Genomic DNA, 57671 nt, shown 5'->3' with positions numbered 1-57671 from the left:
AACGGTTTTGTGAACGGTGAACGTGCAGGAATGTATAAAAAGGGAGCCTAGAGTGACTAGATTATCACACGCTAAGATAGTATTACTGCGACACGGACAATGTGAAGGCGGCAATATATTGCGTGGAAAAACGGATGTTAATTTGAGCGAACTCGGTGCAGCTACGATGCTAAATCGTATTAAGCAGATTGATTTTGTGCCTCATTTTCCGAAAGTAAGCTTGATAAGCTCACCTTTACAACGCTGCCAACATTTTACTCATGGGTTATTTACTGAGTTAAATACTGCTAACACTGCCTTAAGTGAAATGAATGATGAGGCTCATCAGTCAGTCAACACGCCATTACCTGCGGTGCAGTTGATGCCAGAGTTGGCCGAAATTGATTTTGGTGACTGGGATGGGGTGTCATTTGATTCTTTATACGAACAGTTTGGCGATAAGATTAATCAATACTGGGACAATCCTTGGCAACATACACCACCGAATGCAGAGCCGATGAGTGAATTTGAAACGCGTGTCGCATCTGGTTTTAACAAGGTGTGTCAGCAATTACGTCAAGTGGCGAACAGCCCTGAGCTTAAAGGTAACAGCCCTGAGCTTAAAGGTAACAGCCCTGAGCTTAACGTAAATCGTTCTGAGTTAGCAAAAAATACCCCTGAACCTTTGGCTATTATTGTCACTCATGGTGGTGTCATACGCACCATTATTGCTTTGGTGCTTGGTCTTGAACAATGCCAAGGCATATATAACACCTTATCCATTGATTACGCCGCGACGGTTTCTATTTCAGTTTTTTGGGCAGATGAAAGCAGCGAGCCTAAGTTTCAACTTCATTGGCCTGCATAGAGTCAATAATAGGGGGCACATCAGCGCGTTTTTGCTGAACAAGCCCTTAATTTAGCGTACAATCTTTACATACTTTTTTACGTGTTATCTTAATCTGTAAGAAAGCATAAAATAGGTCGCGATAGCGGATGGATTATTGTCGCTATCGTTTAAGAATAAATAAAGTTAATCTGTTTTGTCATACTAATGGATGAATAGGGAATCATGGTTCAACTTGACTCAAGGTCTGATTGATTAGCATGAACTGTACCCGCAACTGTAATGTTATTTTTTACGAATAACTAAGTCAGATACCTAGCTTTTTTATGATGGTTCACAGCCTTTTACGCACTGCATTTATTCACTATCCAGTGCCTTTAATCAACCTGAGCGGGTGACTCAGGCGGAGAATTCATGTTTTATACCACTGTAATACATGGCGCTGCATTAGATTGCATTGCGTTTATGTGTCAGAACCTAGCTAGATTAGGTCATTGCTTGTCAGGTAACGTCGCATTAGATGCTCAACGCGTCAGTGTGTGTGCTTTACGTATTAAGTCTGCTTTTCTGGCGACGGCTTCATGACTCAAAATCAGCAGCAACGAGATGGCTCAATGGGTGAGGCGCTTAAGGTGGCTCGACTTTATTGGTCAGTGCAACAACAGGCGATTCTTTCCAATGTCAGCTTTTCACTGCAACAAGGTGAAATGCTGGGACTGATTGGTCCAAATGGCGCAGGCAAGTCCAGTTTATTGCGCTGCTTGTATCGTTATATCTCACCAGATAGAGGCCAGATCACCTTGTTTGGTGAAGATATTAGCCGCATCAGCCAAAAGCATTTAGCGACAAAAGTTGCTGTCGTTCAACAAGAGACTCCGCATTATTTTGCAATGAGCTGTGAACAAATCGTGGCAATGGGATTAACGCCTCATAAAGGGCTATTTGAAACAGATACTCAAGCTGATAAACATAATGTGATGCAAGCGTTAGATAAAGTCGGTTTGGCGTTAAAAGCAAGCCAACAATATGAACAGCTTTCAGGAGGCGAAAAGCAGCGTGCACTTATTGCCAGAGCTATTGTACAAAAACCGCAGTTGTTAATCCTTGATGAGCCAACAAATCATTTAGATATTCGTTATCAGATCCAAATTTTAGAATTGGTGCGCCAGTTGGGGATCAGTGTTATAGCGTCAATTCACGATCTGAACTTAGCCAGCGCAGTGTGTGATAGGTTGTTATTGTTAAATCAGGGCGCGTGTATAGCTCAAGGGTTACCAGATCAAGTGTTAACCGAGCAGATTATCGGCGATGTGTTTGGTGTTTGCTGCCAAGTTAATCGCCATCCCCAACATGGTAAGCCATTGATTACCTATTTTTACGGTTATCAAGATGAGCATCCCCGTCATCAAACACGGCAACAAGATAACAAGGAGGGGATTTAATGTTTGCGACTTATTCCCTTCGCCATAAATGCTTATTGGCATTGACAGCATTGATGACCTTAATTACCCCAATTGCAGCAGCAAGTTTTGGTGCGGCAAATATTAGTTTCGGACAAGTTTTTTTACTTTTTACAGAACCCATGTTGGGCGCTTCTGCAAGCACTGATGGCGTAACGGCAATAACTGAACGTATTGTGTTTGAGTTGCGTATGCCTCGGATTATATTGGCGTTTATTGCTGGTGCCGGCTTAGCTTTGGCTGGCAGCGTGTTGCAAACTGTTACGCGAAACCCATTAGCTGATCCCTATTTATTTGGTATAAGTTCTGGTGCCTCTTTTGGCGCTGTGTTGGTGTTGAGTTTTTTCGGCACTCAAGGCTTAGTGCAGCAATGGCTTTCGCAGTCCGATAGCTTATGGGCTGGCGCGATTTACCGGTCAGGGTTATTTAGTCATGATGCGTGGTGGTCTTGGTCATCATTAAGTCTTCCTGTTGGGGCATTTATCGGTGCGCTTTTTTCAGTGCTATTAGTGCTGTCGTTATCGGGTTTTGGCAGAGCAAGTCAGGTGGAAAGAATGCTGCTCTCAGGGGTCGCTACCTCTTTTATGTTTGGCGCATTAACTAGCTTAGTGCTGTATTTCTCAAGCCCTCAAGCAGCGGCGTCTGTTTTGTTCTGGAGCCTTGGCAGTTTTGCCAAAGCCAGTTGGTCAGGTTTGATTATCCCAGCTGTTGTAGTGTGCTCCAGCGTGATAATTATTCTGGCGTTCAAGCGTCAAGTGATTGCGATACAAGCTGGGGATGAAACTGCCCACTCACTAGGGGTCAATGTCGCCAGATTAAGGCTATATATGTTGATTCTGTGCTCGCTGATTACAGCAACATTAGTCGCCAGTTGTGGTGGTATCGGCTTTGTAGGCTTGATGATCCCTCATACTGTAAGGTTACTCTTTCCTGGCCAGCAACCTATTTTTACAACAGTGTTTGTAGGGGGCTTATTTATGGTGTGGATTGATGTATTAGCTCGTTGTTTGTTGTCCAACCAAGAATTGCCTGTCGGTATAATTACTGCGGCAATTGGTAGTGTGTTTTTCTTATTTGTGTTACGTCACCGCCGCTAGGCGCATTTGGGAGTATGAAGTATGTTCGCAGTTGATCCCGTTAATCATCTTAATGATGAACAGATCCAACATAAAATAAACCAAAAAACCAAACCGCTAGGGGCATTAGGCTCACTTGAGTCGTTGGCAAAGCAAATAGCGCAAGTACAGTTAACTGAACCATTTAATAACCGCCAAAAGTTAGCCATTAATCAGCCAGCAATGTTGGTCTTTGCAGGTGATCACGGCATCGCAAATCACGGGGTGTCGATTGCGCCTAGTGCAGTGACTCAGCAAATGGTGAACAATTTTGCGAGTGGTGGTGCAGCGATTAATGTGTTTTGTCGCCAAATGGGATTGAATCTGGAAGTCATTGATTGCGGTATGTTAACCCCTAGCGACCACCCTAAAGTGACTGATCATAGGCTAGGAGCCGGTACTCAGGCTATTCATCAAAAACAAGCAATGGATTTACTCGCAGTAAAAGATGGTTTTAGTTTTGCCAATGAGCTAGTGCAGCGACATTTTGATTCTGGCTGCAATCTTATTGCATTAGGGGAAATGGGGATTGGTAATACATCTTCAGCAGCAGCCATAATGGCTGCGATGCTAAAATTAGATGTCAAAGAGTGTGTTGGACGTGGGACTGGTATTGATGATGAGTCCTTTGCACTTAAACGTGAGCTATTAACGGTTGCAATGAATCTTCACCGCGACAAAATTCATGATCCTGTAAATGTACTGGCTTGCTTAGGTGGCTTTGAAATTGTGCAAATGACTGGCGCAATTTTAGCGGCATCAGAAAAGAAAATGCTGGTGGTGATAGACGGCTTTATCGCAACGGCGGCAGCGTTAGTTGCGGTGGCATTACACCCAAGTGCTAGAGACTACCTTATTTTTGCCCATCAATCCGATGAGCAAGGCCACCAAAAAATGCTACAAGCGTTAGATGCTAAACCTTTATTGTCGCTGGGTTTACGTTTGGGTGAAGGCACTGGCGCTGCGTTGTCATTACCTCTGATTCAAGCGGCGGTCAATTTTTACAATGATATGGCCAGTTTTGACAAAGCTGGTGTCAGTAATGTGGTTTAAGTTATGGCTTTGCCTGTGCTCAGTTAATGAAGCAACACTAACTAAGTCAAGATTATACTTAACTAACAAAGGATGATGAATGTCGTTGCAATCAGGCTCTGTAAATCGTGCCAGTTGGTTGAAAAAACAGCTTAATCTATTGCTCATTGCGGTGAGTTTTTTTACCCGTATTCCTATACCTAATTGGGTTGAATTTGACAGTGAAAAGTTAAATAAAGCCAGTCGTTATTTTGGTGTGGTGGGGTTACTGGTTGGCGTAATGAGTGCGAGCGTGTTTTGGTTAAGCCAATTAGTGCTGCCTAACGGTGTTGCAGTGATCTTAGCAATTATCGCCAGCGTATTAATGACAGGAGGCTTTCATGAAGATGGCCTTGCTGATACGGCTGACGGCTTTGGTGGCGGCTGGAAAGTCGCTGATAAGCTACGCATTATGAAAGACTCTAGAATAGGGACTTATGGCACTTTAGCCATCGGGTTAACCTTATTGTTAAAATGGCAACTATTGGTTGAAATTGCCCTATACAGCCCACTTAAAGCAGCAATTGCACTGATTGTAGCGCATCCTTTAAGTCGAGTTGTTGCAGCAAGCATGATTTTTTCTGAGCAGTATGTCACCGAAGATGACGGCAGTAAGTCAAAGCCTTTGGCTCAATATCAGCACATTAATGATTTATTGATTTTATGTTTAAGCGGTTTTGTCGTGCTGGCTTGTTTAAACGGTGTGTTGGCGTTTGTTCTATTATTAGCGTTAGTGGCCACAAGACAATTACTGGTATGGGGATTTAATCGTCAAATTGGTGGTTACACTGGCGACACGTTAGGGGCTGCGCAGCAAGTTAGCGAAATTGTCTGCTACTGCATTATTTTAACCATAGGTTTATCAACATGATCCATCTAGTTTTAGGCGGAGCCCGTTCAGGGAAAAGTCGATACGGTGAGTCCATTGCAAAGCAGTATGCTGAGCAAGGTTTTCGTTGTGTTTACGTTGCCACTGCCACAGCCTTAGATGATGAAATGACGGCCAGAATAGCCAAACATCAGCAAGATAGAGTTGACTCCAATCTGCCATGGCAATTAATTGAAACACCAATGGCATTAGCCTCAACATTGCAAAACTACCACGCTGATGATTGCGTAATATTAGTCGATTGCCTCACCTTATATTTATCTAATCACTTAATTGCTAGTGAAGAAACGCACCGTAATGGTGTGGATGACTTATGGCAACAGCAAAAGCAAGCTTTGCTAGCTTGTTTACCGTCATTAAAAGGGCAGGTGATTTTTATTAGTAATGAAGTGGGTTCAGGCATTGTTCCGTTAGGGGAGTTAACTCGTCGTTTTGCTGATGAAGCTGGCTGGCTAAATCAAGCTATTGCTGCGCAAGCTGATAAGGTTAGCCTAGTGGTCGCGGGCATTCCCATATCAATAAAGTAATGCGTCAACGTTGAAATGACATCATGTCATCACTTACATAACCCAAATTTGAAGGATGATTGGCGTTAATGAGCAATCAAGAAAAGCCCGAAAGCCAGCAGCAACGCCATATGAACACTGCCTCCCAAGATGTGACTCAAGCTGATACTGATGATTCGGAGAAACTGCATCTGTTGAGTAAGCCCCATTCTTATCAAGCGGGTAAAGCGTTAACCTTAATGGTGCAAGGCACCACATCTGATGCAGGTAAGAGCACCTTAGTGGCAGGCTTATGTCGCTTATTTGCCAGAAAAGGCACGCAGGTTGCGCCATTTAAACCCCAAAATATGGCGTTAAATAGTGCTGTCACAGAAGACGGCGGCGAGATAGGTCGAGCTCAAGCATTGCAAGCGGTTGCATGTCAGCTTGAACCACATACTGACTTTAATCCTGTACTGTTAAAGCCAAGCTCTGATACGGGAGCGCAAATCATCATTCATGGTAAAGCACTGACTTCATTAGAGGCCAAAACGTTTTTTGGCCCAGAAAGTCGCCATTATAAAGCAACAGCGATGAATGCTGTTTTGCAATCATTTGAGCGATTAACGCATCAATATGACATGGTCATCGTTGAAGGTGCAGGTAGCCCAGCAGAGATTAATTTACGTGAGGGTGATATTGCTAATATGGGCTTTGCTGAAGCCGTTGATTGCCCTGTCATTATTATTGCAGATATCGACAAGGGCGGCGTTTTTGCACACCTTGTAGGCACTTTAGCGCTGTTAAGTTTATCTGAACAATCCAGAGTGAAAGGCTTTGTTATTAACCGATTTAGAGGCGACATTAGTTTGTTGCAGTCGGGAATTGACTGGCTTGAAAGTTATACTAATAAGCCAGTATTAGGGGTATTACCTTACTTACATGATTTACACCTTGATGCAGAAGATGCCTTGATTGATAGCCCTTTAAAAACGAGTGACGTTATCGAGCATCAGCAAAAAATCACTGTGCTTGTATTTGTGTTCCCAAGGATCAGTAATCACACTGATTTTGACCCACTTCGCTTACATCCACAGATTGATTTTCATTATATAAGTCAACAAACCCAAGCGAAATCGCTGCCGCCTGCGGCCGACTTAATTATCATGCCTGGCAGCAAAAATGTGCGCGCCGATTTAGCTTTCATGCGTGAGCAAGGCTGGGACAAGCTGGTTAATAAGCACTTACGGTATGGCGGTAAAGTCATTGGTATCTGTGGCGGTTATCAGATGTTAGGCCATCAAATTGATGACCCATTAGGCATTGAAGACGAAGCCGGCTCAAGCAAAGGTTTAGGCTTGTTAGCATTAAACACCACACTCACGAATGAAAAATTACTCACCAAAGTAAGCGGTTACTTACAGCTTGATGACGATAAGGTAGCGGTGTCAGGTTATGAAATTCATTGTGGTGAAAGTCACTTATTGACTGAGGCTAACCTGAATCAACCTATTGAAATTTTTTATGAACAAGCTGATACCAATGCTAATACCAGCGCTAAAAGCAGCGTTAATAGCGTTGCTTATAAGAATATCGGCAATCACGAAGGAGATGAACAAATAGGATTACCTTCGCTTCGTTTTGACGGACAAGTAAGCAATGATAATCAGATACTGGGATGCTATATGCACGGGCTATTTGACAGTCCCGATGCTTGCCAACTGATTTTACGCTGGGCAGGACTTTCATCTGCTGAGTCGTTGGATATTAATCAAATTCGAGAGCAACAATTAGAAAGATTAGCGGATGTGTTAGAAACACATCTTGATATGGATAAATTAACAGGAAGTCTTTAATGGAAAAGTCTGAAAATGTCACCAATAACAGCATTGAATCAACTGAGGTTAACCATGCTGATACTAAGGCGCAACGTCATAAAGCTCGCCAGCAAAAGCTCAAAGAAGGTGTCGATGCAAAAATTGCTGCCGCTCAAGATGAAAAGGGCATTTTATTAGTGCTTACGGGTAATGGCAAAGGCAAATCAACGTCTGGTTTTGGTGCTGTGACACGTTGTGTTGGTCATGGACAAAAGGCGGCCGTTGTGCAATTCATTAAAGGTGGATGGGAATGCGGAGAGCGTAATCTACTGGAAAAAGTTGGGGTTGAATTCTATGTCATGGGCACAGGATTTACTTGGGAAACCCAAGATCGTGAAAAAGACGTGGCTGCTGCGGAGTCTGCTTGGCAAGATGCCGAGAAGTTACTTAAAGATGAATCGATAAACCTAGTGTTATTAGATGAGCTTACTTATATGGTGACATATAAGTATATCGATTTAGCCCGTGTGATAGAGGCGCTGAATAATCGTCCACCAATGCAGCATGTGATTATTACTGGACGTGCCTGTCACCGCGATATTATCGAATTGGCAGATACCGTAAGCGAAGTACAACCGATTAAGCATGCTTTTAATGACGGTATCAAAGCGCAAATTGGTTTCGACTATTAATAAAAAAGCTGTTAATACATCATTGTGTTTATGGGCGGCTGTTCTACAGATTTGACTGTGCCGCCTAAATTAACGCTCAAACTTTCACGGGTAAGCTTAGTATGTTGCCAGCTGCTCTTAGCTAATCACATTACCAGCCTTTCTTAACCTGGCCTCTCTTAACTTAGCCAATCAATTAACATCAGTTCCAACTCTGCGCATATCAAGCAGACTCTTCAATGCCTCATTTACGCTTTATAAATATACTTATTCATTTTTAGCGGTATAACCTTGTGCGATTGATCTTCTCGCTCTTGTTTTTGGCAAGACGCTAAATTGAATGAATCAAGAACCTATTTGTTACTGGAAAGTAAAGGTAACTCCCTCGAGAAATTGTTTTACATTTCTAAATCAGCTTTTTTTGTGTTCTTTTTGTAACTAAATAACGTTGATTTTAATTTAACGTCGCATGTGATGAATATAAGTGTAACTAAATCGATAAAATAACAGTTTGTGTAAATTTGTATCTTATTTAATATTTGTTGTTTTTTTATCTCTGTTTTTTATTTCGAACTATATTTTTAATATTGCAATTTAAATATCCATCATTGTTTTTGGCTAAGTCTATGTTTGCTTGGTTTATTTTGTGGTGGTTTGTGATTGTTGTTTTTATGTGGCGCTGTTTTTATTAAAAACCTCCTTCTTATGTTTCTCTATTGTTTTGCAATACGGTTAATTTTGTTTGGGTTCTTGTATCACTTGATGGAAAGTTAAGTGCATATAATGTATAGGTTATTTATCTTTTGTTAAGTTTTGGTGGTGCTTATGTTTTGTGATGTAGGTCTCTATCCGTGCCTTGCTATACATATGTAACTTGCTTAATATTCGAATGTTGATTGTGACGACTTCTTATATAAGTTAATCAAACAAATGTAATGACAATGTAAATATTGGGGTTTTAAAATGACGTTTTAAAATTGAATGCTTTTTGTTCAATTTATTCCTGATTTTTACAAGTTAATATTAACTGGTTATTAACAAATCAAGTGTTAACAGTGTTAATTCACCTCTGTTTTTGCTTGGTTTACATTTCTTTGAATATCTTTTGTTCGGTTTTTATTAATAAGTTTTTTAAATATGAAAACGCTTCCAATATGTTCATCGTCAATAAGTCAACCTCACACAAATAATAAATAAGTCAGAATTCAGCCTTCAAATGAAGTCACTGAAGTTTACTAATGGAAATAAACGCGATGCTTAAAAAAACAACAGTTGCAATCGCATTAGCCTCTTTGTTTTGTATGACAACTGCCAGTGCAGTGACATTACAACAAGAGGACAATGGGGATTACCTTGACCTTTATGGTGAAGTGGGTGTTGGTGGCCATTTTGGTACTAATTCAGATTACAACCATGACGAGTTTTATGACACCAAAGGGTATGTTGATGACAGTTTTGCAACCTTGGGAGTAAAAGGACAGCGCTCAAACTACATATACCGATTGGAGTTGGATTATCAACGTCGCAATTGGCTAGGTGGTGACGGCGAATTTGAACTTGCTATCGACAAAATGTATGTCGGTTATATGTTTGATGATCATCATTGGGTTGAACTTGGTTTAACGGATACCGCTTTTGATGAATACGATCATTTTGGTGATTTTACATTTAATAAGTCTGTTGAAACTGGTGAAGCGGGCGATCAAGAAAACACGGTTAAGTACGAAGCTAAGTTCGATCATCTGCTTTACGGTGTTTCTTATTCTTATGAAGGAGAGCATAAGAATGGTTCACCTCAAGGTGACATTGTAAATGGCTACGTAGGTTGGATGTCAGGCGTTGTTTCTGTTGTTGCTGGTGTTGAAGCGCGTGGCGGTTCAGAAGGTGAATCTAAGTATGGCGAACAGCAGTTATTTGGACTTGGCATGCGTGTTCAAGTGACCTCTGATATTGCATTAGGCTTAAATGGTTTTATTGAAGATGAAGATCTTGCAACACGTAAAAGTGGCGATGTGTATCTCGCTTATGAAACGTTCCGCAATTATGGCCTCACATTAAGCGGTAAATACCAACTGAATGAATCTTGGGAAATTATAGCTTCAGCTAACCATGAAGAGTATGAGAGTTGGGATGTTGAAAGCCCGAACTATGACTTCACGGAATTACCCGCTGAATATGGCAAAGATCGTCGCTGGGCAAGCGTAGGTTTTAATTACCGTCCAGCAAGAGACATTGTGTTGTCTGTTGAAGGTCGTGTAGGCGAAGCGCCAGAAGCCGGCTATGCATACGTACGCATGTACTTCTAGTTTCATTTTCAGTTAAACAATTATCGAGTTTACTATGAAGAAAAGTTTCCTTTCACTGGCAATCGCCAGTGTCATCAGTGTAGGTGCCAACGCTGGCGTCAACGATCTACTGATCACCGAAATGGTGCAAAAAAATTATGGCGCTGAAGTTGGCTCTGTAGAAATTACGAATACTCACGCAACTGAATCTTTCACTTTTACCGATGAAACTGCCGCATTTATGTGGGGTAATGGTAAATACGAAAATCAAATGTTAACAGCTGAAGGTGAGCCGCTATTAACCGGTATTACAGTTGAAGCGGGTAAATCTGTTGTTGTACTTAATTCGGCTGCGAGTGACGAGTACAAACAAATCATTACTGATAATGGCGGAGCGTTCGTTATTGGTGAAGGTAATGGTAACTACAGTGATTTTTACTTAAGCGGTAATGACGGTTTTTATATTAAAAACGGTGATGTGATTATTGACCGAGTTGGCGCTGCGGATAATACAAGCGTATGGGCTGAAGACACAACTTTACGTCGCCGCCAAGACAGTGAAGGCAATGCGCCAGCACCGTCAAGTGACTTTGATGCATCGCAGTGGGAAGTGATTACGCCACTGGATATGAGCACAGTTGGTGCGCCAAACCTTGCTGAATCATATGTTCCATTCGTATGTGAAAACTTAACCCGCATCAGTGACATTCAAGGTACTGGTGGCGAGTCTCCACTAAAAGGTGAAGCGGTTGCAGTGCAAGGTGTGGTAACTGCTGTTGTTGACCTACCTAAGAAAGGTTTCTATCTACGCGATGAAGTTGCAGATGGTAATCCATTAACGTCTGACGGTATTTTTGTTGAAAGTGGCAGCGCTGATAGCCAACTTGTCGGCCGCACCGTTTGTTTAGGTAGTGATGTTGCTGAAAGCTATGGTCAAACTCAGTTAAGTGCCGAAAACTGGGAAATCACTAACAGTGACTTTACAGCGACTGTTGCTACAGATATCGAAATACTCGATTCTGATGGTGGTTCTTTTGAAACCACATTAGCACGTTACGAAGGCATGGTGGTTAATCTACCAGAAGACTTGAATCCTCAACAAGAGGGTAATCAAGACATGCGTGTTTCTCGTAGTTTCAGCTTTAACTACGACAGTTTCCGCAACAATATGACGTTGGCTTATATGCGTCCTAACATGCAGCCAAATCAGTTAAATGTTGCTGGTACACCTGAGTCAATTGCTGCTGCAGCGCAAAATAATGACTACCGCTTAGTGATTGAAAGCGCGACACAGGCAAGTAATGACAATATCCCTTATTACCCTAATTTTTCAGTTGCACCTGAAAATAATTACATTCGCATTGATGACAGTGTAGTGGGTATGGAAGGTGTGATTAGTTACAGCTACGGCGACTACACTTTAACAGTTACCAATGAGCTAACGAGCAATAACTTTGTTCACAATCTGCCAAGAACTGATAGCCCTGATATTGATGAAACAGTAGCCGATGATAAATTTGCTATTCGTATCGCAAGTCAAAACCTATTCAATTACTTTAATTCGCCATTTGGCGGTGATCAAAACCAATTCGGCCAAAGCCGTGGTGCTGATACCTACAATGAATTCATCCAACAGAAAACTAAGTTAGTTGAAGCCATTCGTGCTCTCGATGCTGACGTTGTTGGTTTGATGGAAATTGAAAACAATGGTTATGGACTAAAAAGTGCGATTGCAGATTTAGTCAATGAAGTTAACGTTTACTATAACGATGAGTATGCCGATAACTTTGATAAGCCTTACTCAACAGAGAACCGTTATGTGTTTGTTGGTTTCGACCACAACGGTAACCAAATGCTTGATGAGTTAGATGCTTTAGGTTCTGATGCAATTGCAACGGGTATTATTTATCGCCCAAGCAAGCTGAGTATTGAACGCACACGAGTTGTGACAATGCCACAACAAAAAGCGCCTACCATTGTAAATGACAATAACGAAGTCATTAAGGACAACAACGATGAGATCCTAGAAAGTGGTCAAAACTATCATCGTGATGCGCTAGTTGTCACCTTCATGGTAAACCAAACAGGTAAGCGTTTAACCTTAGCGGTTAATCACTTTAAATCTAAAGGGTCAACCTGTTGGGAAGACTGGCAAGGTGTTGAGTTTGGTGATGCCACTAAATGGACTGATGACGCGCCAGATCTTGATTACCAAGGTTCGTGTTCTGAGTTCCGTATTTCTGGTGCAGTACATTTAGCTGAAGAGTTAAAGTCTGTTGAAGGCGATAGCATCATCTTAGGTGATTTAAATGCTTATGCTAAAGAGGATCCGTTACTGGTTCTGACCGAAAACCCACGTAATAAAGCCTTGATGACAGCAAGCCATACTTTTGTTGGTACTAAGCCGCAATTTAATAGCGATGGGTCACCTGTGGCAATTACACAAAGCTACGGTTACATCGATATTATTTCTAAAGTCTTTGAAGAAAAAGGCAAAACACCTTGGAGTTATTCTTATAACGACGAAGTGGGCTCATTAGATCACATCTTAATTTCTCCATCGCTTGAAGATCGTGTGATTGATGCATCGGATTGGCACATTAATGCTGCTGAATCTAGCTTGTACGATTACAACAATGAATACAAAGGCGACTACGATAACGAGTACAACAAGTTTTATGCCGAAGATCACTTCCGCTCGTCGGATCATGATCCAGCGCTTGTGACACTAAGTTACTTACCGGGTGAAGCTGACTCAAGCACGCCTATCTATCTAACCAAGCTTAATAAGTTGATTAAAGTGCCATATCAGATCCCTGAAGCAGCAGGGGCTATGGCGGGTGATATCGCTAAGATTAAGCTCACACCAAAAGATGATGAAGCTAAATTAGACATGAGCCAATTGGTTGAACCGAATGTGGTATTAACTCAAGACGGCGAAACCTTGGTGAACTTCGAAGTGTTTGGTGCTCCATCTGCTCGTTTCACTGCCAAGGTGACATTGGAACGTGACGGAACAGTGGTTGATGGTTCTACGGTTTCATTAGATATCGAAGTCGCAAGTCGTGATGCATTAGTGGCTGATATCAAAGAAGAAAAACATGATGGTAGCGGCGGTAGCACCGGATTTATCAGTCTACTGAGTCTGTTGGGATTATCGGCATTACGTCGCCGTAATCGTAAATAAGTTCAACCCCAAAGTGAGGTGTTAGCGCTAGCTTCACCTCACTTTCTAATAAAAAGATACGACTATGAATAATAAAATTAACGCAGTCGCAAAAGCAGTTACCCTACTGTTAGCTGCAGCGTCAACAGCTGCCAATGCTGATCTGGTCATTACCGAGTATGTTGAAGGTGGTGGTAGTAATAAAGCTGTTGAAATTTCAAACTTAGGCACGAGTGCAGTAGATTTAGATGCTGCTCAATACGCGATTACACTTTACTCGAATGGTTCAACTGAAGCGGGTAACTCGTCAATTCTCACCGGTACATTAGCTGCTGGCAGTAGTATTGTTTACCACAATGGCAGTGCCGATGACGCTTTTAAAGTGGGTATTGAATCAACTGTAACCTACTTTAATGGTGACGATGCGTTATTGCTGACAAAAGACGGCGCCATTATTGACCGTTTTGGCAAGCTTGGCGAAGACCCAGGTTCTGAATGGACCGATGCAAACGATGCTAACTTTTCGACTAAAGATAAAACGTTAAGACGCAAAGCCAGTATCACTACAGGTGATACCAATGCCTCAGCTGATTTCCCGGGTACTGATAACCAGTGGCTAGTATTCGATAAAGACACCAGTGATGGCTTAGGTTGCCCAGGTGAAGGTGCTTGTACTGCTGAACCTGGTGTATTAATCATTACCGAATACGTAGAAGGTGGTGGCAATAATAAAGCTGTTGAATTATCTAACGTAGGTGGCAGTGCAATTGATTTAGATGCTGCTGTATATACGTTAAGTTTATATGGCAATGGCAGCACTGATGCGGGTAATACCGAAACTCTAACAGGTATGCTGGCTGCTGGTGAAAGCATTGTTTTCCATAACAGCAGTGCCGATGACGCATTCAAAGTGGGCACGGCTTCAACTGTTACTTATTTTAATGGTGATGATGCGCTGGTTCTTTATAAAGATGATGTGGTTATCGACCGTTTAGGTAAGTTAGGTGAAGATCCTGGTTCTGAATGGACGGATCCGAACGATGCAAACTTTTCGACAAAAGACAAAACGCTACGTCGCAAAGACAGTGTCACCGCTGGTGATACTGATGCAACAGCAGCATTTCCTGGTGATAACAATCAGTGGGTGACATTTGATAAGGACACTGCTAATGGCCTAGGTTGTGCTGGGGAAAGTGCATGTGGCGAAACGCCAGTTGAGCCAGACCCAGATACGCCTTGCTCAGGTTGTGAAGAGTTAACTCCTGTTGCAGACCCAACCACCTTTGACGGTAACGTTTATTATACTAACGTGCTGACGGGGAGTTTTGATGATGCTGAAGCAATGAAAAATGCCATTTCTGTTGCTATTACTGCAGGTCATCAACAGCTAACTTACAAGCAAGTTTGGACAGCACTGTCTTATTCTGATGAAGATCCTGCTAACAGCAGTAATGTTATTGAGCTTTACACAGGCCTATCTGTATCTAAGCAAAATAATGGCGGCAATACCAGTGACTGGAACCGTGAACACGTTTGGGCTAAAAGCCATGGCTTCCCAAGTGAGTCGCAATTAGGTTACACCGATGCGCACCATTTACGTCCAACGAATGTAAAGGTTAACTCAACTCGCAGTAACTATGACTTTAATGAGTGTAGCGATACTGGAACTGAGGTGGCTGACGCACCAGGCAATTACCTAGATACTGCGGCACGTTGTTTTGAGCCTCGCGATCAAGTTAAAGGTGATGTCGCACGTATGATCCTTTACATGGATACACGTTACCAAGGCAATGACAGTAACATGCCTGACTTAGTTGCAGTGGATCGCATCACTACGGCTGATGAAGTCAGTAATAACGACCCACTGCATGGCAAGCTATGTACACTTTATGCTTGGCATCAACAAGATCCAGTTGATGCTGCTGATACACAGCGTAATGATGCCGTGTATAAGTATCAAGGAAACCGTAACCCATACATTGATTACCCAGAGTGGGTTCAACAAGTTTATGGTGACCAATGTGGTGATCCAGCTAATCCGAGCTTAGATGTTGACGTAATTATCGATGCACCAGAGCAAGTGAACGAAGCTGAAACACTGGTTATTGATGCATCAGCTACGGTTGCTGAAGATGGTTCAGAGCTTAGCTTCAGTTGGGAGCAAACAGCTGGACCAGCGTTAACCTTTGATGGCACTAAGGCTATATTATCTGTAACCGCACCAGAGGTGACAGCAGATACAGCAATAGCATTTACTTTAACGGTCAGTGACGGTGTACTAGATAAAACTCAAGTGGTTAATGTGTCTGTTATCAATGTGCCATTAGCTTTTGATGTTAGCTTTAGTGGTAATACTGAACTAAATGAAGGTGAAAGCACGACGATTACTGCTGCTATAGCTGATGAGCCTGAAGGGTTAACATACACGTGGAAGCAAGTGTCAGGTGCCGCTGCTGAGTACAGTGCAGATGGTTTAGTATTAACGGTAAACTCCCCTGAAGTTTCTGTTGATCAATCGCTTGTATTTGAACTTGTGATTAGCGATGGTGAAGAGCAAGTGACATCTTCAGTTAGTGTAAATGTTAGCAACACTTTAGAAGATGGTTGGAGCAAACCAGAAGGCGCCGGTAGTTTGGGTGCTGGTTTACTGATGCTGCTACCGTTACTGTGGCGTCGTCGTCAATCATAAGCGTTTGTCTTGATTCATGGCGTAACCATTAATATGAGTTAGTCATAGTATTCAGTTTTATAAGATGAGTGACTAACTCACATAAAACCAGCTGAGCATAGAGTTGCACAGCTGGTTTTTTTATTGCTAAATTCAGTGTTGTTATTGATATGGATTGCAATAGTGCGATATCTACATAATAGTAATTTGTAGGCTTTTTTAATCTGTTTACTGGTGTGATATTAGGGATAAGTGATGAAAACAATGACATGTAAGCAATTAGGCGGCGCCTGTGACGAGCGTTTTCAAGCTGACAATTTTGAACAAATACAAACCTTGAGTCAGGCGCATGGAAAGTTGATGTTTCAGCAGCAAGAGCCTGCACATATTCAGGCAATGACGGCTATGTTTGATTTAATGCAAAACCCATCAGCATTACAGGCTTTTATGGAAGATAAACGGGCTTTATTCGAATCATTACCTAATGATTAATTAGTTGAATAAAGGCAACCACGAGGGGGGTGGGGAAACACGACTAAGTGCTAGTTATTAGTGCTAGTTACTCTTTTTAGTAATTAGCTTTAGTTATTAACTTTAGTCACTCGCTATGAGCCAGTAACTACTTAAGCAAACACCCAATCGTTCAAATCACAAAAATAGAAAGGATTCAGAGTGAATGTAGCGCTATTAAGTCATACCGATACCGCCAATGCGAGTAAGGCATTAAGGTATTTTATCGATGGACTTTCAAACGATTTAAAATCACTACCTGTGGTTTATATCGCTTCAGAACCTGATGCACAAAGGCAATTTTTTAATCCTATTGCCGATTGTTATCGTCAACTTGGGTTTAATACTGTTCAGTATGTGGAACTAGAGCAGGACTTTGATGCCCAAGCAACGTTAAAGGCTTTAAGAGCGGCTGGTTTGGTTCATTTATCGGGTGGCGATACGTTTCGATTTTTATATTGGCTAAAGCAACGAGGGCTTGATAAACAGCTTTATCATTTAGCTGAAAATGGCTTACCGATTGTTGGCGTCAGTGCTGGTGCAATGATATTGACGCCAGATATCAGTAGCGCCATATTATGTGGCGATACAAATTCAATTGGGTTGGCTAACACATCAGCGCTTAATATAGTGCCTTTTCAATTTGTACCACACGTTAAAAACCCGCAAGAACCAAGTGCTCAAATAATGGGTTTTGTTGCCCATACCCAACAAGACTTATTATTGTGTTCAGATGATGATGCGGTAGTACTTCACAGTGGCTTGTTAACGACTGAACCTAGCTTAATATCAAAAAACATACATTACTTCGGCCAACCTAACTTAGTACAACAAGCCTAAAAAAGTGGGGCATTAAGCCCCACTAACATGATGTTTATGACTTGCTAATATGGCCTAGAACTTAGGTTTATATTCAAAAGCCGCTTGGGCTTTACTGTCAGTAAATACTTCAATAACCTGCTTTTTGTTAAACAAGCTGTTGACGATATTGTTAGGGAAAGCTTGAATACAGTTATTAAAATTAGCCACATTTTGGTTAAAAATACGCACTGCAGCACCGACATTTTCTTCTTGCTCAGTAATTTCCCCCATAAACTTGGCGAAAGACTCAGAGGCTTTAAGTTCTGGGTATGCTTCCACAGCGACATTGATGCCTTTGATTAATTCTTGTGATGCTTTATCAACCTGGCTTTGCAGTTTCGGGTCAATATTATTATCTTGCAGCGCATTAATACCTTGACGTAATGCGGTGATTTTAGGCAGCAAATCACTTTCGTAATCTTTGTGCTCTTGCAGAACACGATCAAGTTCAGGGATGATTCGGCTACGTTGTCTTTCTTGCGTTAACACATCAGCCCAACCGCGTTGCACTGCGTTATGCTCTTTAACAATGGCATTGTAAATGGTGAGCATAATAATCGCGATAACAACAATGACGGCTAATATCACATACGACATTTCCATAGTGGTTCCTTATTTCCTAGGTTAGGTTGTGTGTTTAATGATTTGGTTAACGAAGCCAAAGATACTATTCACTGTGAACAGAGAAGTGTCATTAAGCAACTCTTCTTTAAATTTTTCTGGTTCAGTGATGTCATAATCCATAGCAGGATTGAGTAAGTTAGTATTGTGTTGATTGATTAATAAGCTTCCATCATGAGCAAATTCAATGGTGAGATTTTTTAGTTTATTATTGAGTTGTTCACATGCCACTACGACAGCAGGCTCCAGAAACTTAGCCGCATCGAACTCAGATTGTGCTTGAACATGGAAGGCTTTTTCAAACTCTCTTGATGCTGGCATAAAGCGTTGTGACCAGCGTTTTGATAATCTCGACTCACTCATCACTAAGTGGGTGGTTTTATTGATAGGTGGAATGATGACACCTTGTCGATAGTAATGATCGTATACGGTTCTAGTACGTGTTCGAGTGCCACCTTTACCGTCAGATTCAGTATAGGTTTCAGTTCTTCTATCCACATAATGATGATAAACCACAGATGCTCGAATTAACCCGCTTTCTGCATGAAAATCAATTTCTTTACCCCATTCTACTTTTTGAGAGTAATTACCTCGATTAAAGTCGACAAACTTGTTTTCTGCATCCTTTAAAAAACCGCTATCGCAATCTCGCATATTGTATAGGTGTTTTAAGGTTTCGTCCCTTATGAGGGTTGAGACTTTTTTAATTTGGCTGCGGCGGTTAAAAAACTGCCAAATTGGTATAATTAGTGTGATGATACAGACTGCGAAAACGGCATAATCCAGGTCAGTATAGCGGTAGTAATAAGTTAATTGCTCTAGGTAAAACCAATATCCAATCCCGCTAAATAAGGCTATAGCGATAACAATGAATAAGTTAGTATTGTTATAAGACAATTGGTTTGGGTAATGAATTGCTGTATCTAATGCGTCTTTAATGACATCAATAGAGCTTGAGTGGCTAACTTGGCTTTTGAGTTGCTTTAAAAATTGACTTAGAGATTGATTATTTGCAGGTTTCTCAGTGGTATTTTTAGGCGTATCGACTGGCGACTCTTGAGGCATGTGACATCCTTGTGGAATTTAATATCCATATATTACTCAGCCATTTTAAACTGTAAAGTATTGTTTTATATAAATTGAGATACATTCGTTTACAAAGCGCACCCTTGCCAATTCATCTATTTATTTTAAAGGACAGTCAATGCCAAAGCTTCAATCATTTGACCATATCCATATTTACGTTAAGAATCGACAACAAGCAGTGAAATGGTATCAAGCGGTTTTAGGTTTCTCTGTTGTTGAGTCATTGGCGTTTTGGGCTGTTGATAAAGGGCCATTAGTGGTCGCACATGAGGATTTGCATTTAGCTTTATTTGAATCTGAACTTCAAAAAAGAACCACGGTCGCTTTTGGTGTTGATGCGGCAAACTTTTTATTATGGCAACAACATTTAACGACCCATGAAGTGACATTTGTGGTGAGCGACCATGATATTTCATGGTCGCTTTATTTTAGCGATCCTGATGGAAATCCATTTGAGATTACAACTTTTGACTATGAAAACGTCGTCAATAACACCTCTGCTAAAAAAGAGTGATAAATCAGGTTAGCCATTAAGTTACGTCAGCCCAATAGGCGAGTAAGATAAAAGCGTAGAGGAATATATGACCCCTGCAATTAATTTATTAGAAAGAGAAGGGATTAGTCATCAAGTGCTTAGCTATCAACATGAAGCTAGTGCACAATCATATGGCGACGAAGCGGTAACTAAGTTAAACCTGTGTGCTGAGCAAGTTTTTAAAACCTTGGTGGTGCAGTTAGATAATGGAACATTAGCTGTCGCTATTACGCCCGTTTCTTCAAAGCTTAATTTAAAACAAATGGCTAAGAGTGTTAGGGTTAAAAAAGTTGTAATGGCAGATAAGCAACGGGTTGAGAAAGCCACAGGTTATGTTCTAGGTGGGGTTAGCCCGTTAGGGCAAAAGAAGCGATTACCGACTGTGATTGATGTGAGTGCTGAACAATTTGATGTCATTTATGTTAGTGCAGGTAAGCGCGGTCTAGAAATCGGTTTATCGCCAATATCACTTTGTGCGTTAACTCAAGGTTCTTTTGCGAGTATCACGCAATAATCGTAATGTTAGTGCAATAGCTTGAAGATTTTTAATCGCCAAATGGCAGTGCTTTACTTTTAGGAATGGAATATGAATCTAGATAAATCAAGAAAGAGAATCGCTAAAAAAGTAAAAGCAGGTTTTAAAGGTTATCCGCAAGTTAATATCATCTATCAGGGGAAAACCCAAGATATCGCTGACGAAGTGATAATTGAGTTTGTATTAGATGAAGGAGCTGAGCCGCAGCAGCAATCTTTTAAGAGTAAAGTTGATGTAAGAGAAGATGAGGTGATTCAAACCACACTGGTTAAGATTATCGATCGTGCTGATGCCAAAACGGTAACAGAGGCGTCAAGGCTGATTGCTGCTAACATTTGATCGTTAATGCTCAATTGAGTACATAAAACCAATGGAAATATGTTATCCGTTGATAAAGTCGCTAAATGACAATATTGAACAATAAAAAAGGCTTATCGTTTAGATAAGCCTTTTTTCAATCAATTCATTTAGCATTTTACAAAGTAAAACTTAGAAACTAGCGCTGCTCTGATATACAGAGCAATGCCATATTTAGCTAAGTATTAAGAAGCAATGTAATGAGTGCGTCTTCTACGACGTCTCATTCTACCTTCTTTATCACCATCGTCCGACTCGTTATTAGAATCGTTTGCTGAATCATTAACTGCAGTTTCACCAGATTTTTTGGTCTTAGCGGTAGCTTCGTTACTTTGCGCCAGTTGAGCTACATCATCCGGCGTTTCGGACTTTTTTTCATTTCTCTTAGTGTCCCCCTTGAAGACGGACTTGATGATGCTTGTTACGCCATTAATGCCGGCTTCATCTTCAGCTTGCTTGTCTTCAGAGATATCTTCAGAGAATTCAATTTTGTCAATTTTTGGTTTTGCTTTCTTCGGAGATACGGCTACCGGGTCAAGGCTTTTTGCTGCACTTACTGTATTAGCGGCTGTAAGCTCTTCTGCTGCAGAGTCTTCTGCGGCTGATTTAAGCATACTTTCTGCCAGTGCTTTTTGAATTTGATTACTGATTTCAGAAACATTGTCAGGAGAAAGGCTAGAGCTGGATGCTTTCTCTGGCGCAGGAGCTGCTGGTGCTACAATTGGCGCACTTACTGGGCTATTCGTATTCTCAGCAGCTTGCTTAGCAACGCGTTGATTGAAGTCAGTAGTGACCTCATTAACTTCAGTCTTGGCAATTGATAATGCAGAAATTAGCTCATCAAATGACCCTTTGAAAGAGTTGTACTTACTTTCAAAAGGATCAATATTTGATTTAACTTCATCAGTTAAGTTAATTGTCAGTTTTTTGTATGTGTTAATTTCCTGCTCAAACTCAACCAGCACGCCTTGAGTTGCTGCCACGCTTTCTTCCATGCTCGCGACTTTAACTTGAAGTGCTTTTTCCTTGGCAGTAAATTCTTCAATAAGATCTTGAGGAATCAATGCTGGCGGTGTGATGACAGGCACAAGGTGGGCAAATTCTTTAATGCAACTTACCGGCTTCCACTGTGTGAATGAAGGGTGCCAACCGTAACAGTTGCCATCTTTCATTAAAAATTCTTTTGCTTCAACTTCGTTCAACGGCCCTGTTACTTGACCATTCTTGGAAAAATACCATTTTTTCATAGTCGTATTCTTTTTATTTAGTTAACAACAATTGTTATATGCCACTCAGATTTAATCAGTTTTTAAGTCGGGTAAAACTTAATTAACTCACACCTGATAAGGTTTTCTGAAGTGCGGCATATTGTTCATTAACGCTACGAAGCGTCGCTTCTACTTTTTCATTCAACTCTTTTGTTGTGACCTTATAACGGCTTGAGTCACGTCCAATATCTGACATTGAAGAATTAATCGTTTTTAGCGTGGTGTCGATTCGGCCAAGGGCTGAATTCAACTCACGTTCCTTAGCAGTAAATCGCTCGATTAACTGTTGTGGGATCTCCGCAGGAGGCGGTGGCGGAGACACTGTAATATCAAATTCTTCAACGTGGCTAACTGGTACCCATTGGGCATAAGACGGGTGCCACGCATAGACATCAGGGTTCGATGCAATAAATTTATTCGAATCAGCTAAGCCTAACGGTCCGCTGATCTCACCATTATTTGAGAAATACCACTCTTTCATAGTCCACTCTTATCCTTAATCGTGTAGTAAGCTAAAGTTTTATGAATACAATCAACAGCTTTGGTGATTTCAAAATATAACGAAGGAAAACGTCAGCTTGCAGGGTTAAAAAAAATTAAACCGCATATCATACGAACTGGTTACATTAACCTATATTCGTTAACATATCTACTTCGAAATAGTTAAATTTTCAAGTTTTTATTGCTGGGTAAATTAGCAGGAGCTAATAGTGTTCAAATGAGTGTTTAAAACGATTGTATTATTCGAAGTCGGCATTAACTTCAAATGTCATTGCTACATTGGTGTGTGGGTGGGTAATGGATAATAGTTGAGCGTGTAAATGTAACCGCTGTTCTGTTTTACCATATAAATCATCACCTAAAATTGGCATGTTTAATCCCTGATGATGTGCACAATGTACTCTTAATTGGTGGGTACGCCCAGTTTTAGGGTATAAATGTAATAAACTCTTGCCACTTTTTGTGGTGACTTTTTGCCAAAATGTCTCTGCGTGCTTCCCATGTTCATCACAGACGAGCTGTTTTGGGCGATCATCAAGATCTACCCTTAGAGGTAAGCTGATAGTGCCACTATCTTCGGTTACGTCACCGTCGATTTTTGCGATATAGCGCTTGGTGACTGTTCGAGCAATAAATTGTTGTACTAAGTGTTTATTAACCTCTTTTGATAACGCGATTACCATTAAGCCCGAAGTTGACATGTCTAACCGATGCACAATCAATGGTCCAGTTGCATTTGGAAAGCGTTGTTTCATTCTGCTGTATACCGAGTCAGTAATATTTTTACCTGGTACCGATAAGAAGTTAGCTGGTTTATTAACAATCACAATATAGGGGTCTTGATATAAAATTGGCAGCTCAACCCCTTCGGCGGGATTGTTAAGTAACGGGTTTTCATCTACGTTCATACCATCAAGCATATGACCTAAAATAGGCCTACATTTGCCATGGCATGCAGGGTAGTAGTTTTTATGTTGTTTGATTTCTGACTTGGGTGATTCGCCCCACCAAAACTCTGCCATCGTGATGGGAGTGAATTGTTGTTGAAAAGCATATTGTAGTAGCTTAGGCGCAGCGCATTCTCCTGCTGCCGCGGGTGGCTGCTGGTTAGGTGCATCTTTAAATATATGGGTTAAATCTCGGCTTTCACCACGTATATTTAAAAAACGATATTGGGCGAATAGTTTGTGTTGCAGTGTATTCGATACTTGCTTTCGCTGCTGTTTGATAGAATCAATTTGATTTGTCAGTGCGTCTAATTGCTGCTGCACCAAGCCACATTTGTGCTCCCAACTTGCTTTAATGCTGTTGAGTTGATGCTTATCTTGTACGCTTTGTCGACTCAATTCTATCGACAGTGTTTTTTGCTCATCTTCTGTTAGATTGGTCAGACTACTGCGCTTTGCTTTACGAGTTTTACGATTCTCAATCATTTGCTGACGAAACTGTGCAATCTCTTGCTCGGCTTTTAACATCAGCAATTTAAGGTTTTCAGTCAAAGACGCAAGGTTAGGGTCGCTTTGTATAACAGTCAGCTGATGACTTAATGTGTTGACTGCCTCATATTCGTCTTTAAAAAAGCTATCTTGGCTGAGCATGTCAAATACCGGTGGCACAAAATATGGAAGAATATTTTGGTCGGCGACTTTTCCTGAAAATGCGGCAAGAAACCCGAGTTGATTATGAGCATCTTTAACCACGAGAACCCCAAACATTTTGCCAATAACAGGCAGTGATTGCAGCGATTCAGGAGCATGACTTTGCGTTACTCCGAAGTTATGTTGCCAATCAGTCTGGTGCATCAAGTGTTGCTGAAGCTGCTCAGATGCCTTAATGGCTAGTGGGTGTGGCTGATAAAAAAATGGGAAGGTGAATTTTTCTGGTAAAGGGATATCAGCAACCGATTCGTTGAATTGGATGAAACGGGGATCGAGTTCAGACATGGATAACCTTTTACAGAATAAACATCAAAAATATTGAGAAATAGTCAGGTACTATCATCGCTCATGCTTTCACTTATGAAGCGCAAACATTTTAATCATTTAATAACAGAAAAATGAGTTTAACTATAACAATGACGGGCATTGTTAATTTTACCTTGAATGCAACACAAGTGCATCAGTTAACCATAGAATCATCAGTAATAGCGCTGATTGTATATCGATTGCCCAAGCTGATAAGAATATGGCGCCTCACAGGGCGCCATTGACATGTGTATCTCGGCATCATTAAGCTTACTTATGCCGTGAGCAGTTAAGAAGGTTAAGGACGATAAAGCACGCAAACTTTATTACCAGCAGGGTCTTTTAGGTAACCTAAATACAATTTAAAATTTGGCCCCTGTCTGTAACCTGGAAGATCCTCACAACTTTCGCCCCCATTTGCCAAACCCGCAGCATGCCACTCGTCAGCTTGCTGTTCATTTTCGCCGCAAAACCGATTGTTGAGCCATTACCATGGCTGGCTGCTTCACCGTTAATAGGCTTGGTTAATGCAAAAACACCTGTATCAGTAAAATAGAAACAGCGGCCTTTTTCGTCAATTTGACCTGGTGCATGACCTAATGCTCCTAACGCAGCATCATAGAATTTTTTCGACTTCTCGATATCGTTTGCACCAATCATAATGTGACTGAACATGTGTATCTCCCTACAGATTTAATAGTAATAATTTACTGAGGTAATTGTTAATGCGCCGCATGTTGTTCAAGTAGCTTGATTGTGTGACTCAATAAAACACCTGTACCAATGTCACCATGACCTGGTAATACTTGTTCGCTATCGGCAAATTGAACTTGTAACTGCTTAATTGAGTTTGGCCAAGCAATCAGATCGGCTTCACCGTAGTAACCAAGGGTTTTGCTCGAAAGGCTTTTAACTAAACAGCCTCCATAAAGCAGTTTTGATTCAGGGAACCAGACGACAAGATTATCGTGAGTGTGGCCAGCACCGACAAAATAAACTTCGATTTTCTGGCTTAAAAAGTCGAACTGACCGGGCGTAAACTGTTGCTTTGTCTTTGGGCGGCCTGCTTTTTCTAATAGTTGGTTAGTGTGCGTCGATGCGTAAGTGTCAACGCCAATGCTATTGAGATAGCCCACACCTGCAGTTCTGTCTTCATGGGAATGAGTCGATACACTTGCTGTTAATGTTAAGCCTTGATGTTCAACCCATTGCACCAATTTAATTGTGTCTGCTTCACTCCAAGGAGTATCAATCAAGTAGGCATCTTTGCCATCGATAAAAATAAGCCCATTTGAGCCAACAAACCCAAACTGCTTGGTGTGCATGAAAGACTCATGCAGGTATAGATTGTCTGATAATGCCGATATTGACAGTTCACCATGCTGGCTTGGTTTTAATGCTAAAGGCAACGTTGGATCTGAACCGTTAAGGGAGGCTGCATTTGCTTTAGCGGCCATTGTGGGTTGATTGACTTGTTCGGCGAAAGTGGGCACTGCGATTATTGAGCTCAGCAGGACAATCAATATTAGAGTGCCATGGATAATTGGGGTCATAGTTAAAATGCCATTATTGATAACGCTTTATTAGCATGGAATAAAATGACCTTTAGCTTACTGTTTTTAATCTAAAACAACAGCTCATTATTGATGAGCTAAAAACAATTTTTTTACATCGACTTTGGCTTGTATTCTTGAGGCGAGTAAATAAATGCCTGCAAGTTTACGATGAACAAAAATAGCGTCAGTTGGCGGGGTATGCCATTCATCTTGTTTGGTACTTAATGACTTGGCTGCATCAGTAATACGTTTAGCAAGATTGCTACTGGCAAAATCGTATGGACCTTCACTTCGCAATGGCTCGCAAGCTTGATAAAAAATATCAACGATAAAGGCTTGTTGCTCTGGAGTGATACTGTCTTGAAAAAAACCAATTGATTCGGCTGCACTTGTCATGAGCGCTTTATCACTTGTCATTGCACCTTGCATCAGCATTCGGTATCCATTAGACAGCGTCTTAGTAATTTTTCTGGTGGCACCGAAGTCGAGTAATACAATGCTACCTGTCTCTTTTTGGTACATAAAATTGGCAAAATTGGGGTCGGTTTGCACCAAAGAAAAAGTAAACAGTTCATCTAAAAACAATGCTAATAGATCAGTCGCGACTTTATCTCTGTCTAGCTGAGGTAATTCGCTGACGGATTCAATCGGTACACCTTCGACAAACTCCATAACAAGAATACTGTCAGTGCTATGTTGTTCATATAGTTTAGGAACGATAAATCGTGTGTCGTTAGCGACCCATTGTTGATACTCTTTTAGCAATCTTGCTTCGTAGCTGTAATCAGCCTCGTGATGCAATTGTGCTTTGGCTTCAGTCAGTAATTTATCAAACTGCACATTGTCGGGGACCAGCTGCGCTACTTTGAGTAGGGTGGCAACGTTATCAATGTCGCTGTCAATGCTGTCTTTAATACCTGGATATTGGATTTTTACTGCCAGTTTTTCACCTGAATCAAGATAGGCTTGATGCACTTGGCCGATAGACGCAGCAGCAAATGGACGTAACTCAAATTGAGCAAATGGCGCAAGCCAATCATCACCCCATTGCTGCTTTAGCGTAGCAACCAATTGCTTGTGAGGCATTGCTTTAGCATCATCACGAAGTCTAGCCAGAATGTCGCTGAGTTCTTTGGGAAGTAAATCACCAGTATCCATTGAGATCATTTGGCCAACTTTCATGGCAGCCCCTCGAAGCTGCGCTAGCTTTTCTGCGACTTGAGTCAGGTTGTTAGGGGTAAGTACCAGTTGTTGAAATGTTGGCTTTTGCCCTTTACTCAGCTGTTTTGCACCTTCCACGAATACATTGCCTGCAAGGCGAGAGGCTAGCCCGCCTATTTTGGATAGTCTAGATAACCGACTGCTGGGAACACTGGCAACTTCTTTAGACATAGTGACAACTCATGTAATTAATGGATTCAGCATCAACATCAAATTAATGATGCTGACACTGTATCAAGAATGGGAGACTCAATGTCTATCAACATGCAGTTTAATAGCTTATGAGTCTTTATTTAATTATAAATAACAATACGATTATTAGTGAATTTAGATCAATCAGTTAATCGTAGGGAATTGGGTGAGGTAATAAGACGGTATGAATAAAGCCAAGCTAACACGTATGAATAAGCTGTAACCCTCATCAAAAGATAATTGCTGGTCTGCAGTGAAATGAGGAGTATCGAAAGAGGTAGGTAATTATGAATACGAATGACAATAGCGATTAACATACCCAGCATAAAAGCTGGGGCAACAAAGAAGGTTTTGTTGCCCTAAGCTATTGATTAAAAATCTATTGTGTCTTGCCAACCTAAAAGGACACTTTGTAAGCCATGCTTTTGCTCATAACGCTCAAGTTTTTCAGGGCTTGCATCACTTAATGCCAATTCTCGATATTTTTTGGCAAATTTAAGGGTGCGTAGAAGCTCTTGATAAAAGTGTTTTCCTAAATCTCGGCGTATGGCATCGGCTAAGGTTTCAGGTAGTTGAGATAATGCGCGTTCGGTATGGTTTTGAATCGACTCAGTGCTAAACCATTGCTCATTAAGCTCTATTTTACGTAAACGCTTTTTCATGTCTTCACGTACTTTGGCATCATCAAACATGATGCGGTACAAGACGGCTTCAGCCAGCACACTTTCAAGACCTAAACTGAACAGTGGATCGAGCTCAGTTTTAGCATAAAAGGTTTCAAGTAACACTTTGGTGGCTTCTTGGCTGTGATGATCTTGTAGCGCTGATTGATAATCTTGCCAACCTAGCCATTCTTCAGTGTCGGGTGGTGTAGAGATTTTCTCTAACAACAGTGGATTAATATCACCATAAAGCGATTTATCACTACCGTGCATGTGTTTACTGACAACGGTCAACATGCTCCAGCCTTTTTGAAAACACTTCAACACACCATCAGGTGTTTGTAGCAAGGCAACTGAGCCTGCAGGCTCTTGGCCCGTCAGTGCAATAAGTCCAAGGCTCACAACTCCAATAACATCATGACCTGCTTGCTCAAGTAGATGCATTTTATGCTTGTTATAAAACTTATCAGCCAGTTTTAAACTCATTAAAATCGCTTTGGATTTTATTTGAGTGATGTGCTCATCAGTTAATCTTTCATCTGTGCGCCCATATTCTAGTACTCTACTAAAGTAAGGGCCTTGGTTATTATCACGTAATGCTAATTGCATTAACTCGATTCCTTAATCAAGAAAAGTAAACATATCGTCGACTTCGGCGTATTCATCAGCCACTTCGTTTTTCTCTTTAGCTTGCAGTACAAGCTCATTAACGAACTTACCAATAATTTGTTCCCATCCAGAACTTTCATTACGGAGTAAGTTTTTAATCGAAGAGGCCACATCTGGCGCAATTTGTTTAATTAACGCAAGCAAGCTACGCGGATCATCAATCGCTAAACTATGTGCTTCTTCATCTGCCTGCCAGTTGCTATAACCAACGGTTTCGCCGTCATCTTCATCGTCAAAGCTTTCGTAAATACTGTTGGTATCTTGCTCGGCTGAAGGCGATAAAATTAACTCGATAAACGGAATAGAAAGGTAGAATAAGCCTGCAGGATCTTCTGCAATACATTCTAAAATCGCCGCTTGTTTTTCTTCGGTACCCTGAATACGGATAAGGTAAGTTAAAAACTCAAATGTATGATGCATAAGCTCATCAGCATTGGTTTTAATTTGTTCTTCCCAATATAAAGGTTGCTGACAAACGATGTCGCGAATTTGTTCAGGCGTCATTAACTCCGACATAATTGACGGACATGAAATATCATGATGACTGTTAATCTGCGTTAATGTCACAATGTCCATATGTTCAATAACATCAACAAGTTGATCGTCTGACATCGTGTTTGCAATGATTTCGAATCGCTTACTGGCTTGTTGTGGCTCGACGTCAGCTAGATCTTTTATCTCTGCTGCGGTGAGTTCAATAAGATTGTTCATTATCGCTCCTCGTCATCATATTGGTCGTAATAACCTTCTTCATCGCTGTCATCATAGTCCCCATCATCATTGTAGGGGTCATAGCCGTCATCATTAGTGTCACTCGCTTCATTGGCACTAAAAGATTTACTTGGAGCAACCACATTATCTTGAGTATTCAGCAGGTAAACCACTGCGCAGCTTTCTATTAATAGCTCTTCAGAATATTTTCGTACCGCTAACACTAACGGGACATCAGCGTTATTAAATTGAATCGTTACCTTAAACTCATCCCAGCTAGGTAATTCAGCGTTATCAATCCATGACGCCCATTTGGTTTTGGCTTCATCTGAAAAGCGAACACGATTGAATAGTGCAACAGGCAAATATTCTGGCACGGCTGCTAACATCGATGGATCGGCTAATAAAATCTCTTTCATCGAATCGGTGAATTTTGCTAAAGCTTCAGGGCTATCGGGATCGTTATACGATTCGATATTATCGAAGGCATTATTCTTTAACTCATTAATACGAGAGATATTAAGTGGTTTGCTCATGGGTTTCTCAAGAATAAAATTGGTCCCACAGCTCGGTCATAGCAGCTGTTGGGTTGGTCACGATGACATTATTAAAATCTTTAATAAATGCCGTTCTTAATTTTTTATCAGATAACACATCGTAGGCATTTTTAACCCGGTGCAGTTGCTCGGCTGCATGATGTTTTTCTTCTTCTGAAGCATTAATCAGTTTATCGGGATGGTACTTATTTGATAAACGTTTATAGGCTTTTTTTATTTCGTCTTCTTTGGCACTGGCTTTAACACCGAGGACTGTGAAGTGGTTAATCATATTTTTACCTATGGCGATTGAACTTGGATAGACTGATGCTATCCCACTAAATTATGATTATTTGGTTAGAAATAATAACAGAAATACAATCATTTCCATAAAACTATCAGCTAGTTTAGCTTAATTCAAAATACAGCGGGTAATATTGAATGAAAATAATACAAAAAGTGCTGTTATTGCTTTTTGTGAATAGAAACTGAGGTTATTAAAGCGCGTTAATACAGCTCTTTCTTGAATAACGTAAATTGAATTAACGCATGTAAGGTGTGGGGAGTTTATACATCAAAGCGCACTTGGCGCTTGATGATGTATTTAGATTACTGCTGGTGCTTGGTTGAAGAGTCACTTTGCTGGTTATCAATTAATGCCATTAATACTGGTACTAACTGGTTAACGATTCCTACGCAAAGGCTCAGTGCTGCAACATGTTCCCAACCCATTTTATGCTCCTTATTGACTGCCATTAGTCACTATTTGTGATGGAGATACCAAGCTAGTTTGCTTTGGCTTTCCTTGAATTCACAACCAGTATATAAAACGTTGGACAATGAGATAAGTGAGCTTTGTCATGAGTGTCAATGACATTTGTCATGAGGTCGTTCGTAGCCTTTGAAACTGAGTTTATTCAAGCTTTATCTGAAGCACTACTTATCTAGCCTAAGCAATAATTATTGTTAAAACCTAACTCAAATTCACATTACTTTATGAGTTTGAGTAACGCCTTGAAACGCTCACCTGTGGCTTGATGTTGCAGCTCAAATAAACATGATTCGGTATTGGTGAGAAAGGCGCCTTTTTGCTGCATCATTTGTAGGCCTAATTGTTTATTGTCTTGGCTGCGAGATGACACCGCATCGGCAACCACATGAACTTGATAACGATTAGCCAATAAGTCTTGGCAAGTTTGATACACACAAACATGGGTTTCGATGCCTGCTAAAATAATATTGTTACGATTGAGCCTTGCTAGCTGTTGCTGAAACTCATGACAATGCCAAGCACTAAAGTGCGATTTAGGGATAGCTTGCGTTGTTTTAGTTAATAGTGAAGCTAATGACTCGGTGGTCGAGCCTAATTTATCTGGTAGTTGTTCGACCCATAAAATGGGAATATCAAATAACTGTGCCCCTTGAATAAGCGTTTCAAGTTGCTGATGTAATTGGGATGACTGCTGCATGATTTGTGCAAGTTTGCCTTGAACATCAATAATGACTAATACTGACTTTTCACTTGTTAACATAAAAATCCCTCAGGTTAATCTGCCAATGTGCACCATTGTTTTGGCTATTCTTGCACCAGTAAACGCTAATTTTTGTGTTTCGCCTATTGTCGATAAGTCGAAGGAAGGAATCTGTCTAGGACGACATTGAGCTTGCTGCATTAGTGTTCATTTTGGGTTATTAATATTGACAAATAGCGGAGTCTTCAAGGATTAGGTAATGAAAAAACGTATTGTAATTTGTGCCGATGGAACTTGGAATCGGCCGGAAAAAAACCAAGATGATTACCCGACTAATGTGCTAAAAATGGCGAGAGCAATAAAACCTATTGCTGAAGACGAAACACCTCAACAAGTTTTTTATGATTGGGGTGTTGGCTCGTATTATGACTCGTTTTCTGGAGGGGTTACCGGTAAAGGCGTTCATAAAAACATAATGGATAACTACCGCTATATCGTTCAAAACTATCAAGATGGTGATGAGATATATTTATTTGGCTTTAGCCGTGGCGCTTATACCGTAAGGTGTTTATGCGGTTTGATTAATAATTGCGGTATTTTAAAACGTCCTGATGCTAACTTAATTCAACAAGCATTTAATCATTACAAAACCAAAGCTAAGGCCTATAAACCTAGCGGTGAAAAATCAATTCAATTCAGAAACAACCACAGCCACCCATCTAGAGAGGTCAAGTTTGTCGGTGTATGGGATACTGTGGGGGCGATGGGAATTCCATTTTCATTTCTAGGGTTATTTCATGATAAAGATGAGTTTTACGACACTAAGTTAGGCCGTAACGTTAAAGTCGCAAGGCATGCCATGGCTATTGACGAAATAAGGAGTGACTTTGAACCCACCATTTGGGAAAACAACAGTGATATTGATATTGAGCAAGTTTGGTTTGCTGGGGTTCATTGTGATGTGGGAGGCAGTTACTCGCCAGATCAAGATCAGACGTTATTGAGTGATATATCCCTACAATGGATGATTACGCAAGCAAATTTGCAATCCCTTAGTACGGAACCGCACTTAACGGATTCGCTTAATCCTAACCCCCAAGCAAGTAAACACAACTCGAAGAAGCATGTCTATCGGATCCGTGGTGAGTATATACGTGGCATTGATAAGGCTGGTTTGCCAGCCCAAATACATGAGTCGGTTAAGGTACGTTGGGAGCAAGATAGTCAATATCGACCGAAAAATTTAGTTAACTACATCAAGCAACACGGCTGGCCGACTAATTTGGTTGACTAAATAGTGAAATAACCTCGGTCAGCTTGGGGTAATTAACCACCACATTATTTGCCGAAGTGAGTTAGTATAATGGGGCGATGACTTCGCGAATGTTGTTAATAAATATCATAAGGATACCCATGTTGTTTCTTACTAAATTGAGCCGTATTTGGGCAATAACGGCACTCGTATTGATGACGTCAGTAACACTCAATACAGCCAATGCAGCACAAGAAACACATCTGTTAGGCAAGGCAACAAGCAAGGTAATAGACACTGCTATCCCCCAGAAAACAGCTAAGCGTGTCATTGCCTTATCTCCTCATGCAGTAGAAATGTTATTTGCCATTGGTGCAGGCGAGACAATAGTTGCAACCACGGACCATGCTGATTTTCCTGAAGAAGCCAAAGCGATTCCGAGTATTGGTGGTTATTACGGTATTCAAATGGAGCGCGTTATTGAGCTCAATCCAGATCTTATTGTTGTTTGGCAAAGCGGTAATAAGCTGGATGATATCAATCAATTAACCCAATTAGGCTTTAACGTGTTTAATAGCGATCCTAAGAGTTTAGATGATGTCGCCAAAGAGTTATTGCAACTTGGTGAGTTAACTGGCCATCAAGAAAAAGCACAACAAGCCGCTGATGAGTATCGATTACAGCTTAGTAAAATCAAAAAAAGTAACGCCCAAAAACCAGCAATAAAGGTATTTTATCAATTATGGTCTACGCCCTTAATGACAGTATCTAAAGGCAGTTGGATTGAACACATTATTAGTGCATGTCATGGCGAGAATGTGTTTCTTGATGCTGCGAGTGAATACCCACAAATCAGTGTTGAAAATGTATTACTCACCGATGCAGAAGTGATTTTACAAAGCCAAGATGAAGGCAATATTATTGGTGTCGATTGGTCAAAGTGGCCTGAATTACCAGCAGTTAAAAACAATCATATCTACCAGCTTAATGCAGACTTACTGCATCGAGCCTCCCCCAGAGCCATCTTAGGTGTGCAAGCATTATGTGCAGCCTTAGACAACGCCAGAGTCAACTGATGTGAAAAAAGCGTTCTATTCCATTTAGCTCCAACAGTCATCGCTTCTTTTGAAAAGTGTCCACTCGGACACTTTTTTGTTTTTCGGACACTTTCAAAGGTGTCCGCGGACACTTTTGTGAAATTTAGTTATTACTATAATTGCTTAAGTTGTTGAAAATAATCGATATTTAATTATTGGCATAGCTTGTGCTCTATAAGCGTCATACATTCAACGATATCGTGAGTGACCGAAAAGCGGACAACCTTTGTGTCCATTTATTTTGCTAAGGTCACAGCAACGAATTTCAAGGAACTGAAATGATTAAAGATACAAGTGCTCAAGACACAGTGGTGACACCGACAATGGGTCGTAAGGTTCGCCTACCTATGGTGCTAGGACTTGCTGGATTACTAACGAGTGCCTTGGTATGGGCAAGCTTAGGTCACGATAGCAGTATTCGCTCTGTTGAGAGTAAAGACTTACGCATGGCGACGATCACTCGTGGCACCTTAGTCAGAGACATTGCGACCACAGGTAAAATCGTCGCCGCTAATGCCCCAGTGCTATACAGCACAGAGCAAGGTGTGGTCACTTTATTGAGTCAACCAGGTGATGAAGTAGAGCAAGGCCAAGTGGTTGCTCAAATTGATAGTCCAAAACTTCGCAGTCGTTTTCAGCAAGAACAATCGGTCTTTGCAGCAATGGAAAGTGATTTGGAACGTGCCAAGTTAGATGCACGACGCGAGCAACTTCGAGTTAGCCAAGTGCTTGATATGGCGAAAGTGGACTTAGAAGCGGCAGACAGAGAAAGTCGCCGAGGTGATCAACTGATTGAAAACAGCCTTATTAGCCGAATTGATTTTGAAAAAGGCAAAGATGAGCTGCATAAAGCCAACTTACTGCATCAACATGCATTACAAGAAGTTGATTTAATGAGAGATACGCTGACATTTGAATTGAAAAACCGTGCGCTAGAAGTCGACAGACAAGCCTTAGTGGTAACCGAGCTTGCCCGTCAAATTGCGGCATTGGATATTAAAGCACCAGTAAAAGGCATTATCGGTAATTGGCTGGTGGAACAAAAAGCCCGTATTGGAGCGAGCCAGCCAATGTTAACTGTGGTGGATTTAAGTGCTTTTGAAGCAGAACTTGCAGTACCGGAATCATATGCTGATGACTTAGGTATAGGAATGGATGTTGAACTGAGCTTTGGCAGCGTCACCGTAATGGGGCATTTATCGTCTATTTCACCTGAAGTCAGAAATCGTGAAGTAACAGCAAGAGTGCGCTTTGAAGCGATTGATAGTTTGTCATTGCGTCAAAACCAACGTTTATCAGCAAGAGTGTTACTTGAAAATCGTCCTAACGTATTGATGGTTAAACGAGGGGACTTTCTTAATCGAGGCGGTGCTACTGCTTTTGTCATGAATGACGACATGGTGCAAAGAACAGCAGTGACTTTAGGTGCACGAAGCATGAGTGAGATTGAAGTTATCGACGGCGCTAAAGAAGGTGATGTATGGGTTATTTCAGGCACCGAAACCTTCAAAAATGATACGCAAATTCAAATTAGATAATCACAGATAAGTGACTTGGACTGTACAAGTAAGGATCTCAGGATGAAATTATTACAAAGTAAACCAATGACAGGCTTTATTGCTCTGATGTTATTGAGCTTAGCGGTGAGTTATCGCATTGATGAAAGCTTCAATTGGTTGTCATTTAGTTTCCACATTATCGACTTAACGGATCAACTATCAGAGCAAGTGAGTTATGGTCTCACGAATGACATGGTAAAGATTTTATTTGAATTAGATTTTCCAACAGCACTGCAAATCATAGTGCATTTTTAAGCGCGAATTCACCGATTAATTGAATAAACAAAAATTGGCAAAACACAGAGCCAATAAGACAAGGACAGACTCATGTTATCAATGAAGAATATTAGCAAAGTATTTAAAACGGACTTAGTAGAAACCCACGCATTGCGTGACTTTAATCTTGAAGTGAAAGAAGGCGAATTTGTTGCAGTGACTGGTCCATCAGGTTCAGGTAAAACTACCTTTTTAAATATCGCAGGTTTGCTTGAAGGCTTTACATCGGGGGAGTTCAGTTTAGACGGTGAAAACGTGTCTAATTTGAGCGATAACCACAGTGCTAAAGTTAGAAATGAAAAAATAGGATTTATTTTTCAGGGCTTTAACTTAATTCCTGACTTGAATCTTGCTGAAAATGTTGAAGTGCCATTACGCTACCGTGGTTTTAATGCAGCTGAACGTCAACGCCGTGTGAAATCGGCACTCGAGCAAGTGGGTTTAGGCGCAAGAATGAAGCATTTACCGACGCAATTATCGGGCGGACAACAGCAACGTGTGGCCATCGCGAGAGCGTTAGCAGGCGAGCCACGTTTTTTGTTAGCAGATGAGCCAACAGGTAACTTAGACAGTTTAATGGCTAGGCAAGTGATGGAATTACTTGAAGATATTAATCAACAAGGTACCACCATCATTATGGTGACCCATGATGCAGAGTTAGCAAGACGAGCACAGCGTAATATTCAAATTGTAGACGGTCAGGTATGTGACTTTTCTATGTATCAAAAGGCTGACCAATCTGTTGTTGCTGATCTGCAGCAAGTTGCTAACGCCAGTCGCTAATTGAAGCAGGAGAGAAGCTTATGTTTTTTTATTATTGCGATCTTGCTTGGCGCAGCATCAAGAAAACCCCAATGTTATCCATGTTAATGGTGCTGGCCATTTCCATCGGCATTGGCATAACGATTACCACCTTGAACGTGTATAAAACGATGTCGCATAACCCTGCAGGTGATAAGAGTAGTCAGATAAATTCGATTCAGTTGTGGAGTCAAGGCCTGGATACCTGGGATGACTTTCATTCAAATCTTACTTACACCGACGTGATTAATCTGCGGAACAACAATCAGCTGGAATTAAAAGCAGCGTCGTATCGTACAGGTCTTGCAGTTCAATCTGAGAATCCTGATATTCAGCCGTCATTAAAAAGTGTGCGGATTACTGATCGTGACTTTTTTAACATTTTTGATGTGCCGTTTTTATATGGGCAACGCTGGGATAAAAGTGTCGATAGTCAGCCAGCTTATCAAGTGGTGATTGGAGAGACCCTTAATCAAACATTCTTTAATGGTAACAACAGCGTCGGTGAAACCTTGTATTTGAATCGTAAACCCTACCAGATCGTAGGGGTGATTAAAGATTGGAATCCTCAGCCTAAGTATTACGACCCGACCAATGGAGCATTTAATGATGCAGAAGAAATTTTCATTCCATTTTCACTAAATGAGCAAGAAGAGTTTGATGTGTGGGGAAACACCAGTGGCTGGCGTTTCGAGCCGATGCTTACTTACCAAGACCGATTAAACTCAGAAAAAACGTGGATCCAATTTTGGACATTTCTTGCAACAGATGATGACAAATCTGAGCTAGCGACTTGGCTTACTCATTACGTCGAGCAGCAACGCAATTTAGGGCGATTTACTGATACGGCAAAAAGTGCAGCCGAGGCGTTTCAAATTAGTGATGTTGCCTTATGGCTTGAAAATAATGATGTCGTGCCAAGAGATAACAAGATTCTCGTAGGATTAAGTGTGCTGTTTTTGAGTGTATGTTTGGTCAATATCCTTGGCTTATTACTGACTAAGTTTTTAAAACGTGCTCCCGAAGTCGGCGTTCGCCGCGCTATTGGAGCAAGTAGAGCGCAAATCTTTAGCCAATATATGGTTGAGGTTGGTTTGATTGGCTTTATTGGTGGAATTATCGGTTTGCTTTGGGCGTGGGGCGCATTGACTGTCCTTCATGCAGAATTCAACATGGAGCAAAGCGTTACAGGGCTTGATAGCAGCATGTGGATTATTACGCCATTAATTGCCATTTCTACCGCTGTATTAGCAGGGGTGTATCCAGCTTGGGTTGTGTGCCGCACTAAACCCAGTGTGTATTTAAAAGCTCAGTAGTAGAGAAGGAATTCAACATGTTACATATTAAGCCAATATTATCGAGTTTAATGCGCAGTAAAAGTGGGCCTGTGCTGTTGTTATTACAAATCGTGTTATCGGTCGCCATTGTTGCCAATGCGAGTTTTATTATCCATGAACGCTTAACCATGATGCAGCGTGATTCTGGTTTACTCGAGGAGCAAATTTTAACCTTTAACGTTTATAACTTTGACCCTGCAATTGATAATGTGCTGCAAAACGAAGTTGACCAGCAAATTTTACGTAGCTTGCCCAATGTCATAGAGGCAAGCTCAACTAACATGGTGCCACTGAGTGGCAGTGGTTGGATGGACCGCTATGTTGATAGTGCAGATGAAAATACAGCAGAAAGTATGCCTGGATTTGCTTTGTATTTAGGTAATGAGCACTTACTGAATGTTATGGGATCTAAACTGGTAGATGGGCGTAATTTTCGTCCTGAAGAAATTAATACTCAGTTAGATCAAAGTGGCATGCTCGCAATAGTCTCAAAACCTTTAGCTGAGGCGTTTTGGGGGGATGAGTCGCCTGTGGGTAAAACCATGTACCAAGGCAAACAGACGATCGAAATTATCGGCGTGGTGGATAAATTACAAGGCGCCTGGGTGAATCATGAAAACTTTGAATATAGTGTGATTCAAAATATTGATTTTGGCGGAGGGTTTAAAAACAAAACCTATATGGTGCGTGCGCTTCCTGAGCATATACCCGCTCTGGAAGAAGTGATAATAAAGGCATTTCATGCAGAAAACCCAAACCGTGTAATTGATGGCTTTTCATCACTAAGCGAGACCAAAAAAGGCGCTTATAACAATCATAGATTGATGGCGACATTATTAAGTATGATGGTGATATTGTTACTTTTGATTACCGCGCTCGGCTTAACGGGTATGGTCATGTTTAATATTCAGCGTCGCACGAAACAGATTGGAACTCGTCGCGCTTTAGGTGCTAAAAAGCGCGATATTGTTAATTACTTTATGGTTGAAAACTACCTTATTTGTATAGCGGGTGGACTGATTGGTGCCATGCTGGCATTGCAGTTAGGTCAACAATTAATGAGTTTGTATAATTTACCTATGCTGCCAGTCACTTATCCTATTGCAGCGGTGATAGGCTTATTGCTAGTGACCACATTAGCGGTAATGCTTCCAGCATTAAAGGCGGCTAAGATTTCTCCAGCGATGGCGACGCGCAGCGTTTAATTTGATGTCGCTAAATTAGACTGCTCGTATCTTGGTAAGATATAGGTTAGCGTATTAACTCGATAACTAAGTTACATAAATAAGCTCGATAAATAAGAATGATGGGAAGTATGGACAGTATTTTAGTCGTAGATGATAACAGTTCAATTTGCAGCGCATTAACGTTAATGTTGGACATTCATGGCTATAAAGCACTGAGCTGTGAAACGCCAGAACAAGCATTGGCTATTGTGGAAAAACAAGATATTAGCTTAGTGATTCAAGATATGAATTTCACCCGAGATACGACCTCGGGTGAAGAAGGCAAACAGTTGTTTTATACCTTAAGACAACAGCAGCCTAATCTGCCGATTATTTTGATGACAGCATGGACGCAACTTGAAACTGCAGTTGAATTAGTTAAAGCCGGCGCTGCAGATTACATGGGTAAACCATGGGATGATGCCAAGCTGCTCACGAGTATCAATAACTTACTGTCCATTTATCATCTTTCTAAACAAAATAAACAGCTTGCTAGAGTCGACTCAGAGCGCATGAGTGTGATTAATAACGCTGATTTATGCGGCATGGTGTTTGGTAGTGGAGCCATGCAGCGCTGCATAGACTTGGCCTTACAAGTGGCCAAATCAGACGTTTCGGTGATGATTACCGGGCCTAATGGCGCAGGTAAAGACAAAATTGCCGATATTGTTCAAGCCAACTCTTTATTAAATAAACAACCCTTTATAAAGGTTAATATTGGTGCATTACCAATGGACCTATTAGAGGCTGAACTATTTGGGGCTGAAGCAGGAGCGTTTACTGGTGCGAATAAAGTCAGAATAGGGCGTTTTGAAGCGGCAGATGGCGGCACTTTATTCTTAGATGAGATCGGTAATTTACCTTTATCCGGGCAAGTTAAGTTGTTACGAGTGCTGCAAACCGGCGAGTTTGAACGACTTGGCAGTCACCAAACTCGCAAAGTGAATGTGCGGGTTATCAGTGCGACGAATGCTGATTTAGCCGACGATATCGCCAAAGGGACTTTTCGTGAAGATTTGTTTTATCGACTCAATGTGATTGAGTTACCTTTGCCGCCATTGAATCAGCGTATTGATGATATTTTGCCGTTAGCGCAGCATTTTGTGGGTGATGGATTTACGTTTGAAAAAACCGCTCAACAGGCCTTGTTAGCCCATGCTTGGTCAGGCAATGTAAGAGAGTTAGAAAACGTGTGTAAAAGGGCGGTGCTACTTGCTACCAACGCTGTTTTAACGGTGGATGACTTGGGGCTATTACCTTCAACAAACTCATCGCTTTCCAATGTGAAAATAAGTGAACCTGTAACAACATCGACTTTTACACCTAAGCAAGGGGTACCATCACAGGAAAATGGTGAGCATACTCAGCAAGCACCTCAACAAGTGAGTGCCGCTCAAGTTGAGCCTGATAAACAACAGATTGAGCAGGCGTTGCAGCATCACAATGGTGTTATCGCCAGAGTGGCAAAATCCTTAGGGTTAAGTCGCCAAGCGCTATATCGCAGGATGGATAAGTATGGTTTATCCTCAAAATGATAATCCATAAGCGCTGATTGAGCGTGTTGATAAGCGCTGTGAACATCATAGAAAAGTAAAACGGATGAATAATAAGAGTGAACCGATAAAATGAGATACACGCTACAACTGCGCAGTAAGTTAGTACTTGGTAACGTGTTTTCCGTTGCGTTAAGCGGCTTATGCGGTTGGTGCGTGTGGTTTTTTCTTGGCAGTGAACATGTTTGGCTAGCGCTGCTAACGAGTTTGGGCTTGTGTTTTGTGTTAAGCATGTGGTTAACATCTGCACTCAATGACAGCCTGAAAGCATTAGAAGTGGGCTTACTTAATTTTAAAGATAATGAGTTTAGTGTGTCGTTGCATGGTTATGGAGAGCCTCAGTTAGATGCCATTGCTGAGCTTTATAATCAAGCATCCCAAAAGCTGCGAAACGAAAGGCAATTTATTTATCAGCGTGAATTAATGTTGGACAAAGTGATTCAAAACTCGCCCAATATTATGTTGTTAGTTGATGACAATCAAAGGATTATCTATGCAAATGACGCCGCTAGGCATTTATTTAATCAAGGCGTACGCATAGAAGGAATGCTGTTAAATGCACTTATCGCCGAGCTGCCGAGTGCATTAAAGCACGCATTGAATAGTCAGCATGAAGGATTGTTTTCAATTGATGTGAACAATGAGCAATTAACATCGGACGGCAGCGGTAATGAAGAGCTGGAAACCTGGCATATTTCTCGAGGCAGCTTTACTCAAAATAATCAACAGCATCATTTGATTCTACTAAAACAGTTAACTAAAGAGCTTAACCGTCAAGAAGTGGCTGTGTGGAAAAAAGTGATTCGAATTATCAGCCACGAGTTAAATAATTCTGTCGCGCCAATTGCGTCGATGGTTAACTCTGGGCGAGTGTTAACTAAAGATCTTGATAATGAAAAGCTGGCACTTATTTTTGATACCATCGAAAACAGAACCGCTCACCTAAGTCAGTTTATTTCTCATTATGCACAATTTGCTAAGTTACCTTTGCCACGTAAAACCACAGTAGATTGGTCGCAATTAGTCGATCAGTTAGCTGAGCAATACCCGTTTAAACTCACCTCTACTTTGCCAACGTTGAACATCGCGCTCGACAGTGTTCAACTTGAGCAAGTCCTGATTAATCTGCTAAAAAACGCCCATGAGTCAGGCTCAGATACACAGCATGTCACTTTGGATATCGATGAAATCACTCATCCTGTATCTGGTATTTTGATTGTAGTGGCAGATCAAGGTAGCGGTATGTCCAGCGAAGTGTTGTCTCAAGCCTTATTACCTTTTTATTCAACCAAACAATCAGGTACGGGGATCGGTTTGCCTCTGTGTCGCGAGATTATCGAAGCGCATGGCGGTCACATTACCATGCAAAACAAAGTTGAAGGCGGACTGAGCGTTAAATTATGGTTACCTAAAGAGTCATAGTAAGATTCATTTATGGCAGCTGTTAGTTAGACAGACTTCTGATCATGCCTTTTTTAAACCAATCTTGTAATGTCTGTAATACCACAGCGGGTGCGTTGTGTTCATCATACCAATTAAGCATCAACTCGCACTGTTGAGCGAAGTTATGACCAGCAATAAATCCGGTAAGCAGCGCGTGCTGGCTAACCGTTAAGGACTCAAATTGAGTTAGCCTTTCGCTATTTCGCCACAGTAACCAATGACGTTCTCGCTTGTAGTATGGTGCATCTGGATGGGTGTCGGCTTTTAATGCTTGCCAGCTTTCAACTGCGTTACTTTGGCAACTAAAAACTTGAACACTCGGATGAAAACGTAATTGGCAGTTTGGCCAATATTCAGGTGGTAAATGTTGTAACGCTTCAAAACCTATTCTGTTTGCATCTGCAGCATCAAAAGCAACCAGTAAGCGTCGCTCAAATTCTGCTATGTCAGCTAAAATGGGGTATTGGCTAAAAAATGCATCTTGGCGTAAATACTCAGTTAAGTTATTGCAAAAATGCCTTAATGAGCTGGTGGCTGATGGGTGTGTTTGAATGTACTCTTTCGATAACTTATCGAACAATTCATCACCTAAATATAACGCTAATATTTGATGGTCAGTTTCAAGTGTTTCAGTAAGGCGAGTACGATAAGCATTAGCGTAAATTTCCAAGCGATGTTGCGCTGAAATCCCCGTTTGTTGTGCCACTCTGTGAGTTATACTTTGCGGATGTTCAGGAGAGGCCTCAAAGAGCAGATACTGCATAAATTCTTGTTGAATTTTAGCTAGTTTACTCATACTGCAACCTTTCTTTTTGGCAATAACGATTGGGTCTGAAAGGCTGCTGTAGTATGAGAATCTAGCCCCATGGAGGTTAATGATGAACAAGCCAGTGCAGGATGACCAGGTAAAGTTAATTCAGCAATTTTTTGAGCTTCTAATAATTCTTGGTATAACACAGGAAAATCAGGAATATTGGCATCTCGCTCAATCATGGTACTTATTGGACCAAAGCGTTCAAGTGCGGCTTGATATAGTGTCCAGACACTCGGTGGGACTTCGTTGTCATGAGTATCAATCACATATTCGCCATGATCCGAATGGCCAGCCAAGTGAAATTGCTGCACTCGTCTAGGATCTATTTTATTTAAATAATCAAGCGGGTTAAAACAATGATTACGCGCACTGACATAGATATTGTTGATATCCAGCAATATTAAGCAGTCTGCTTCTTCTGCAACTTGAGATAAAAACTCCCATTCGTCTATCGTTGAGTCTTTATAGGATAAGTAACTAGAGACGTTCTCGAGTAATAAACGGCGACCTAAAAAGTCTTGCACGACGTTTATACGTTCAACCACGTGCTTTACGGTTTCTTCTGTATATGGCAAAGGTAATAAGTCATGGCTGTTAACACCATGAATTGAGGTCCAACAAATATGATCAGAAATCCACTTCGGATTAATGTCATTACTGAGTTTTTTGAGAGACTTGAGGTAATCCATGTCTAATGGATCTGTGCTGCCAATCGACATAGAAACACCATGCATCACGACAGGGTATTGCTCAGCGATCGCTTCAAGGTAATAACGAGGTTTACCCCCTGCAACCATGTAGTTTTCTGATAGGACTTCAAACCAATCTATGGCAGGTTGATGCTGCAAGATGTACTCAAAATGATCTGTACGAAGCCCTAAGCCAAAACCAATAAAGTCTTGCGTAATTTTCGAATCTGACATGGGCTTTCCTTAGGTTAATCATAACCTTCATGCTGGTGGAAGACGGATGTTGACTTGCTTGTTATCGAATGAATTTAAGCAAAATAAACGGCTTGGCAATAAGGAGATGAATCTTACCAAGCCATTATTACAACTCGTGATGTCGACTAAGCTTAAAAGTTGTTCAGGCTTGAACGTTAGCCGGTTTTACCGCCGATATCGGCGCATGATTTTGCGGTTGTATTCACAAAGCCTGTGCCTTTACAGCTTGCTTTACCGCCACAGGCATTGTCAGCACCTTTACAATCATTGTGTCCTTTACATACGTTAACACCGTAACAATGGACCAAATCAGCTTTGGTTATTTTACCAACCCAATCATCTTTTATTTTCCCGCCAACATCGCTACACGCTTTAGACGGCATAGCAACAAAACCTGTGCCTTCACAACTCGCTTGACCCTTACAAGCATTGTCAGCGGTACCGCAGTCATTGTGTCCTTTACAGATGTTGACGTCATAACAATGGACTAAGTCAGTTTCACCCGCTGTAACCGGAGAGGTATCTGATTCGCCTGCCACGACTTGACCAGATAACCCAGCCATTGCCATTGCTAGCGCTGCACCTGATAGTGCGGTTTGTGCTTTAGTATTCATGATATTTCCTTGCATTAACTCATCAGTACAAATTGAGACTTTGATGAGCTAGTGTTTTGCTAATGAGTAAGATCGTAGACACTTCCATGCCTTCCTTTGACTATCTTCCTACTTGTTAAACGATACTATCCGCGGTTATCTGTCTTAATAGCAGGTAGTTATATTGACCGTGGTGGCGTTACAGATATTTCATAAAAATTAATTTTTTATCGAAGAAATCAGGTAAATGACAAGAAAGGATTTTCGTTATAGTTTGATTTTAAATAACTTTTTATTAACACTTGTTGGTTAACTTTTTCAACTAATGAAGCCCAATTATTAGGGCCTGTTGATCTTTGCTGGTTAAGTTTTGTTCGAAATAAAAGCGTTTTAATTGAGGCGGATGGATTGATGCCTAGTCATCTAAGCACTTCTTTTTTAAAAAGATGCATCCAACAAAGAGTAAAACGCTTTTACTCGACCCCTTTGGGCAGCGTTTGTTGGCCATTTTTACTGCGTTATTGACTTTTTATGTAGAATAACTACACCACAAAGTCTCTTCCTTGTATAAATGGCCAACAATTCGCTGCAAAAATAACCTTGAAAGATCAACAGGCCCTAGAATCTTAGCTAATGAATATCCAATTAAGCCGTCATTATGGTTAGGAGAGCTCCAATATTGGCCTTAGACCTATTTGTTGTTGGATTAACTGATGAGATTAATTGAAGTCGCTGCGATGAGCTGAAATGGGTTTTTATACGTATAAAAAAATGTTTTACTATCCGCTCATTGATTACTGCAAGCTAGGAAGCACCATGCAAACATTACTTATTTGTCTTTTTATCGCCTTATTATTGCCATATTTTGCTAAAGGCCCCGTTGCTGTTGCGATGGCTAAACTAGGTGGGTATGACAATGCACATCCTCGCGCGCAGCAATCCCAGCTAACAGGACTCGGTGCTAGGGCGCTTGCAGGGCACCAAAATGCATTTGAATCACTCATTGTGTTTGGCATTTGTTGTCTAACGGCAATTGCTACAGACAATGTTAATTCGACAGTGAGCACGTTAGCCATAGTACATGTGGTCGCAAGAGCGGCCTATCACATCTTATATATCAAAGGTTTATCGACCCTTAGATCGCTTTCTTGGTTTGTGGCTATTTTCAGTTCGTTCGGAATTTTTTGGCAGGCGTTTTAGTTGGCACTAAATTCAATTTAGATTAGGTTAGCGGATTAATATCGCCAATATTTCAAGTTAAAACAACTTACTTAATTGAACTGATTCAGGTGGCAATGTACTGGTTTTATTCTCGCTAAAATGATCTCCGTCATCTATTGCTAAGAAAGCACATTATCAAATTTTTACAGCAATTTAGTTAAGCCTAGTTGTTTGCACTTTATCAATATCGGCAGCCCAGATAGTGGTTAGTTAAAAACGAAAAAGCCGTCAACATTATTGACGGCAAATACTGCAATGGGGCGGTGGCTTTATTCGTATTCAGAAGAGTAGGTTTCAGAATAAGAATGAGAATATAACTCGAATAAAGTACCGAATGGATCTTCTAAATAAACCATTTTATAAGGCTTGCTGTCATCTTCTGGGTGATATCGCATGGTTTCCATTCGAGTCTTGCCACCATATTGTCTTACGCGTTCAATGACACCTTCAAAATCATCTGTTTCCAGAGAATAATGAAATAAACCAATTTTTGAGAAGTCGACATGATGACGCTCTTCTCTGTCTTTCATTTCAAATAGTTCGAAACCTACTCCGTCAGTGGTTACCAGGTGGGCAATATTAAAGCCTTTAAACCCTTCGCCAAATACAGCGATACACATAGCTCCAATGGCGGTTTCTTTTTCTTCGATGACAGCAGATTTTCCCATTACGACTTTTAGTCCCAATGCTTTGGTATAAAACTCAATCGCTTTATCCATGTCGCTGACCATAATACCTACATGACTCATCTTCATTTGCTTCACCTTAATAATGTTTGGTTCGTTTTGATGAGTGAAGTATATGGCGATATCGCACTGATTAAAAATTATCAAATTTTATATTTTTAATAATTTTTTGTTATTAATTTAGTGGAGAGAGTGGATGATTCACGCCAAAAAACTCACTCACCTTTGAAGATGAGTGAGTGTGCGGTCATGACGCTGTTGGGTAATCAATATAACCAACTTCATTTCCACCGTATAAGGTTAATCTTGCATCGGCATCAAATTCAGCGAGTGGCTTGTTGTGTTTAAAGCGTTCCACTAGGTCAGGGTTTGTGACATAAGGCGTGCCAAAAGCAACCAAATCGGCATAGCCTTTGGTTAATAATGTTTGTGCGCTTTCTTGTGTCAGCTTACCAGCGACCATAATGGTGTGAGGATATATAGCTCGTATCTCTTGTCTAAAGTGATCTGTTGCTTCTGTGTATTCACCAATATTTTCAGAAAAATGCACATAAGCTAAATTAAGTGGGGCAATTTCTTTAAGCAGCAACTTTGTGACGTCAATAATATCACTGTCAACTTCACTAAAGCCTTCACCTACCAAAGGCGATAAGCGTATTGCGACTTTATTGGCACCTATGGCATCAGCAACAGCGTTGATAATATCCACTGTCAATCTAATACGGTTTTGTTGACTGCCGCCATATTGGTCCTGTCGCTGATTACTGACTTTACGCATGAATTGGTCGAGTAAATAGCCATGTGCACCATGGAGCTCAATACCGTCAAACCCCGCTTCTATTGCGTTTTTTGCTGCTTGGACAAAATCCGCAACGGTTTGGTCGATATCAGTTTGCGTCATAGCACGAGGTACTGAGGTTTCAACCATGCCATATCCCCCGTCAGCGAGAGGACCATAGACTTTATCTGCTTGTTTTATCGCTGAAGGAGCAACAGGTTGCTCACCAGCAATATCAGTATGAGAGCGTCTGCCAACATGCCAAAGTTGAGTAAAAATTTTACCGCCTTTTTGGTGTACGGCATCGGTGACTAACTTCCAACCTTCTATTTGCGCTTGTGTATAAATGCCAGGTGTCAGTGAGTATCCTCTGGCCACTGCTGAAACTGGCGTTCCCTCTGAAATAATTAACCCCGCACTGGCTCGTTGCTGATAGTAAGTTGCCATCAATGCGTTAGGCACATCGCCAGGCTGACTGGTGCGTGAACGTGTCATTGGTGCCATAGTAATGCGGTTAGCCAGCCTTGAACTTGCTAAATCAAATTCGGTAAATAACATAACAATTCCTGATGATTGTTGATAAAAATGCAAATTAAAATGAAACACCTAAGGTGATTAGGCGCTTTCTGATTCTGAAAACGTGGGATAATCAGTTAAGCCTTTTTCATTACCGCCAAACAAGGTTTGTGGATCATGATTTGCCCAAGGTTGACCGTGTTTTATCCGTGATGGCAGGTCTGGGTTCGCGACAAATGGTCTACCAAAAGCAATCATGTCAGCCACACCTGATTCGATAGCTGAGATTGCTCGTTCAACGGTGTATTTACCCGCATAAATCAACACTCCGGCAAAGGCATTGCGTATGGCATTTTTAAAGCTATTACTCATAACGGGGGCATCATCCCAGTCGGCCTCTGCAATATGTAAGTACGCAATATTATGCTTATTTAACAGCGCAGCTGCAGCAACATAGGTTTGTTCTGGATTAGCATCGACAGTGCCATTAAGTGTCGTGAGTGGTGCTAACCTGACACCAATTTTGTCGGCACCAATAACAGCAGCCATTGCGCTAATCACCTCATCAAGAAATCGCAGTCTATTCGTTAAGTTTCCACCATATTTATCGGTACGGTGATTAGATTCAGAATCAATAAACTGGTTAATCAAATAGCCATTAGCGGCATGAAGTTCAATACCATCAAAACCTGCATTAATTGCATTGCTAGCCGCTTGTGTAAACTCGGCGATCACTGTATCAATATCTGCTTGCGTCATTTCGCGTGGGGTTACCACATCAACAAAACCGGGAGCATGAGTACCATCGTCGATGAAAACCTTAACGTTATTCGCTTTAATTGCAGAGGATGAAATAGGTTGCAATCCACCAATATTTTGCGGGTGAGTAACACGACCAACATGCCACAATTGAGCAAACATGACCCCATTGTTTGCGTGTACAGCCTTGGTGACTTTTTGCCATCCATCTAATTGGGCTGATGAATATATTCCAGGGGTCCAAGCATAGCCTTGTGCTAAAGGAGATATTTGTGTGCCTTCACCAATGATAAGTCCTGCTGAACTTCGCTGAGCGTAATAGGCTGCCATCATTTCATTTGCGCTGTTATCAGGCAAACTCGCTCTTGAGCGGGTCATGGGTGGCATGACAATGCGATTTGCCAACGTAAGTTGGCCTAATTTGATTGGGTTAAATAGTGCTGCTGTCATGATTTTTCCTCGACATTGGGCTAATGAAGGAAATCATAACGGCAAGAACTCATTGCAAAAACAGCAAATGATACAAATAACTTTTGTTAAATATGCAAAAGTAAATGCTGTAATTTCAGCGCTACAACTTCATTGAGCGCCAGAACAATTCAAAACTTGCTTCACGGTGGACTTTATCATGGCCCCACTGAGGGTTATCGGTGAAGTAGCGAATCGCAGCTAAATATTGACCATGGCAATTCTCAAGCATTAATGTGATTGGAAAATCGGCAATGATGTTCAGTTGCTGACCTTTGGCGATAAGCTCAATAATGAAATGTAAAATACTGTTCATCGCTTGAGAGCGGATTTCGGGATCAATATCAGATGATAAAGAAAACTGCAGGAAAAATTTTTGTTTGGTTGGATTTAACAGTGCCCAATCAATCGCATGTTGCCACAGTTTATTGGCGCTGCTTTTTAATGTCGCTGCGTTATTTACATCCGCTGAAATAGAGTTACTGGTATGAAAATCTATATCAGTAATCAATTGCTCTAAAGAAGCCTCTTTATCATTGATTGGCGATAAGGATTGCGTCATCGAATGGGTAAGCGAATCAGCAAACTCTTGCTTTACCACAACAAAGAGATGATTCAATAGGGCTTCTTTAGAAGGAAAGTGATGAAATAAGGTGCCTGTTGCCACTCCTGCTGTTTTTGCTATTGAAGCCGTGGAAGTGCCATGAAAGCCTTGGTCGACAAACAGTTGTAACGCGCCATCTAAAATAGCTTGTTTTTTATCTGTTGCAGCAGGTTTTATGGTGGCTGACATACGCGTTTGATTTCCTATGTTGATTTATATTCTTTGTTTTACTTAGGCTTAGAATAAAGTGGGTGAGGATATATTGCACCCACTTTGAACTAACGTAAAAACATCTTCATCAATAGCGCTTGGATTTTTGTACCATAAGGAGGATGAACAAATAAACCAGAATTAAACTTGCCACTTTTAAGGACTGTTTTGGCATGGCTAAATGTCAAAAAACCTTCTTTACCATGATAATGTCCCATGCCTGATGGGCCAATACCGCCAAAAGGTGCATCATCTGCAGCAACATGAAATACAGTATCGTTTATACAAACGCCACCCGAATGGGTGTGCTGAACGATGTGTTGCTGGGTTGAGCTATCAAAACTCATGATATATAAGGCTAATGGACGTTCTCGTTGATTAATATATCCGATCGCATTATCAATATTTTTATAGCTCACAATAGGCAGCAAGGGGCCAAAAATCTCTTCTTGCATCACGGTCATATCATCGGTGGTGGCAGTGATTAATTGAGTCGGTAATTTACGAACATTAGCATCAATATTGTATTCGGTTGCAGAGTGGATCACCGCACCTTTTTGTTTAGCGTCTTCCAATACAGTTAATAAACGCGAATATTGACGTTCATTAATGACATTGCCGTAATCAGGGTTAGAGTCAAAGTCAGGGTACATCTTATTGAAGCGCTTTTGATATTCACTGATGAGTTCATCAACCTTATCTTCTGGGCATAAAATGTAATCAGGTGCGACACAGATTTGGCCTGCATTTAAACATTTACCGTAAATGAGTCGCTCGACTGCTGTGGCAATATCAATATCAGGTGCAATAACAACAGGAGATTTCCCGCCGAGTTCAAGTGTGACTGGCGTGAGGTTATCGGCCGCAGCACGCATAACGTGACGACCTACTGTGGTAGAACCGGTGAAAAGCATATGATCAAAAGGCAGGGCAGAGAATGCCGCTGCTACATCAGCCTCACCCTCAATGACTGCAACTTCATTTTCATTAAAGATTTTTGCCAACATTGCTTTAATCACTTGGTTGGTCGCTGGGGTAAATTCAGACATTTTCAACATGGCTCTGTTACCAGCAGCAATGGCGGTTATTAATGGGCCAATGGCTAACATCACAGGGAAATTCCATGGGACGATAATGCCGACAACACCCAATGGCTGATAGTGAACCGTTACAGATGAAGGCGCGAGAAGTAAGCCTGCATGACGACGATTTGGTTTCATCCATTTTCTAAGGTTTTTCAGCGTGTAATTGATGTTATTTACACATGGCATGATGTCAGAAATCATGGTGTCGTTACTTGAGCGATGACCATAATCGGCAGCGAGAGCAGTAACAAATTGCTCACTTTGCTCCAATAATCCAGCTTTGAGCTGTTCAAGTTTGCTGACTCTTGACTGATAACTAGGTGCTGGCATTGAGTTGTAAGCCTGTCGCTGTAGGTCGAGGTGTTGTTTCAATGAGCTTTGGTGTGTTTCATTGAGCGCCATATTCATCTGCTTCTCCTAGTGTTTTTCTGTAGCCTAATTATCGTTTAAAATTAAACCGACTGATTAGTCGGTTTAATATGAGCTATAAATCATCAAAAGGCAAGTTTTAGATAATTTGAGTTACAGAAGTTGATACAGCTCAAGGAGCAAATTAGTGTTTTACACTACACTTTTATTAGGAGATAGTAATTAACGTAAGCCACACGAGATTTAAGTATTAATTAAAAATGTGTTGATATTCTGCCTATGGATATTGTCACATTAAGTCTTGTATAGGCGGTATCAGTAACACCTAGTTAGCTGAAAAATTTTAATTTTTTTCAATCTACAAGAGGGCGTCACTATGCGTTCACGTAATATATTATGGCCGACTGATTTTTCTGAGACGGCTTCTCATGCTTTGCGATATGCCATCGAAATGGCAAACTTATATCAAGTTGGTATTCGTATTCTTCATGTGGTTGATCAGCCTCTGGGTGATGAGAATTATATGATTCTCGCCATCACACCAGAAGAGTTAGCAAAAAGTATGGAGCAGGCCGCTGCAGATAAAATGCGCGGTTTATTAGCTGAGCTTAAAACTGACTTACCCGTCGAAACCCTAATTCGTCGCGGCGATGCAATTGAAGAAATCGTTGCAGAAGCCAATAGCGGTGATATTGGTATGGTAGTGATCGCTAGTCATGGCCGAACAGGGTTAGCACATTTTCTCCATGACAATGTCGCGGAGGAAGTAGCCAATCAAGCGCTTTGTCCAGTACTGGTTGTGAAATAGTTAGCGTGCACTGCGCTCGATATGTGAGTTGTTTTGTAAAGCGAGAAGTCACGATTTAAGCTTATTTAATCGTGACTTTAGCGGATAAAAACGTCTTTATAATGTTATTGGTAGTTAGGCTTAAATCCAATTAGTGGTGTCATACTTTGTCGCCATCATGGCTTTTTCCGATATATATTGCGCATCGCTTTGACTAATATAAGGCAAAGTCATTTCGCCACTGGCTAATCCTAATGTCAGGTACGCATAACCTTTTTGTTTTTGTCCTTGAGTTTGCGTGATGGTGACATGCTGAACTTTAATAAAAGGAATGCGCTTCCATTCTCGACTGAACAATCCACTATGTTGCCATACCGCTTCCTCATCAATGACGTACCCCCATTGTTGGTAGCGCAAGTAGATAAGCCCACTGATAACAACTGCGGATACACAAATTAGTAGACTTGCTAAGTTGGCGCCCAAAAACAGTGACAAAATCGCAGCGGGAATGAACGGCAAATACCCTCGCCGTAAAAACCAAGCAAAAGCGATTGACTGATACTGACGCGGAACATTGCACGAGCCGCCTGCAAGTCCGGTTATTTTGCCAAGGGTGGATTGTAGCTCTGTGGTTTTGACTGAAGGAATGAGCATGTGCTGTTCAGTTTTTTGCTCAACTTCTTGTCCCTTTACTTGTTTTAAATACACAGTCCAAACATTAAATAACCTTGCTAATACAGGTTGGCTGATTTGTACAAGTTGAATCCGTTTAATCGCTAATGCATCTTGCTGATGTGAAATGACTCCACCACTTCTTTGCAGAGTTTGTTGTCGCTTCTCTAGGGTGAAAGGAAAATATTTTAGTACGGCAGAAAAAATAGAAATCAAAGCGAACAGGCAATATACCAAGGCAATTAATAGCAAAATGATGCTCACTTGTAGGATAATATTGTCACCGCTTAACGTGATAATACTATGCCAAAGTTGTTGAAAAAACGGGATTTCGGCGAGTGTTTCCCATTGTATTTGTCCTAAGATTGGTCCTGCGATAACGGCGAGCCAGATAAGGTTATTCTGATAAAATCCAAATTTGATTAGCTGTAATAAATTGCGCCTAATAATAATGTTCGGCAGTGACTGGCTAGAATTATTTGCTGGATCTGTACTATCGAATGCATGAGTTCGTGTCGCTAAGTTGGTTATATCATTTTTGCTGCTGGCATCATCATGATCCAATAAAGATTCACTATTGCCGTTTTCCTCAAGACTATTTGCTGTTATCTGTAACAGTTGCTGCTTAATTTTATAGGCGGTATTTGAGTCCACTGCTGCAAGATGTGCTTCATCATTTTTTGAGCCTGCCGTTTCAATGATTAACGTTCCTAGCTTTAAGGGCTTAAAATACAGAGGTTGCTCGTAGCGAATATTTTGGATTTTATTAAATGGGATCTCATCTTTGCGAGTAAACAGTAGTCCTCGCTTTATATTCAATTGATTATCAGCAAGCTTAAAACGGTATTTTTTCCACTGTATAAATGAAAACACGGTTAACGAGATAATCAGAAATAGTGCAGCAATCATTGCAAAGGATAAATCAAAGCCGTTTTTCCAACCTGCGAAGACAATTGGGATCATGGCATAACCATTCGATAAAATGGCTTTTGCAGTCCCGAAACTAAAACTGAGCATGGCCCAAGGTGATAAAGCTTGCCACTGACTAAATTTGTCCATGGATTGCTGATTGGTGCTTTGTTGGGAAGGTTCAGTCATCTTGCTTTTCCGACTTTAGCTTATTTTCAGCGGTTTCTGATTGAGTCGTTTGATGTGAGATAACAGGCTGCTCTGCTGATGTTTGGTGGGCAGCTGTTTGTCGGACTGAGGGGATAAACTGTTGTTCGACCTGCAGATGCTCTGTGTTGACTGGCTCAATATCTGTGCTGTCTGGCTGAAGCTCTGTTTTGACTTGTTCAGGTATTGATTTGTCTTGTTGGTGCGAAGTCGCTCTATGCAGTAAGTGTTGTCTTAGGTGTTCTGCTGTTTCAAACTTCAAGCCGGGTAAGTTAATTTCTGCAGCGCCACTTCCTGCACTGAAGCATTTTAACGTCGCTAAGTTAAACTGTCGCTGAATCGGGTTTTGCGACAAGCTGACATGTTGCAGTCGGCTAAAAGGTAGGGTGGTGGTTTTTACCCACCACAAGCCTTTTCTCATGACAAGTTCATGCTTGAGTACGCCGTAATAGACCTTTTTTGCAGCTAGATACTTCAGTGAGATCCAAAGAGTGCCAATAGACGTTATGGCAGTAATAGCAATCAGGATATCTGTGAGTGGTTGGGTGTGCTGAATATTCATCAGCACCATGATGGCGGTTAGAATGATTAGCACAATAATACTGATTTGAAGCGCGGCTTGTATGGGATAGCGCTTATCAACGGGAGTTAACGTTAATGCGTTGTATGGTTGCCATTGTGTTGGCTCAAGCTGGCTTTTATCGTCAATTTTTGTCATTTATATGCTCATTGGCTGCAATGTCAGGGTTCAATGTTAGGCTGCAATGTAAAGGGTAATGCTAATCAGACATAGCAGCCTTGTGCAGTAAGTCGAAAAGGTCTTTGGGCACTCATGTAAGCTTAAGTGACTAAAATAGCTTTATATTCATGCAATAATCTTTTACTTTGAAAGTATAAGACAAAGGCTCCTTTGTTGGTATTTAACTATTATTTTCATCAAAAAAGAGGCGAAATTGACTCAAACTGTTTCTAAAGCACATAAAGCATTTTTGCGAAAACTCTATCTTTGCTATTTGATTAGCCGAGATAAACATAATTTATTATCTTTGCATAAAATGACCCAAATGCCCCGCAGAACCATTCAAGATACATTGGCATCAATGTCTGATATTGGTGTGACGGTTCAGTTTATTCAAGAGGGTGAACGTCATAATGCTGGTTACTATAAAATTGATGATTGGGGCCCCATTAACCCGCAATGGTTAGAGCAAAATCATGTGTGTATGACAACACAATTAGCGATGACGATACCTTAATGGTAGTAGGAGATTCCCTCTTTTATCTAGGTCGCTAATTTATCTATTCTTTCCTTGCTGGGGGATGTGCCCGCTGAAATCTGGTTCCTGCCAGCTCGCTTAGCTTGGTATAGGTGTTTATCGGCGATCTCAATAAGCATAGGTAATTGGTTGATGGCACTGCAACTGGTGACAATGCCAATACTGGCTGTGACGTTGACCTTTTGCTGACTTTGAGTAAAGGAGAGTTTAGCAATGTTTTCACACAGCCTTGTTGCTAGGGTACTGGCTTCTTGCTCTTGGGTGTAAGGTAAAAAGATAATAAACTCCTCGCCGCCCCAGCGCGCTAAAATATCGTTTTTTCGTAATGTATCTCTGATTAACGCGGCGACTTTAACCAGCACTTCATCGCCAAAATTATGCCCATAGGTATCATTAATGCTTTTAAAACGATCGATATCTACCATCAAGATAGACGCTGCTTTTTTGACTTGCCTTTCTGTAAATTGAGGCTCAACTAATTGGTAAAAAGCTCGGCGATTATTCAACCTTGTTAACGGGTCCATGTTAGCCATTTTCTCGGCAATTGTTTTTTCGTTTTCTACCCGTCTAAAGCGTTCTGTTAATGCCAGTGCGAGCAGTAATACATCAATAAACACCCCGAGCTCTGCAGCCCTATAGGTAAATTGATTGAATGGGATATAAGCCCAAACGGCAAGACAGGTAATGGCAATCCCGATCATTGACGAAATTGAGGCGATTAAGAAAAATCTTGCTGAGATGTTACCAAAGTTGAGTGACAGTATTCCCAGCACGATCATCAAGCCGCTAAACAGCAGCATTAAATCAAACGCAAAAATGAGTCCTAAAACTCGGTCTTGAAGCACTGCAGCAAGCAGCATTAGTGCCGGAAAGATAATACAGAGGCTCTTGAGAATTTTGTTTAAAGTGGGGAGTTGAAATTTAAGTCGTAAAAAGTGGCAAGCAAACAGTATCCCACTGGTGCAAAAGCTGACCATCAGTATCGGGATAGACCATTGTTGCCATATCGGTGAATCTGGCCATAACCATAATGAACCATGGCCGCTATAGGCAAAATTAAGCAGCAAAAAATTCAATAAATATAAGCTGTAAAATAAGTAGCTTTTTAGACGAAGACCAACATATAAAATAAAGTTATAAATTAATAACGCAGTGATTGATCCATACAAAAAACCATAACTATAAGCATTGAAGGCATTTTTCTTAGCCATTTCCTGCTGGTCGAATAAATACACAGGGATAACCATAGCATCAGGGGTTTGCACCCGAATTAACACCGTGGTTTTACCTGGTGGATAGCGGTAGTTAAAATTAAAACTAGGCTGCTGTGACTCTTGTTGATAAAACAATGATAAGTCACCTTGATGCTCAAAATGGATGATGTGATCATCCGCAAACCAAAAACTACTGACTTCATCTAGCCAATAGTTATCTATATGAATGGTTTTTTCTTGTTCTGATTGGCTGTTATTAATGAGTGTGAGACTTAACCAAACTGGTTTGGCATTGATACCATAATTACTGATATGTTGACTGACAGGACTAAACTGACCTTGCTGTAATAACGAATATGCTTGTGAGGCATTGAGTCGCTCATCCTCAATATATTGCTTTAGTGATAAACCGATAGGCTTGTTGTGTTTATCAGATAAATACAGTTCTTTGGCGTGAACAGCGTTAGGGTTCATGCAGATAAATAAACAAATAATCAGCGTCAATATCCATTTCATAAATGCGGTCACATGCCATTGTTATGATGTCATCGAGAAATCCATTCATTACTTTTTTGCAAAAAAGTAATCCAACCTTATGGCGACAGGGTATAAATCCATATCGCTCTGAGTGAACGTTTTTAGCTAAATAAGTATAATATACAAGCCTAGCTCAATTTAGACTCTCATAATATAACTAAGCTTAATATCATAAATGCGTATCAATTTTGTTTATATACTAAAGGATTAGTCACAACGGTCAGGTTAGATGCTGTGCATCATCATAAAGTGATACAAAGGCAGGTTATTTAGCATGAAACAATTAGGATTTGAATTTGATAACTCTCAACCAGTGAGTCCTACTACTCAAGGGGCTGATGATATCAGTGAAAAACAAACTGCTGAGACAAGTTCACCTATTGCGCCCATTACATATTTAGCCAACTTCTTACCTTTACCATTGCAAACTTCACTGCTTCAAGAAGCGAACTCATATCAATTTGAAAAACCGATCGTAACGATATTTGGCAAGCAACATCCTATTCCACGCTCCCAGATCTGGTTTGGTGATTCAGGTTGCGAATATCAATATTCATCACTCATGATAAAGCCACAACCTTGGCCACCTGTATTGCTGAAAGTAAGACAAATACTTGAGTCGCAATTTAATATCATGACCAATGGTGTGTTGGTTAATCGCTATGAAAATGGACAAGATTGCATGGGGTGGCACAGTGATAACGAGCCTGAGATTGCTGCCAATTCAGATATTGTATCGTTAACATTAGGAGCCAGTCGTACTTTTG

At 41.0% G+C, this 57671-nt stretch carries 54 protein-coding genes, 1 pseudogene and 1 riboswitch (1 of these 56 running past the window's edge); of the genes and pseudogenes, 30 read left to right on the top strand and 25 right to left on the bottom strand.

All coding sequences use genetic code 11. The features are described 5' to 3' along the window. Positions 1-52: 52 nt before the first annotated feature. From A9267_RS07115 to A9267_RS07055, 14 genes are all read left to right on the top strand, one after another. On the top strand, positions 53-847 hold the full coding sequence (locus A9267_RS07115) for a histidine phosphatase family protein (protein ID WP_197495515.1): 795 nt from the start codon (positions 53-55) through the stop codon (positions 845-847). Positions 848-994: 147 nt separating this feature from the next. After that, positions 995-1164: riboswitch (cobalamin riboswitch) on the top strand. Positions 1165-1240: 76 nt separating this feature from the next. Next, positions 1241-1411, top strand: a complete 171-nt coding sequence (locus A9267_RS21745; RefSeq protein ID WP_156669115.1) for a hypothetical protein — start codon at positions 1241-1243, stop codon at positions 1409-1411. Beyond that, positions 1408-2268, top strand: a complete 861-nt coding sequence (locus tag A9267_RS07110) for an ABC transporter ATP-binding protein (protein ID WP_065108704.1) — start codon at positions 1408-1410, stop codon at positions 2266-2268. Before A9267_RS21745 ends, A9267_RS07110 begins: the two co-directional genes overlap by 4 nt. Beyond that, the gene (locus A9267_RS07105) at positions 2268-3383 is read left to right on the top strand and encodes a FecCD family ABC transporter permease (protein WP_065108703.1); all 1116 of its coding nucleotides are present in this window, start codon (positions 2268-2270) and stop codon (positions 3381-3383) included. Before A9267_RS07110 ends, A9267_RS07105 begins: the two co-directional genes overlap by 1 nt. A 21-nt stretch (positions 3384-3404) precedes the next feature. After that, a complete protein-coding gene (gene cobT / locus A9267_RS07100; protein ID WP_065108702.1) occupies positions 3405-4454 on the top strand; it encodes a nicotinate-nucleotide--dimethylbenzimidazole phosphoribosyltransferase in 1050 nt (349 codons plus the stop codon). A 79-nt stretch (positions 4455-4533) separates the two neighbouring features. Further along, the gene (locus tag A9267_RS07095; protein WP_065108701.1) at positions 4534-5343 is read left to right on the top strand and encodes an adenosylcobinamide-GDP ribazoletransferase; all 810 of its coding nucleotides are present in this window, start codon (positions 4534-4536) and stop codon (positions 5341-5343) included. After that, the gene (gene cobU, locus A9267_RS07090) at positions 5340-5888 is read left to right on the top strand and encodes a bifunctional adenosylcobinamide kinase/adenosylcobinamide-phosphate guanylyltransferase (protein ID WP_065108700.1); all 549 of its coding nucleotides are present in this window, start codon (positions 5340-5342) and stop codon (positions 5886-5888) included. Before A9267_RS07095 ends, cobU begins: the two co-directional genes overlap by 4 nt. Before the next feature lie 218 nt (positions 5889-6106). After that, on the top strand, positions 6107-7702 hold the full coding sequence (locus A9267_RS07085; protein WP_231919059.1) for a cobyric acid synthase: 1596 nt from the start codon (positions 6107-6109) through the stop codon (positions 7700-7702). Continuing rightward, positions 7702-8355: a cob(I)yrinic acid a,c-diamide adenosyltransferase gene (cobO, locus tag A9267_RS07080; RefSeq protein ID WP_080916465.1), complete on the top strand. Its 654-nt coding sequence runs from the start codon at positions 7702-7704 to the stop codon at positions 8353-8355. Before A9267_RS07085 ends, cobO begins: the two co-directional genes overlap by 1 nt. Before the next feature lie 1232 nt (positions 8356-9587). Then, positions 9588-10640: a hypothetical protein gene (locus tag A9267_RS07075; RefSeq protein WP_065108699.1), complete on the top strand. Its 1053-nt coding sequence runs from the start codon at positions 9588-9590 to the stop codon at positions 10638-10640. Positions 10641-10674: 34 nt separating this feature from the next. After that, entirely contained in the window at positions 10675-13806 is a 3132-nt protein-coding gene (locus A9267_RS07070; RefSeq protein WP_065108698.1) for an ExeM/NucH family extracellular endonuclease, read from the top strand. Positions 13807-13870: 64 nt separating this feature from the next. After that, positions 13871-16474 carry an endonuclease gene (locus tag A9267_RS07065; RefSeq protein WP_065108697.1) on the top strand — a complete coding sequence of 868 codons (2604 nt, stop codon included), beginning with the start codon at positions 13871-13873 and terminating at the stop codon, positions 16472-16474. A gap of 234 nt (positions 16475-16708) precedes the next feature. After that, positions 16709-16945: a DUF1059 domain-containing protein gene (locus A9267_RS07060; RefSeq protein ID WP_065108696.1), complete on the top strand. Its 237-nt coding sequence runs from the start codon at positions 16709-16711 to the stop codon at positions 16943-16945. Between the two features lie 180 nt (positions 16946-17125). Then, positions 17126-17803, top strand: coding sequence for a Type 1 glutamine amidotransferase-like domain-containing protein (locus tag A9267_RS07055; protein ID WP_065108695.1), 678 nt, complete (start codon positions 17126-17128; stop codon positions 17801-17803). Positions 17804-17857: 54 nt separating this feature from the next. On the opposite strand, the gene A9267_RS07050 is transcribed toward A9267_RS07055, so the two are convergent. Next, positions 17858-18427, bottom strand: coding sequence for a LemA family protein (locus tag A9267_RS07050; protein WP_065108694.1), 570 nt, complete (start codon positions 18425-18427; stop codon positions 17858-17860). Positions 18428-18448: 21 nt separating this feature from the next. Then, complete coding sequence (locus A9267_RS07045) at positions 18449-19510, bottom strand: DUF3137 domain-containing protein (protein WP_065108693.1); 1062 nt, start codon at positions 19508-19510, stop codon at positions 18449-18451. Between the two features lie 139 nt (positions 19511-19649). Here A9267_RS07045 and A9267_RS07040 point away from each other — a divergent pair, with 139 nt between their 5' ends. The 3 genes from A9267_RS07040 to A9267_RS07030 all read left to right on the top strand — a co-directional run bounded on the left by A9267_RS07040 (position 19650) and on the right by A9267_RS07030 (position 20940). After that, the gene (locus tag A9267_RS07040; RefSeq protein WP_055023642.1) at positions 19650-20045 is read left to right on the top strand and encodes a VOC family protein; all 396 of its coding nucleotides are present in this window, start codon (positions 19650-19652) and stop codon (positions 20043-20045) included. A gap of 67 nt (positions 20046-20112) precedes the next feature. After that, positions 20113-20580, top strand: a complete 468-nt coding sequence (ybaK, locus tag A9267_RS07035; protein WP_065108692.1) for a Cys-tRNA(Pro) deacylase — start codon at positions 20113-20115, stop codon at positions 20578-20580. Between the two features lie 72 nt (positions 20581-20652). Beyond that, positions 20653-20940 carry a hypothetical protein gene (locus tag A9267_RS07030; RefSeq protein WP_065108691.1) on the top strand — a complete coding sequence of 96 codons (288 nt, stop codon included), beginning with the start codon at positions 20653-20655 and terminating at the stop codon, positions 20938-20940. Between the two features lie 203 nt (positions 20941-21143). On the opposite strand, the gene A9267_RS07025 is transcribed toward A9267_RS07030, so the two are convergent. The 12 genes and pseudogenes from A9267_RS07025 to A9267_RS06975 all read right to left on the bottom strand — a co-directional run bounded on the left by A9267_RS07025 (position 21144) and on the right by A9267_RS06975 (position 31770). Next, positions 21144-22205, bottom strand: a complete 1062-nt coding sequence (locus A9267_RS07025; protein WP_065108690.1) for a DUF4339 domain-containing protein — start codon at positions 22203-22205, stop codon at positions 21144-21146. Between the two features lie 82 nt (positions 22206-22287). Beyond that, the gene (locus A9267_RS07020) at positions 22288-22707 is read right to left on the bottom strand and encodes a GYF domain-containing protein (protein WP_055023646.1); all 420 of its coding nucleotides are present in this window, start codon (positions 22705-22707) and stop codon (positions 22288-22290) included. Between the two features lie 259 nt (positions 22708-22966). Further along, positions 22967-24670, bottom strand: coding sequence for an RluA family pseudouridine synthase (locus A9267_RS07015; protein WP_065108689.1), 1704 nt, complete (start codon positions 24668-24670; stop codon positions 22967-22969). 319 nt (positions 24671-24989) lie between these two features. After that, positions 24990-25366 (bottom strand): annotated as a pseudogene (locus tag A9267_RS07010) (VOC family protein). A gap of 47 nt (positions 25367-25413) precedes the next feature. Then, positions 25414-26244, bottom strand: a complete 831-nt coding sequence (gene bla, locus A9267_RS07005) for a subclass B1 metallo-beta-lactamase (protein WP_082972239.1) — start codon at positions 26242-26244, stop codon at positions 25414-25416. Between the two features lie 87 nt (positions 26245-26331). Then, positions 26332-27639 (bottom strand): ABC1 kinase family protein, encoded by a 1308-nt coding sequence (locus tag A9267_RS07000; protein ID WP_065108688.1) that lies wholly within the window; start codon positions 27637-27639, stop codon positions 26332-26334. A gap of 392 nt (positions 27640-28031) precedes the next feature. Further along, positions 28032-28931: a cold adaptation protein AtcC gene (atcC, locus tag A9267_RS06995; protein WP_065108687.1), complete on the bottom strand. Its 900-nt coding sequence runs from the start codon at positions 28929-28931 to the stop codon at positions 28032-28034. Between the two features lie 12 nt (positions 28932-28943). Further along, the gene (atcB, locus tag A9267_RS06990) at positions 28944-29702 is read right to left on the bottom strand and encodes a cold adaptation protein AtcB (RefSeq protein WP_055023651.1); all 759 of its coding nucleotides are present in this window, start codon (positions 29700-29702) and stop codon (positions 28944-28946) included. Further along, positions 29702-30238, bottom strand: coding sequence for a cold adaptation protein AtcA (gene atcA / locus A9267_RS06985; RefSeq protein ID WP_065108686.1), 537 nt, complete (start codon positions 30236-30238; stop codon positions 29702-29704). The genes atcB and atcA overlap by 1 nt, the downstream gene beginning before the upstream one ends. Positions 30239-30245: 7 nt before the next feature. After that, a complete protein-coding gene (atcJ, locus tag A9267_RS06980) occupies positions 30246-30530 on the bottom strand; it encodes a cold adaptation protein ActJcold adaptation protein ActJ (protein WP_055023653.1) in 285 nt (94 codons plus the stop codon). 317 nt (positions 30531-30847) lie between these two features. After that, positions 30848-30970 (bottom strand): hypothetical protein, encoded by a 123-nt coding sequence (locus tag A9267_RS22160; RefSeq protein WP_269454721.1) that lies wholly within the window; start codon positions 30968-30970, stop codon positions 30848-30850. A gap of 257 nt (positions 30971-31227) precedes the next feature. Continuing rightward, complete coding sequence (locus A9267_RS06975; protein WP_065108685.1) at positions 31228-31770, bottom strand: hydrolase; 543 nt, start codon at positions 31768-31770, stop codon at positions 31228-31230. A gap of 199 nt (positions 31771-31969) precedes the next feature. On the opposite strand from A9267_RS06975, the gene A9267_RS06970 reads away from it, so the two are divergent. From A9267_RS06970 to A9267_RS06930, 9 genes are all read left to right on the top strand, one after another. After that, entirely contained in the window at positions 31970-33004 is a 1035-nt protein-coding gene (locus tag A9267_RS06970) for a DUF2235 domain-containing protein (protein WP_065108684.1), read from the top strand. Between the two features lie 119 nt (positions 33005-33123). Further along, positions 33124-34038 (top strand): cobalamin-binding protein, encoded by a 915-nt coding sequence (locus A9267_RS06965; protein WP_231919057.1) that lies wholly within the window; start codon positions 33124-33126, stop codon positions 34036-34038. Between the two features lie 299 nt (positions 34039-34337). Next, positions 34338-35597, top strand: coding sequence for an efflux RND transporter periplasmic adaptor subunit (locus A9267_RS06960; protein WP_065108683.1), 1260 nt, complete (start codon positions 34338-34340; stop codon positions 35595-35597). A 42-nt stretch (positions 35598-35639) separates the two neighbouring features. Beyond that, a complete protein-coding gene (locus A9267_RS06955; protein ID WP_055023657.1) occupies positions 35640-35873 on the top strand; it encodes a hypothetical protein in 234 nt (77 codons plus the stop codon). 72 nt (positions 35874-35945) lie between these two features. After that, positions 35946-36677, top strand: a complete 732-nt coding sequence (locus A9267_RS06950) for an ABC transporter ATP-binding protein (protein ID WP_055023658.1) — start codon at positions 35946-35948, stop codon at positions 36675-36677. A gap of 20 nt (positions 36678-36697) precedes the next feature. Continuing rightward, entirely contained in the window at positions 36698-38011 is a 1314-nt protein-coding gene (locus tag A9267_RS06945) for an ABC transporter permease (protein ID WP_055023659.1), read from the top strand. A 17-nt stretch (positions 38012-38028) separates the two neighbouring features. Next, positions 38029-39237, top strand: coding sequence for an ABC transporter permease (locus A9267_RS06940; protein ID WP_055023660.1), 1209 nt, complete (start codon positions 38029-38031; stop codon positions 39235-39237). A gap of 110 nt (positions 39238-39347) precedes the next feature. After that, complete coding sequence (locus A9267_RS06935) at positions 39348-40793, top strand: sigma-54-dependent transcriptional regulator (RefSeq protein ID WP_065108682.1); 1446 nt, start codon at positions 39348-39350, stop codon at positions 40791-40793. A 90-nt stretch (positions 40794-40883) separates the two neighbouring features. After that, complete coding sequence (locus A9267_RS06930; RefSeq protein ID WP_065108681.1) at positions 40884-42233, top strand: ATP-binding protein; 1350 nt, start codon at positions 40884-40886, stop codon at positions 42231-42233. A 22-nt stretch (positions 42234-42255) separates the two neighbouring features. Here A9267_RS06930 and A9267_RS06925 read toward each other — a convergent pair whose 3' ends face one another. The 3 genes from A9267_RS06925 to bufA2 all read right to left on the bottom strand — a co-directional run bounded on the left by A9267_RS06925 (position 42256) and on the right by bufA2 (position 44626). Continuing rightward, positions 42256-43050: an HvfC/BufC N-terminal domain-containing protein gene (locus tag A9267_RS06925; RefSeq protein ID WP_065108680.1), complete on the bottom strand. Its 795-nt coding sequence runs from the start codon at positions 43048-43050 to the stop codon at positions 42256-42258. Then, a complete protein-coding gene (gene bufB, locus A9267_RS06920; protein ID WP_082972238.1) occupies positions 43047-43991 on the bottom strand; it encodes an MNIO family bufferin maturase in 945 nt (314 codons plus the stop codon). Before bufB ends, A9267_RS06925 begins: the two co-directional genes overlap by 4 nt. 176 nt (positions 43992-44167) lie before the next feature. After that, positions 44168-44626 carry a BufA2 family periplasmic bufferin-type metallophore gene (gene bufA2, locus A9267_RS06915; protein WP_065108679.1) on the bottom strand — a complete coding sequence of 153 codons (459 nt, stop codon included), beginning with the start codon at positions 44624-44626 and terminating at the stop codon, positions 44168-44170. Positions 44627-45421: 795 nt separating this feature from the next. Here bufA2 and A9267_RS06910 point away from each other — a divergent pair. After that, positions 45422-45805, top strand: a complete 384-nt coding sequence (locus A9267_RS06910; RefSeq protein WP_055023665.1) for an MAPEG family protein — start codon at positions 45422-45424, stop codon at positions 45803-45805. Positions 45806-46095: 290 nt separating this feature from the next. Here A9267_RS06910 and A9267_RS06905 read toward each other — a convergent pair whose 3' ends face one another. The 5 genes from A9267_RS06905 to A9267_RS06885 form a co-directional block, all read right to left on the bottom strand. Continuing rightward, positions 46096-46581: a VOC family protein gene (locus A9267_RS06905; protein ID WP_055023666.1), complete on the bottom strand. Its 486-nt coding sequence runs from the start codon at positions 46579-46581 to the stop codon at positions 46096-46098. Positions 46582-46759: 178 nt separating this feature from the next. Next, positions 46760-47848 carry an alkene reductase gene (locus A9267_RS06900; RefSeq protein WP_065108678.1) on the bottom strand — a complete coding sequence of 363 codons (1089 nt, stop codon included), beginning with the start codon at positions 47846-47848 and terminating at the stop codon, positions 46760-46762. Between the two features lie 57 nt (positions 47849-47905). Further along, positions 47906-49015 carry an alkene reductase gene (locus tag A9267_RS06895; RefSeq protein WP_065108677.1) on the bottom strand — a complete coding sequence of 370 codons (1110 nt, stop codon included), beginning with the start codon at positions 49013-49015 and terminating at the stop codon, positions 47906-47908. 121 nt (positions 49016-49136) lie between these two features. Further along, a complete protein-coding gene (locus A9267_RS06890; RefSeq protein ID WP_065108676.1) occupies positions 49137-49826 on the bottom strand; it encodes a TetR/AcrR family transcriptional regulator in 690 nt (229 codons plus the stop codon). Between the two features lie 89 nt (positions 49827-49915). Then, entirely contained in the window at positions 49916-51340 is a 1425-nt protein-coding gene (locus tag A9267_RS06885) for a coniferyl aldehyde dehydrogenase (protein WP_065108675.1), read from the bottom strand. Between the two features lie 337 nt (positions 51341-51677). Between A9267_RS06885 and A9267_RS06880 the strand changes: the two genes are divergently transcribed. Beyond that, positions 51678-52109: a universal stress protein gene (locus A9267_RS06880; protein WP_055023671.1), complete on the top strand. Its 432-nt coding sequence runs from the start codon at positions 51678-51680 to the stop codon at positions 52107-52109. Positions 52110-52229: 120 nt separating this feature from the next. Here the strand turns inward: A9267_RS06880 and A9267_RS06875 are convergent, their stop codons facing one another. Both A9267_RS06875 and A9267_RS06870 read right to left on the bottom strand, forming a co-directional pair. After that, positions 52230-53858 (bottom strand): PH domain-containing protein, encoded by a 1629-nt coding sequence (locus A9267_RS06875; protein WP_082972236.1) that lies wholly within the window; start codon positions 53856-53858, stop codon positions 52230-52232. Continuing rightward, complete coding sequence (locus A9267_RS06870) at positions 53851-54594, bottom strand: PH domain-containing protein (RefSeq protein WP_065108674.1); 744 nt, start codon at positions 54592-54594, stop codon at positions 53851-53853. The genes A9267_RS06875 and A9267_RS06870 overlap by 8 nt, the downstream gene beginning before the upstream one ends. A gap of 235 nt (positions 54595-54829) precedes the next feature. On the opposite strand from A9267_RS06870, the gene A9267_RS06865 reads away from it, so the two are divergent. Further along, positions 54830-55132 carry a winged helix-turn-helix domain-containing protein gene (locus A9267_RS06865; protein WP_247663282.1) on the top strand — a complete coding sequence of 101 codons (303 nt, stop codon included), beginning with the start codon at positions 54830-54832 and terminating at the stop codon, positions 55130-55132. 26 nt (positions 55133-55158) lie between these two features. Here the strand turns inward: A9267_RS06865 and A9267_RS06860 are convergent, their stop codons facing one another. Further along, entirely contained in the window at positions 55159-56883 is a 1725-nt protein-coding gene (locus A9267_RS06860) for a sensor domain-containing diguanylate cyclase (protein ID WP_065108672.1), read from the bottom strand. A gap of 295 nt (positions 56884-57178) precedes the next feature. Here A9267_RS06860 and A9267_RS06855 point away from each other — a divergent pair, with 295 nt between their 5' ends. After that, positions 57179-57671 carry the 5' portion of an alpha-ketoglutarate-dependent dioxygenase AlkB family protein gene (locus A9267_RS06855; protein WP_065108671.1) on the top strand. Its footprint extends 203 nt past the window's final position, so only the first 493 of its 696 coding nucleotides appear in the window; the start codon lies at positions 57179-57181; its stop codon lies off the right edge, out of view.

Source organism: Shewanella sp. UCD-FRSSP16_17 (assembly GCF_001675935.1).
Classification (GTDB): Bacteria; Pseudomonadota; Gammaproteobacteria; order Enterobacterales; family Shewanellaceae; genus Shewanella; species Shewanella japonica.
Note: the sequence above shows the minus strand (reverse complement) of the source record. Positions and strands in the feature narration are given on the sequence as shown.

Bases quoted from the DNA above. Each gene is read 5' to 3' on its own strand.
- A9267_RS07015 (WP_065108689.1), bottom strand. From the start codon at position 24,670: ATGTCTGAACTCGATCCCCGTTTCATCCAATTCAACGAATCGGTTGCT.
- A9267_RS22160 (WP_269454721.1), bottom strand. From the start codon at position 30,970: ATGGGTTGGGAACATGTTGCAGCACTGAGCCTTTGCGTAGGAATCGTT.
- A9267_RS07025 (WP_065108690.1), bottom strand. From the start codon at position 22,205: ATGAAAAAATGGTATTTTTCCAAGAATGGTCAAGTAACAGGGCCGTTG.
- A9267_RS06900 (WP_065108678.1), bottom strand. From the start codon at position 47,848: ATGTTATTTACCGAATTTGATTTAGCAAGTTCAAGGCTGGCTAACCGC.
- A9267_RS06950 (WP_055023658.1), top strand. From the start codon at position 35,946: ATGTTATCAATGAAGAATATTAGCAAAGTATTTAAAACGGACTTAGTA.
- A9267_RS07045 (WP_065108693.1), bottom strand. From the start codon at position 19,510: ATGCCTCAAGAGTCGCCAGTCGATACGCCTAAAAATACCACTGAGAAA.
- A9267_RS06870 (WP_065108674.1), bottom strand. From the start codon at position 54,594: ATGACAAAAATTGACGATAAAAGCCAGCTTGAGCCAACACAATGGCAA.
- A9267_RS07050 (WP_065108694.1), bottom strand. From the start codon at position 18,427: ATGGAAATGTCGTATGTGATATTAGCCGTCATTGTTGTTATCGCGATT.
- A9267_RS07075 (WP_065108699.1), top strand. From the start codon at position 9,588: ATGCTTAAAAAAACAACAGTTGCAATCGCATTAGCCTCTTTGTTTTGT.
- A9267_RS06935 (WP_065108682.1), top strand. From the start codon at position 39,348: ATGGACAGTATTTTAGTCGTAGATGATAACAGTTCAATTTGCAGCGCA.
- A9267_RS07060 (WP_065108696.1), top strand. From the start codon at position 16,709: ATGAAAACAATGACATGTAAGCAATTAGGCGGCGCCTGTGACGAGCGT.
- A9267_RS06965 (WP_231919057.1), top strand. From the start codon at position 33,124: ATGTTGTTTCTTACTAAATTGAGCCGTATTTGGGCAATAACGGCACTC.
- cobU (WP_065108700.1), top strand. From the start codon at position 5,340: ATGATCCATCTAGTTTTAGGCGGAGCCCGTTCAGGGAAAAGTCGATAC.
- bla (WP_082972239.1), bottom strand. From the start codon at position 26,244: ATGACCCCAATTATCCATGGCACTCTAATATTGATTGTCCTGCTGAGC.
- atcC (WP_065108687.1), bottom strand. From the start codon at position 28,931: ATGCAATTAGCATTACGTGATAATAACCAAGGCCCTTACTTTAGTAGA.
- A9267_RS06945 (WP_055023659.1), top strand. From the start codon at position 36,698: ATGTTTTTTTATTATTGCGATCTTGCTTGGCGCAGCATCAAGAAAACC.
- A9267_RS07105 (WP_065108703.1), top strand. From the start codon at position 2,268: ATGTTTGCGACTTATTCCCTTCGCCATAAATGCTTATTGGCATTGACA.
- A9267_RS07070 (WP_065108698.1), top strand. From the start codon at position 10,675: ATGAAGAAAAGTTTCCTTTCACTGGCAATCGCCAGTGTCATCAGTGTA.
- A9267_RS06975 (WP_065108685.1), bottom strand. From the start codon at position 31,770: ATGTTAACAAGTGAAAAGTCAGTATTAGTCATTATTGATGTTCAAGGC.
- A9267_RS06940 (WP_055023660.1), top strand. From the start codon at position 38,029: ATGTTACATATTAAGCCAATATTATCGAGTTTAATGCGCAGTAAAAGT.
- A9267_RS06970 (WP_065108684.1), top strand. From the start codon at position 31,970: ATGAAAAAACGTATTGTAATTTGTGCCGATGGAACTTGGAATCGGCCG.
- A9267_RS07085 (WP_231919059.1), top strand. From the start codon at position 6,107: ATGGTGCAAGGCACCACATCTGATGCAGGTAAGAGCACCTTAGTGGCA.
- A9267_RS06925 (WP_065108680.1), bottom strand. From the start codon at position 43,050: ATGAGTAAACTAGCTAAAATTCAACAAGAATTTATGCAGTATCTGCTC.
- cobT (WP_065108702.1), top strand. From the start codon at position 3,405: ATGTTCGCAGTTGATCCCGTTAATCATCTTAATGATGAACAGATCCAA.
- ybaK (WP_065108692.1), top strand. From the start codon at position 20,113: ATGACCCCTGCAATTAATTTATTAGAAAGAGAAGGGATTAGTCATCAA.
- atcA (WP_065108686.1), bottom strand. From the start codon at position 30,238: ATGAGCAAACCACTTAATATCTCTCGTATTAATGAGTTAAAGAATAAT.
- A9267_RS06955 (WP_055023657.1), top strand. From the start codon at position 35,640: ATGAAATTATTACAAAGTAAACCAATGACAGGCTTTATTGCTCTGATG.
- A9267_RS06880 (WP_055023671.1), top strand. From the start codon at position 51,678: ATGCGTTCACGTAATATATTATGGCCGACTGATTTTTCTGAGACGGCT.
- A9267_RS07000 (WP_065108688.1), bottom strand. From the start codon at position 27,639: ATGTCTAAAGAAGTTGCCAGTGTTCCCAGCAGTCGGTTATCTAGACTA.
- A9267_RS07020 (WP_055023646.1), bottom strand. From the start codon at position 22,707: ATGAAAGAGTGGTATTTCTCAAATAATGGTGAGATCAGCGGACCGTTA.
- A9267_RS06885 (WP_065108675.1), bottom strand. From the start codon at position 51,340: ATGAATATGGCGCTCAATGAAACACACCAAAGCTCATTGAAACAACAC.
- A9267_RS21745 (WP_156669115.1), top strand. From the start codon at position 1,241: ATGTTTTATACCACTGTAATACATGGCGCTGCATTAGATTGCATTGCG.
- A9267_RS07065 (WP_065108697.1), top strand. From the start codon at position 13,871: ATGAATAATAAAATTAACGCAGTCGCAAAAGCAGTTACCCTACTGTTA.
- A9267_RS06895 (WP_065108677.1), bottom strand. From the start codon at position 49,015: ATGACAGCAGCACTATTTAACCCAATCAAATTAGGCCAACTTACGTTG.
- cobO (WP_080916465.1), top strand. From the start codon at position 7,702: ATGGAAAAGTCTGAAAATGTCACCAATAACAGCATTGAATCAACTGAG.
- A9267_RS07040 (WP_055023642.1), top strand. From the start codon at position 19,650: ATGCCAAAGCTTCAATCATTTGACCATATCCATATTTACGTTAAGAAT.
- bufA2 (WP_065108679.1), bottom strand. From the start codon at position 44,626: ATGAATACTAAAGCACAAACCGCACTATCAGGTGCAGCGCTAGCAATG.
- A9267_RS07030 (WP_065108691.1), top strand. From the start codon at position 20,653: ATGAATCTAGATAAATCAAGAAAGAGAATCGCTAAAAAAGTAAAAGCA.
- A9267_RS06875 (WP_082972236.1), bottom strand. From the start codon at position 53,858: ATGACTGAACCTTCCCAACAAAGCACCAATCAGCAATCCATGGACAAA.
- A9267_RS07110 (WP_065108704.1), top strand. From the start codon at position 1,408: ATGACTCAAAATCAGCAGCAACGAGATGGCTCAATGGGTGAGGCGCTT.
- A9267_RS07095 (WP_065108701.1), top strand. From the start codon at position 4,534: ATGTCGTTGCAATCAGGCTCTGTAAATCGTGCCAGTTGGTTGAAAAAA.
- A9267_RS06860 (WP_065108672.1), bottom strand. From the start codon at position 56,883: ATGAAATGGATATTGACGCTGATTATTTGTTTATTTATCTGCATGAAC.
- atcB (WP_055023651.1), bottom strand. From the start codon at position 29,702: ATGAACAATCTTATTGAACTCACCGCAGCAGAGATAAAAGATCTAGCT.
- bufB (WP_082972238.1), bottom strand. From the start codon at position 43,991: ATGTCAGATTCGAAAATTACGCAAGACTTTATTGGTTTTGGCTTAGGG.
- A9267_RS06890 (WP_065108676.1), bottom strand. From the start codon at position 49,826: ATGTCAGCCACCATAAAACCTGCTGCAACAGATAAAAAACAAGCTATT.
- A9267_RS06910 (WP_055023665.1), top strand. From the start codon at position 45,422: ATGCAAACATTACTTATTTGTCTTTTTATCGCCTTATTATTGCCATAT.
- A9267_RS06930 (WP_065108681.1), top strand. From the start codon at position 40,884: ATGAGATACACGCTACAACTGCGCAGTAAGTTAGTACTTGGTAACGTG.
- A9267_RS06905 (WP_055023666.1), bottom strand. From the start codon at position 46,581: ATGAAGATGAGTCATGTAGGTATTATGGTCAGCGACATGGATAAAGCG.
- atcJ (WP_055023653.1), bottom strand. From the start codon at position 30,530: ATGATTAACCACTTCACAGTCCTCGGTGTTAAAGCCAGTGCCAAAGAA.
- A9267_RS06960 (WP_065108683.1), top strand. From the start codon at position 34,338: ATGATTAAAGATACAAGTGCTCAAGACACAGTGGTGACACCGACAATG.